The 57,671-nt window shown below is 44.9% G+C and carries 49 protein-coding genes and 4 tRNA genes (1 of these 53 only partly in view); 34 read left to right on the forward strand and 19 right to left on the reverse strand.

Annotation, left to right across the window (positions count from 1 at the left end):
* The 9 genes from E0Z06_RS04160 to acpS form a co-directional block, all read left to right on the forward strand.
* Positions 1 to 320 carry the end of a MucB/RseB C-terminal domain-containing protein gene (locus tag E0Z06_RS04160; RefSeq protein WP_243695558.1) on the forward strand. It extends 610 nt beyond the left edge of the window, so the window shows 320 of its 930 coding nt (coding positions 611–930); its start codon lies off the left edge, out of view; it ends in the stop codon at positions 318 to 320.
* Positions 320 to 775 carry a SoxR reducing system RseC family protein gene (locus tag E0Z06_RS04165; protein ID WP_132582169.1) on the forward strand — a complete coding sequence of 152 codons (456 nt, stop codon included), beginning with the start codon at positions 320 to 322 and terminating at the stop codon, positions 773 to 775. Before E0Z06_RS04160 ends, E0Z06_RS04165 begins: the two co-directional genes overlap by 1 nt.
* Positions 776 to 947: 172 nt before the next feature.
* Positions 948 to 2,747 carry a translation elongation factor 4 gene (lepA, locus tag E0Z06_RS04170; protein WP_132582171.1) on the forward strand — a complete coding sequence of 600 codons (1,800 nt, stop codon included), beginning with the start codon at positions 948 to 950 and terminating at the stop codon, positions 2,745 to 2,747.
* A 13-nt stretch (positions 2,748 to 2,760) separates the two neighbouring features.
* Entirely contained in the window at positions 2,761 to 3,681 is a 921-nt protein-coding gene (gene lepB, locus E0Z06_RS04175; RefSeq protein WP_132582173.1) for a signal peptidase I, read from the forward strand.
* Positions 3,682 to 3,710: 29 nt separating this feature from the next.
* Positions 3,711 to 4,385 carry a ribonuclease III gene (gene rnc, locus E0Z06_RS04180; protein ID WP_132582175.1) on the forward strand — a complete coding sequence of 225 codons (675 nt, stop codon included), beginning with the start codon at positions 3,711 to 3,713 and terminating at the stop codon, positions 4,383 to 4,385.
* Positions 4,375 to 5,283, forward strand: a complete 909-nt coding sequence (gene era / locus E0Z06_RS04185) for a GTPase Era (protein ID WP_132582177.1) — start codon at positions 4,375 to 4,377, stop codon at positions 5,281 to 5,283. Before rnc ends, era begins: the two co-directional genes overlap by 11 nt.
* A gap of 6 nt (positions 5,284 to 5,289) precedes the next feature.
* Positions 5,290 to 5,973, forward strand: coding sequence for a DNA repair protein RecO (gene recO / locus E0Z06_RS04190; protein ID WP_132582179.1), 684 nt, complete (start codon positions 5,290 to 5,292; stop codon positions 5,971 to 5,973).
* 31 nt (positions 5,974 to 6,004) lie between these two features.
* Positions 6,005 to 6,739 carry a pyridoxine 5'-phosphate synthase gene (gene pdxJ / locus E0Z06_RS04195; RefSeq protein WP_132582181.1) on the forward strand — a complete coding sequence of 245 codons (735 nt, stop codon included), beginning with the start codon at positions 6,005 to 6,007 and terminating at the stop codon, positions 6,737 to 6,739.
* 1 nt (position 6,740) lies between these two features.
* The gene (gene acpS / locus E0Z06_RS04200; protein WP_132582183.1) at positions 6,741 to 7,166 is read left to right on the forward strand and encodes a holo-ACP synthase; all 426 of its coding nucleotides are present in this window, start codon (positions 6,741 to 6,743) and stop codon (positions 7,164 to 7,166) included.
* Positions 7,167 to 7,190: 24 nt separating this feature from the next.
* On the opposite strand, the gene barA is transcribed toward acpS, so the two are convergent.
* The gene (gene barA / locus E0Z06_RS04205; protein WP_132582185.1) at positions 7,191 to 9,908 is read right to left on the reverse strand and encodes a two-component sensor histidine kinase BarA; all 2,718 of its coding nucleotides are present in this window, start codon (positions 9,906 to 9,908) and stop codon (positions 7,191 to 7,193) included.
* 81 nt (positions 9,909 to 9,989) lie between these two features.
* Here barA and rlmD point away from each other — a divergent pair, with 81 nt between their 5' ends.
* The 3 genes from rlmD to mazG are packed head-to-tail and all read left to right on the forward strand — an operon-like array spanning position 9,990 to position 14,320.
* Entirely contained in the window at positions 9,990 to 11,315 is a 1,326-nt protein-coding gene (gene rlmD / locus E0Z06_RS04210) for a 23S rRNA (uracil(1939)-C(5))-methyltransferase RlmD (protein WP_132582187.1), read from the forward strand.
* A gap of 19 nt (positions 11,316 to 11,334) precedes the next feature.
* Complete coding sequence (gene relA / locus E0Z06_RS04215) at positions 11,335 to 13,530, forward strand: GTP diphosphokinase (protein ID WP_132582189.1); 2,196 nt, start codon at positions 11,335 to 11,337, stop codon at positions 13,528 to 13,530.
* Positions 13,531 to 13,546: 16 nt separating this feature from the next.
* Positions 13,547 to 14,320 (forward strand): nucleoside triphosphate pyrophosphohydrolase, encoded by a 774-nt coding sequence (gene mazG, locus E0Z06_RS04220; RefSeq protein ID WP_132582191.1) that lies wholly within the window; start codon positions 13,547 to 13,549, stop codon positions 14,318 to 14,320.
* A 43-nt stretch (positions 14,321 to 14,363) separates the two neighbouring features.
* On the opposite strand, the gene E0Z06_RS04225 is transcribed toward mazG, so the two are convergent.
* Entirely contained in the window at positions 14,364 to 14,729 is a 366-nt protein-coding gene (locus E0Z06_RS04225) for an HPF/RaiA family ribosome-associated protein (RefSeq protein WP_132582193.1), read from the reverse strand.
* A gap of 315 nt (positions 14,730 to 15,044) precedes the next feature.
* On the opposite strand from E0Z06_RS04225, the gene E0Z06_RS04230 reads away from it, so the two are divergent.
* The 12 genes from E0Z06_RS04230 to rpoS all read left to right on the forward strand — a co-directional run bounded on the left by E0Z06_RS04230 (position 15,045) and on the right by rpoS (position 25,818).
* On the forward strand, positions 15,045 to 16,682 hold the full coding sequence (locus E0Z06_RS04230) for a CTP synthase (RefSeq protein ID WP_132582195.1): 1,638 nt from the start codon (positions 15,045 to 15,047) through the stop codon (positions 16,680 to 16,682).
* Positions 16,683 to 16,741: 59 nt separating this feature from the next.
* Positions 16,742 to 18,034, forward strand: a complete 1,293-nt coding sequence (gene eno / locus E0Z06_RS04235) for a phosphopyruvate hydratase (RefSeq protein WP_132582197.1) — start codon at positions 16,742 to 16,744, stop codon at positions 18,032 to 18,034.
* 115 nt (positions 18,035 to 18,149) lie between these two features.
* A complete protein-coding gene (locus tag E0Z06_RS04240; RefSeq protein ID WP_132582199.1) occupies positions 18,150 to 18,803 on the forward strand; it encodes a hypothetical protein in 654 nt (217 codons plus the stop codon).
* 72 nt (positions 18,804 to 18,875) lie between these two features.
* Complete coding sequence (gene ftsB, locus E0Z06_RS04245) at positions 18,876 to 19,175, forward strand: cell division protein FtsB (RefSeq protein ID WP_132582201.1); 300 nt, start codon at positions 18,876 to 18,878, stop codon at positions 19,173 to 19,175.
* Entirely contained in the window at positions 19,168 to 19,860 is a 693-nt protein-coding gene (ispD, locus tag E0Z06_RS04250; protein WP_132582203.1) for a 2-C-methyl-D-erythritol 4-phosphate cytidylyltransferase, read from the forward strand. Before ftsB ends, ispD begins: the two co-directional genes overlap by 8 nt.
* Positions 19,860 to 20,339, forward strand: coding sequence for a 2-C-methyl-D-erythritol 2,4-cyclodiphosphate synthase (gene ispF / locus E0Z06_RS04255; RefSeq protein WP_132582205.1), 480 nt, complete (start codon positions 19,860 to 19,862; stop codon positions 20,337 to 20,339). The genes ispD and ispF overlap by 1 nt, the downstream gene beginning before the upstream one ends.
* The gene (gene truD, locus E0Z06_RS04260; protein WP_132582207.1) at positions 20,336 to 21,379 is read left to right on the forward strand and encodes a tRNA pseudouridine(13) synthase TruD; all 1,044 of its coding nucleotides are present in this window, start codon (positions 20,336 to 20,338) and stop codon (positions 21,377 to 21,379) included. The genes ispF and truD overlap by 4 nt, the downstream gene beginning before the upstream one ends.
* A 3-nt stretch (positions 21,380 to 21,382) precedes the next feature.
* On the forward strand, positions 21,383 to 22,135 hold the full coding sequence (gene surE, locus E0Z06_RS04265) for a 5'/3'-nucleotidase SurE (protein ID WP_132582209.1): 753 nt from the start codon (positions 21,383 to 21,385) through the stop codon (positions 22,133 to 22,135).
* A 1-nt stretch (position 22,136) separates the two neighbouring features.
* The gene (locus E0Z06_RS04270; RefSeq protein WP_132582211.1) at positions 22,137 to 22,775 is read left to right on the forward strand and encodes a protein-L-isoaspartate(D-aspartate) O-methyltransferase; all 639 of its coding nucleotides are present in this window, start codon (positions 22,137 to 22,139) and stop codon (positions 22,773 to 22,775) included.
* Between the two features lie 89 nt (positions 22,776 to 22,864).
* Positions 22,865 to 23,767, forward strand: a complete 903-nt coding sequence (locus E0Z06_RS04275; protein WP_132582213.1) for a DUF368 domain-containing protein — start codon at positions 22,865 to 22,867, stop codon at positions 23,765 to 23,767.
* Between the two features lie 82 nt (positions 23,768 to 23,849).
* On the forward strand, positions 23,850 to 24,749 hold the full coding sequence (locus E0Z06_RS04280) for a peptidoglycan DD-metalloendopeptidase family protein (RefSeq protein WP_243695559.1): 900 nt from the start codon (positions 23,850 to 23,852) through the stop codon (positions 24,747 to 24,749).
* Positions 24,750 to 24,831: 82 nt separating this feature from the next.
* Positions 24,832 to 25,818, forward strand: coding sequence for an RNA polymerase sigma factor RpoS (rpoS, locus tag E0Z06_RS04285; protein ID WP_132582217.1), 987 nt, complete (start codon positions 24,832 to 24,834; stop codon positions 25,816 to 25,818).
* 36 nt (positions 25,819 to 25,854) lie between these two features.
* Here rpoS and E0Z06_RS04290 read toward each other — a convergent pair whose 3' ends face one another.
* From E0Z06_RS04290 to mutS, 3 genes are all read right to left on the reverse strand, one after another.
* The gene (locus E0Z06_RS04290; protein ID WP_132582219.1) at positions 25,855 to 26,487 is read right to left on the reverse strand and encodes a GntR family transcriptional regulator; all 633 of its coding nucleotides are present in this window, start codon (positions 26,485 to 26,487) and stop codon (positions 25,855 to 25,857) included.
* Positions 26,487 to 27,656 carry a benzoate/H(+) symporter BenE family transporter gene (locus tag E0Z06_RS04295; protein ID WP_132582221.1) on the reverse strand — a complete coding sequence of 390 codons (1,170 nt, stop codon included), beginning with the start codon at positions 27,654 to 27,656 and terminating at the stop codon, positions 26,487 to 26,489. Before E0Z06_RS04295 ends, E0Z06_RS04290 begins: the two co-directional genes overlap by 1 nt.
* Before the next feature lie 257 nt (positions 27,657 to 27,913).
* On the reverse strand, positions 27,914 to 30,502 hold the full coding sequence (mutS, locus tag E0Z06_RS04300; RefSeq protein WP_132582223.1) for a DNA mismatch repair protein MutS: 2,589 nt from the start codon (positions 30,500 to 30,502) through the stop codon (positions 27,914 to 27,916).
* Between the two features lie 32 nt (positions 30,503 to 30,534).
* Here mutS and E0Z06_RS04305 point away from each other — a divergent pair, with 32 nt between their 5' ends.
* Both E0Z06_RS04305 and recA read left to right on the forward strand, forming a co-directional pair.
* Positions 30,535 to 31,035, forward strand: a complete 501-nt coding sequence (locus E0Z06_RS04305; RefSeq protein ID WP_132582225.1) for a nicotinamide-nucleotide amidohydrolase family protein — start codon at positions 30,535 to 30,537, stop codon at positions 31,033 to 31,035.
* A 62-nt stretch (positions 31,036 to 31,097) separates the two neighbouring features.
* A complete protein-coding gene (gene recA, locus E0Z06_RS04310; RefSeq protein WP_132582227.1) occupies positions 31,098 to 32,141 on the forward strand; it encodes a recombinase RecA in 1,044 nt (347 codons plus the stop codon).
* 99 nt (positions 32,142 to 32,240) lie between these two features.
* Here the strand turns inward: recA and rnhA are convergent, their stop codons facing one another.
* Positions 32,241 to 32,714, reverse strand: coding sequence for a ribonuclease HI (gene rnhA, locus E0Z06_RS04315; RefSeq protein WP_132582229.1), 474 nt, complete (start codon positions 32,712 to 32,714; stop codon positions 32,241 to 32,243).
* 79 nt (positions 32,715 to 32,793) lie between these two features.
* Here rnhA and dnaQ point away from each other — a divergent pair, with 79 nt between their 5' ends.
* The 6 genes from dnaQ (at position 32,794) to E0Z06_RS04345 (ending at position 35,443) form a co-directional block, all read left to right on the forward strand.
* A complete protein-coding gene (gene dnaQ, locus E0Z06_RS04320) occupies positions 32,794 to 33,495 on the forward strand; it encodes a DNA polymerase III subunit epsilon (RefSeq protein ID WP_132582231.1) in 702 nt (233 codons plus the stop codon).
* On the forward strand, positions 33,483 to 34,931 hold the full coding sequence (locus E0Z06_RS04325) for a TIGR03503 family protein (protein WP_132582233.1): 1,449 nt from the start codon (positions 33,483 to 33,485) through the stop codon (positions 34,929 to 34,931). The genes dnaQ and E0Z06_RS04325 overlap by 13 nt, the downstream gene beginning before the upstream one ends.
* A 108-nt stretch (positions 34,932 to 35,039) precedes the next feature.
* Positions 35,040 to 35,116 (forward strand) — tRNA-Asp (locus E0Z06_RS04330).
* 33 nt (positions 35,117 to 35,149) lie between these two features.
* Positions 35,150 to 35,226: transfer RNA gene (locus tag E0Z06_RS04335), tRNA-Asp, on the forward strand.
* Between the two features lie 25 nt (positions 35,227 to 35,251).
* Positions 35,252 to 35,328 (forward strand) — tRNA-Asp (locus tag E0Z06_RS04340).
* Positions 35,329 to 35,366: 38 nt separating this feature from the next.
* Positions 35,367 to 35,443, forward strand: a tRNA-Asp gene (locus E0Z06_RS04345).
* 41 nt (positions 35,444 to 35,484) lie between these two features.
* On the opposite strand, the gene E0Z06_RS04350 is transcribed toward E0Z06_RS04345, so the two are convergent.
* The 5 genes from E0Z06_RS04350 to E0Z06_RS04370 all read right to left on the reverse strand — a co-directional run bounded on the left by E0Z06_RS04350 (position 35,485) and on the right by E0Z06_RS04370 (position 40,748).
* Positions 35,485 to 36,183 (reverse strand): transporter substrate-binding domain-containing protein, encoded by a 699-nt coding sequence (locus E0Z06_RS04350; protein ID WP_132582235.1) that lies wholly within the window; start codon positions 36,181 to 36,183, stop codon positions 35,485 to 35,487.
* Positions 36,184 to 36,271: 88 nt separating this feature from the next.
* A complete protein-coding gene (locus tag E0Z06_RS04355; RefSeq protein ID WP_132582237.1) occupies positions 36,272 to 37,918 on the reverse strand; it encodes a phosphoethanolamine--lipid A transferase in 1,647 nt (548 codons plus the stop codon).
* A 73-nt stretch (positions 37,919 to 37,991) separates the two neighbouring features.
* Positions 37,992 to 39,380: an ATP-binding protein gene (locus E0Z06_RS04360; protein WP_132582239.1), complete on the reverse strand. Its 1,389-nt coding sequence runs from the start codon at positions 39,378 to 39,380 to the stop codon at positions 37,992 to 37,994.
* Positions 39,370 to 40,038 carry a response regulator transcription factor gene (locus E0Z06_RS04365; protein ID WP_132582241.1) on the reverse strand — a complete coding sequence of 223 codons (669 nt, stop codon included), beginning with the start codon at positions 40,036 to 40,038 and terminating at the stop codon, positions 39,370 to 39,372. The genes E0Z06_RS04360 and E0Z06_RS04365 overlap by 11 nt, the downstream gene beginning before the upstream one ends.
* A gap of 5 nt (positions 40,039 to 40,043) precedes the next feature.
* Positions 40,044 to 40,748 carry a phosphatase PAP2 family protein gene (locus E0Z06_RS04370; RefSeq protein ID WP_132582243.1) on the reverse strand — a complete coding sequence of 235 codons (705 nt, stop codon included), beginning with the start codon at positions 40,746 to 40,748 and terminating at the stop codon, positions 40,044 to 40,046.
* 128 nt (positions 40,749 to 40,876) lie between these two features.
* Between E0Z06_RS04370 and E0Z06_RS04375 the strand changes: the two genes are divergently transcribed.
* A complete protein-coding gene (locus tag E0Z06_RS04375) occupies positions 40,877 to 42,883 on the forward strand; it encodes an LTA synthase family protein (protein WP_243695560.1) in 2,007 nt (668 codons plus the stop codon).
* A gap of 20 nt (positions 42,884 to 42,903) precedes the next feature.
* On the opposite strand, the gene E0Z06_RS04380 is transcribed toward E0Z06_RS04375, so the two are convergent.
* From E0Z06_RS04380 to E0Z06_RS04400, 5 genes are all read right to left on the reverse strand, one after another.
* Positions 42,904 to 45,966 carry an efflux RND transporter permease subunit gene (locus E0Z06_RS04380; RefSeq protein ID WP_132582245.1) on the reverse strand — a complete coding sequence of 1,021 codons (3,063 nt, stop codon included), beginning with the start codon at positions 45,964 to 45,966 and terminating at the stop codon, positions 42,904 to 42,906.
* Complete coding sequence (locus tag E0Z06_RS04385) at positions 45,963 to 47,039, reverse strand: efflux RND transporter periplasmic adaptor subunit (RefSeq protein WP_132582247.1); 1,077 nt, start codon at positions 47,037 to 47,039, stop codon at positions 45,963 to 45,965. Before E0Z06_RS04385 ends, E0Z06_RS04380 begins: the two co-directional genes overlap by 4 nt.
* A 138-nt stretch (positions 47,040 to 47,177) precedes the next feature.
* Positions 47,178 to 48,389 carry a methyl-accepting chemotaxis protein gene (locus E0Z06_RS04390; protein ID WP_132582249.1) on the reverse strand — a complete coding sequence of 404 codons (1,212 nt, stop codon included), beginning with the start codon at positions 48,387 to 48,389 and terminating at the stop codon, positions 47,178 to 47,180.
* 143 nt (positions 48,390 to 48,532) lie between these two features.
* Positions 48,533 to 48,934 (reverse strand): rhodanese-like domain-containing protein, encoded by a 402-nt coding sequence (locus E0Z06_RS04395; RefSeq protein ID WP_132582251.1) that lies wholly within the window; start codon positions 48,932 to 48,934, stop codon positions 48,533 to 48,535.
* A gap of 50 nt (positions 48,935 to 48,984) precedes the next feature.
* Positions 48,985 to 49,740, reverse strand: a complete 756-nt coding sequence (locus E0Z06_RS04400; RefSeq protein ID WP_132582253.1) for a sulfite exporter TauE/SafE family protein — start codon at positions 49,738 to 49,740, stop codon at positions 48,985 to 48,987.
* 114 nt (positions 49,741 to 49,854) lie between these two features.
* Here E0Z06_RS04400 and E0Z06_RS04405 point away from each other — a divergent pair, with 114 nt between their 5' ends.
* A complete protein-coding gene (locus E0Z06_RS04405; RefSeq protein WP_132582255.1) occupies positions 49,855 to 50,748 on the forward strand; it encodes an MBL fold metallo-hydrolase in 894 nt (297 codons plus the stop codon).
* A 357-nt stretch (positions 50,749 to 51,105) separates the two neighbouring features.
* On the opposite strand, the gene E0Z06_RS04410 is transcribed toward E0Z06_RS04405, so the two are convergent.
* The 3 genes from E0Z06_RS04410 to fadE form a co-directional block, all read right to left on the reverse strand.
* Positions 51,106 to 52,944, reverse strand: a complete 1,839-nt coding sequence (locus E0Z06_RS04410) for a M2 family metallopeptidase (protein WP_132582257.1) — start codon at positions 52,942 to 52,944, stop codon at positions 51,106 to 51,108.
* Between the two features lie 83 nt (positions 52,945 to 53,027).
* Positions 53,028 to 54,749 carry an ABC transporter ATP-binding protein/permease gene (locus tag E0Z06_RS04415; protein WP_243695596.1) on the reverse strand — a complete coding sequence of 574 codons (1,722 nt, stop codon included), beginning with the start codon at positions 54,747 to 54,749 and terminating at the stop codon, positions 53,028 to 53,030.
* 236 nt (positions 54,750 to 54,985) lie between these two features.
* Complete coding sequence (fadE, locus tag E0Z06_RS04420) at positions 54,986 to 57,463, reverse strand: acyl-CoA dehydrogenase FadE (RefSeq protein ID WP_132582261.1); 2,478 nt, start codon at positions 57,461 to 57,463, stop codon at positions 54,986 to 54,988.
* Positions 57,464 to 57,671: the final 208 nt, after the last annotated feature.

The raw sequence follows: 57,671 nt of genomic DNA on the forward strand, positions 1-57,671 counted from the left end.
TACCCGCAGCCACTTCAGTGACAAATAAGGCATTGGCAAATAATAATCAAAAATTAACGTGGCTACCGGAAGGCTATACCGAGGTGGCAGAGCCGGCCAGTATTCCGCAGTTAGAAAAAAGCTTACTTAGCTACTGGCTATTGAGTGACGGTTTGCATCAGGTGTCAGTATTTGTGCAAAACCCCCAACATTTGCCAACCCAAGCGTATCGAGACGGTGCCACCACTATTTATGTGCAAACGGCAAACCAATTAGAGGTTACCGTTATTGGCCCAGTAAGTATTGATACCGCCCGTCAGCTGGCCGCGGCAGTGCGCTAATGGTAGAAGAAATTGCCACAGTGGTATCAACAGAATATAACGGTATTTGGTTAACCACTACGCCCGTATCCAGCTGCAATGCTTGTAACGTTAGCGATGATTGCGGTACGGGCATAGTTGCGAAAACCCTTACGCCAAAAAACATCCATTTTTTTGTGCCAAGTGAGCTTAAATTACTACCTGGCGAGCAAGTGAAAATTGGCTTGCAAGAAGACAGCCTAGTGATGGCCGCGTTAATGGTGTACTTACTGCCATTAATATTGATGATGGTGTTGGCCTTATTAGCTAACGCTGCTGGGTTTAGTGAAGGTTGGATAATGTTGGCTGCAGCGTTAGGGGCAACCATTGGCTTTATGTTGGCGCGCTATTATGGCGTTAAGCAAGAAAAAACCACCAAAATTCATATTCTTGAAATTTTGCCTTCGTTAGGTATTAAACCTTACGCGTTAAAATAGCGCTGCCATAGCGTAAGCTTAACATTGGCCGTTAATAACACATAGCCAGCTGGCAACGGATAGAGTACAATTCGCACTAATTTATCGAAATAACCCGCGTTAATGCAGGAGGTTGTAACTTGCTATAGCAAAGTTTGCGGCCTTGCATGACGCTTACTGTTTTGCGGACAAAATGCCTAAACTTAATCACATCAGAAATTTTTCTATCATCGCCCATATAGACCACGGTAAATCGACGTTATCTGATCGGCTAATTCAATATTGTGGCGGTTTGTCTGACCGCGAAATGCAGCAACAAGTGCTGGATTCTATGGATCTTGAGCGCGAGCGCGGCATTACGATTAAAGCACAAAGTGTAACCTTAAATTACACTGCCGATGATGGCGAAACCTATCAGTTAAATTTCATCGATACACCTGGCCACGTTGACTTTACCTATGAAGTTAGCCGCTCGTTGGCGGCTTGTGAAGGGGCATTATTGGTCGTTGATGCTGGGCAGGGCGTTGAAGCGCAAACGGTAGCAAACTGTTACACCGCACTAGAAATGAATTTAGAAGTACTGCCAGTACTAAACAAAATTGACTTACCTCAGGCCGATCCCGACCGCGTAGCACAAGAAATTGAAGACATTATAGGTATTGAAGCCATAGGTGCGGTGCAGTGTTCTGCTAAAACTGGCTTAGGCATTAAAGATGTGCTTGAAACCATAGTTAAGAAAATACCACCTCCAGAAGGTGAGCCTGATCAGCCTACACAGGCGTTGATCATTGACTCATGGTTTGATGCCTACCAAGGCGTTGTGTCGCTGGTAAGAGTAAAACACGGTTCGATTAAGGCAAAAGACAAAATTAAAGTTATGTCGACAGGCCTATCTTACGAAGTAGATAAAATTGGTACCTTTAGCCCTAAAGCGACCAATACTGGCGAATTGAAAACCGGTGAAGTAGGCTTTATTATCGCTGGCATCAAAGAAGTTAAAGGTGCACCGGTTGGTGATACGTTAACACTGGCAAAAAACAGCGCACAAACGCCACTACCTGGTTTTAAACGCATAAAGCCGCAGGTATATGCTGGTGTGTTTCCGGTATCAAGCGATGATTACGAAGACTTCCGTGACGCCTTATCAAAATTAAGCCTAAACGACTCGTCATTATTTTATGAACCAGAAAGTTCTGGCGCGCTAGGCTTTGGCTTCCGTATTGGTTTCCTTGGCATGTTGCACATGGAAATTATTCAGGAACGCTTAGAGCGCGAGTACGATCTTGACCTTATTACCACCGCCCCGACCGTAGTGTATGAAGTGCTGAAAAAAGACGGCACAGTAGTAATGGTTGATAACCCAAGTGCGTTGCCTGCGGTAAATGATATTGAAGAAATACGCGAACCTATAGTGGAAGCGCATATTTTAGTGCCACAAGAATACTTAGGTAGTGTTATTACACTGTGTATAGAAAAGCGTGGCGTGCAAACCAATATGTTGTATCACGGCCGTCAAGTTGCCATAACTTATGAGCTGCCAATGGCAGAAGTGGTAATGGACTTCTTTGACCGTTTAAAGTCGACCAGCCGTGGTTATGCATCTTTAGATTATGCGTTTAAGCGTTTTCAAGTATCCAATATGCAGCGGGTAGATATTTTAATTAATGGTGAACGGGTTGATGCTTTAGCTATTATCAGTCATATCGATTTTGCTCAAGGCCGTGGTCGTTTGTTGGCAGAGAAATTAAGAGAGCTTATTCCTCGCCAGATGTTTGATATCGCCATTCAAGCGGCTATTGGTAATCACGTTATTGCTCGTACCACCATTAAGCAAATGCGTAAAAACGTACTAGCAAAATGTTACGGTGGCGATATAAGCCGTAAGAAAAAGCTGCTGCAAAAGCAGAAAGACGGTAAAAAACGCATGAAGCAAGTGGGTAACGTAGAAGTACCACAAGAAGCCTTCTTGGCCATTTTGAAAGTTGGTAGTTAATTAAGGGTTATACATGGCAGGTTACTTTGCAATTGCACTGGTATTGGCAACATTGGTTAGTGGTTTAATTTGGTTGCTTGATATTTATGTATTGGCGCCAAAACGACAGCAGAAACTTACCGCAGTGCAATCTGCCAGTAACGACGTGCCAACCGCACTGAGTGACGAGTTGCTAAAAGAACCGCAGTGGGTCGAAACCGCTAAGTCGATATTTCCGGTAATAGCGTTAATTACTATTTTCCGCTCGTTTATGTATGAACCGTTTCAAATTCCATCAGGTTCAATGATGCCAACTTTGTTAGTAGGCGATTTTATTTTAGTTGAAAAGTTCTCATACGACGTAAAAGACCCGGTGTGGCGTAAAACGCTTTATAGTAATGCTAAGCCGCAACGTGGTGATGTTGCCGTGTTTAAATACCCGAAACAGCCTACGATAGACTATATTAAACGAGTCATCGGTTTGCCTGGCGACCGCGTTATTTATCGAAATAAGCAGTTATTTATTCAACCAGCGTGTACTCAAGAGCTTAAAGCCGACTGTCCTGCATTGGAAAGCATAGCGCTTAGCTTGAAAAACGAAGGCGAGTTTTACCAGCAACAATACCCGCAACGCCGTTACACCGAACAGCTTGGTACCGTAGCACACGATATATTGCAAACACCGGCGCGTCGCGAGTATACCGAGTTATTTTATAAACAAAACGGCACAGCGATTGACGAGTTTGTCGTACCCGATGGCCATTATTTCGTCTTAGGTGATAACCGTGACAATAGCGGTGATGGCAGGTTTTGGGGTTTTGTGCCAGAAGACAATATGGTGGGTAAGGCGGTATTTATTTGGATGAGCTTCGAATTTAATACTGATGAAAATAGCTGGATCCCAGGCTGGATACCTACAGGCGTGCGGTTTGACCGGCTTGGCAGTATTCACTAAGCGCCAGCGCACCCGTTTAAGAGACAAACATGCAAAAATCGTTAAATCCACTGATAGCCCGTTTAGGCTATCAGTTTCAACAGCCCGACCTATTAGAGCAAGCACTTACTCACCGCAGTTGTAAAGGCCAGCACAATGAACGGCTAGAATACCTTGGCGACGCGGTGCTAAGCTTAGTGATTGCTGAAACCCTTTATACTCATTTTCCTAAAGCGCGTGAAGGTGACTTAACTCGCATGCGTGCGGCGTTGGTAAAGGGGGTTACCTTGGCCGAAATTGCCCAAGAATTACGTTTATCTGAGTACTTACGTTTAGGCCCTGGCGAGTTAAAAAGTGGCGGTTTTCGGCGCGAGTCTATTTTAGCTGACGCAGTCGAGGCCATTTTAGGTGCTATTTATTTAGACTCTGGCATGGACGCGTGCAAAGAGCGTATTTTGTTTTGGTTCGGCTCACGGTTAGAGGTTATAACGCCAGGCGAGCAAAAAGATTCTAAAACATTGCTACAAGAATATTTGCAAGGGCTGCGCTTAGCGCTGCCAGTGTATGATGTAATTGCCACTTTAGGTGAAGCGCATCAGCAAACGTTTACCGTACGCTGCACTATTGCAGGTATGGCACCTTTTACCGCTACCGGCAGTTCACGCCGCAAGGCAGAGCAGGACGCCGCTCATATGGCGCTGGAAAAAATTAAGCATGACAGATAGCACCGTAACGCCAACTTATGCCGCATTAGTTGCTATTGTAGGCCGACCTAATGTGGGTAAATCTACATTGCTAAATAAGCTGGTTGGCCAGAAGGTAAGTATTACCTCAAAGAAGCCGCAAACTACAAGACATCGTATTGTTGGCATAGACACGCGTGATAATTACCAAACAGTATATGTGGATACGCCTGGCTTACATAGCGAAGAAAAGCGCGCCATTAATCGGGTAATGAACCGAGCTGCGGCCAGTTCAATTCTGGATGTAGAATTTGTGCTGTTTGTCGTTGAAGGCACGCGTTGGACTGACGATGATCAAATGGTACTTAATCGGCTAATTGCATCAAACAAGCCAGTAATACTGGTGGTGAATAAAGTAGATTTGTATCGTGATAAAGACACCTTACTACCGCATTTACAATGGTTAGGCGCACAGCTTAACTTTATTGATGTCGTGCCGTTGTCGGCTGAAACTGGCGACAACGTTGAAGCATTACGTACCGCAGTGCAAGGGCATTTACCGCCGTGCGAATTCTTTTTCCCTGAAGATTACGTTACCGACCGATCAATGCGGTTTATGGCCGCTGAAATTGTCCGTGAAAAACTTATGCGCTTTTTAGGCGAAGAATTACCTTACTCAGTAACCGTAGAAATTGAACGCTTTAAGTGGGAAGAGAAACACTATCATATCGCCGCATTAGTGTTAGTTGAGCGCGAAGGCCAAAAACGTATGGTTATCGGCAATAAAGGTGAGCGCATAAAAACGATTGCTACTGAAGCCAGAATAGATATGGCATCAATGTTAGAACAGCCGGTGTTTTTACAAGTTTGGGTAAAAGTAAAATCAGGTTGGGCTGACGATGAGCGCGCATTGCGTAGCTTAGGTTACGGCGAAGATTAACCAAGTATGCAGCCTGAGCTTTGGCCTGCCTACATTCTGCATAGCCGCCCGCTTGGTGAAAGTAAGCTAATACTTCAACTATTACTGCCTGAACAAGGGCGTTTATCCGCGGTAGTGCGAAAGAAGCAGGGCAAGCAGCGCTTGGCCTTGCAACCCTTTCAAGAGTTTATGTTGCAGCTGGTAGGCCGTAGTGAGCTTAAAACCGTATCAACTATTGATGAAGCAGCACCGGCACTGGTTTTAACCGGTAAGGTGCTATACAGCGGTTTGTATTTAAATGAATTAGTTTGTCGGTTATGGCCCGATAATTTGGCTGCAGAGCAGCTATTTTACCTGTACCAGCAATGCTTGCAGCAGTTAGCTGCAGTGCAACAAGGCGTGGTAGAGCTAGAGCCATGCTTGCGGGAATTTGAGTTTGCATTATTAACGGAGTTAGGCCAGCCAATAGATTGGCAATATGATAGTGCGGGCGGCGCATTAAATGCTCATGCTTATTATCAGTGGTACAGCGAACAAGGTTTTGTGCAAATGGCTAAAGGATATCGCGGCGAGGTATTACTTAATATTGGCCTTAAGCAATGGCAATGCGATGAAACGAAGCGCAGCGCCAAGCAACTTAGCCGGCAAATTCTTGCACCGTTACTGGGCAGCAAACCGTTGGCAAGCCGTGCATTATTTGCCGGTAGTTAATTTATAACGTTATTTTTATTTGGAGTCAGGCATGCATAACCCTATTTTTCTTGGCGTTAATATTGATCACGTTGCCACTTTGCGTCAGGCGCGCGGCACCTATTATCCAGAACCGGTGCATGCGGCCTTAGTTGCCGAGCAGGCTGGCGCCGACGGTATTACCGTGCATTTACGCGAAGATAGACGGCATATTATTGACCGTGATGTATTTGTATTACGCCAAACTATTGCTACTCGATTAAATTTTGAAATGGCGGTAACTGATGAAATGCTAGCGATAGCGACTGAGTTAAAGCCACACTTTGCTTGTTTTGTACCAGAAAAACGTGAAGAGCTCACCACCGAAGGCGGGCTAGAAGTGGTTGGCCAGCTGGCGCGTATTACCGATGCGGTTACGCAAATGCGTGAACAAAATGTGTTGGTATCATTGTTTATTGATGCCGATCAGCAACAAATTGAAGCGGCAGCTAAAGCCGGTGCACCCTACATTGAAATTCATACCGGAAAGTATGCGCATTGTACTGATATTAACGCTCAAGCTTTAGAATTAAAGCGTATTGCCGATGCTGCGGCGTTTGCCTCCACACTTGGCCTTATCGTTAATGCTGGCCACGGTTTGCATTACCATAACGTACAGCCGATAGCCGCTATACCGCAAATGTACGAGCTAAATATAGGTCATGCTATTGTTGCCCGAGCCGTATTTAGTGGTTTAGATGCTGCAGTGCGCGAAATGAAACGCTTAATGGTTGAGGCGCGCGGCTAACGTGGCCATTATTGGTTTAGGTACCGATATCGTTGAAATTGCGCGCATTAGCCAAAGCTTAGCGCGCAGTGCTGGCTTAATAAAGCGGGTGTTAACCGCTGATGAGCAAGCGATTTACCATGCCATTGCAACAAAGCATGTCGCCAACAACACGATGACAATTAGCAATACTGATAATGCCGCGCGCTATTTTGCTAAACGCTTTGCGGCCAAAGAAGCTGCGGCCAAAGCGCTTGGCACCGGTATTGGCCGAGGCGTGTCATTTCAGCATATTCAGGTTAGTAATAACGCCGAGGGCGCGCCGCAGTTAGCATTAACTGACTATGCCGCTGAACTAGCTGCCAATAAAGGTGTAACGCATATCTGGTTGTCAATTACCGATGAGCAAGCTTATGCTGCAGCTACGGTGATTTTAGAACGACAGTAATGCTACGCTGCTAAGTATTTGTTTTTACCAATCCCATATCCACTGTTGGCTTTCGTGCCACAACGCTTGCATTACATCGTCCAATTCCAGTAATTCAGGTTCAAGTTGTGTCGCGGTTTTACCCAGTTTCAATTGGGTTTCAAGTAATTCTGCTAATTGTTTTAACCGTGGTACACCGGTATAACAACAGGCGCCGTGCAATTTATGTATTTGTTGCAGTAGCTGCTGCGCATCGTCTGAGGCCAAAGCTTGCTGTATTGCTACGCGACTAGGCGAAATGCTATTAACTAGCATTAACAACATTTCCTTCATTAAACTGCATTTACCGCTAGCGCGCTCTAACGACAATGGCCAGTCGACAAGTTTACTTATGGGCCAACTGCGATCTGTCTCTGCTACGCGGCTACTAGGGCAAAACTCCTGCAAGCAACAGTGCAATATATTTTCATCTAGAGGCTTACTTAAAAACTCATTAAAGCCCAGTTTAAGTAAACGCTCGCGTTCACCGTCAATCGCATGTGCCGTAACGGCAATTATTGGGGTATGTTCGTTTAACGAACTTTGACGAATGCGTTGGCAAGCGGTAATGCCGTCCATAACGGGCATATTAATATCCATAAAAATAATGTTATAGGCGCGCTGTGTTGCTTTATGCCACGCTTCAGCGCCATCTTGCGCAGACTCTATTTGCTCAACATGTTCCGCTAACAGGGTATTAATAAGCTTTAAGTTGGCACCATTGTCATCAACCGTAAGCACTCTAATGCTGGCTTGGCTGCGCACGGTTTGCTCGTCGACTACTTTTTGCTGCGTTAGGTAGGGGCTGGCCAATGCGCTGGCTAATTTTCGTAAGTGCGGCGGTTTTGATAAACAGCCATCTGCACCCGAGCTTAATAGCGTTTCGCGTAAATGCGGTGATAACGTATTTACCAGTAGATAGGTGTTACTGCAGTGCGGTTTTATTTGCTGCATTAATGCCAGTACTTGATTAACTTGGTTTAGCGCCACTGTGCGGCCAATTAAACCGATATCATAATGTTGGTTATGTGCCAGCGCTTGCTGCAACTGGCCTTTAGTAGCACAAGCAGTAACTTGCAAACCCCAGCTATGCAATAAACTTAGCGTCGCCTCGCGAGAGTGCTGCTGTGATTCAAAGTATAATAAGCTTTTATTTTCTAACACCTCTAATGGCAGATTGTCGGCAACGGATAACTGGTGGCGTAAACATTTAACGGTAAACCAAAAAGTAGAGCCTTCAGCTTGTTTACTTTCAAAGCCAATTTTACCGTTCATAGCTTTAACTAGCCGTTGTGAAATCATTAAACCTAAGCCGGAACCACTTTGATGGCTGCGCGCGTCGCTATGGCTAAAACCTTGGAATAGCTGGCTTTGCTGCTCTTCGCTTATGCCTTGACCGGTATCTTGCACTGAGCAATGCAAAATGAGCTGCTCTTCGTTTAGCAATGTGGCTGACACGCGAATAACTATGCTGCCATGCTCGGTAAATTTAATCGCATTCCCGGCAATGTTCATTAAAATTTGGACAATCCGCACCGGATCGGCCACCACATCATCAGGGCAGGAGGGTTCAACCATTAATACCAGTTCGAGTTGTTTCTCAAAGGCGTTTGCTGCTAAAAGCTCAATAGCATCATTTAATAAATCACGTAAAGAAAATGGCTCGAGGTTAATGGATAGCCTGCCTTCTTCTAATTTAGAAAAATCTTGTACGTCGTTTACTAGATGCAGCAAGCTATTGGCAGATTTTTGAATAATAGTTAAATAGTCATGCTGACTACTAGTTAATTGGGTTTTAAGCAGCTGGCGGCTAAAGCCGATAACTCCGTTGAGCGGGGTACGTAATTCATGGCTCATTTTTGCCAAAAATTCAGATTTTTGCCGGTTATCCTCTTGCGCTTTGCGCTTAGCAAACTCAAGTTCAATATTCTGGACTTCTAGCTGCTCCATACTTTGCTGTAAGTCACAAGTAACCTGTTCAATTTGTTGTTGTAATTCATTTTCCTGTGCGCGAAGTTGCATACCTAGTAGGTTTAAATTTTGTTGTAATACCATCAGTTCATTAATTATGGCGCTGGTATCAACTTCAACGGTTTCGCCATTAAGTAGCTGTTGTAAATTGCGTACAATGTGTTTTATTGGTCGGTGTAGGTTGCGCAATAGCAGTAGGGTTGGCAACATTATTAGCAGCATAAAAGCTAATGTCAGCGCTGCGGTCTGTAATAGCATGTTTTGCTGTTGTAATTGCAATTGAGCTTTAGGCAGTTGTAATAATAGATAGCCTAGCTGTTGCGAATGCGCACTATCGGTGCTGGTTAGCAGCGGCTGATAAAATATTAAGCTGCTGCTGTTTTCCGAGAGTAAACCTAAGTCAGGCAAGGTTTCGCCAGCGTTTAGCCGTAAGCTTTTATCAAATTGCTGCGAGTTGGTATGTAACACCGGCTGGTACTGGGCATTAAACAGACTGATATTGCTTAGCAGTGGCGAATTAAACCGGTGCGCACTTTCTAATAGCTGTTGTAAGGCGGGCATATTTTGTCGGCTGAGCAAATCTTGGCTACTCATTGCCAGCGGCAAGGCAATATCGCGAGCGCGCTCGTTAAAAGAAAAGGCTAACTCATGATAGCGAACATAGCTAAAATAGCCTGCACAGAATACACTGACCAGCAATGCAGGCAGTAGGCTGCAAAGCCATAACCAAGTGCGTAATCCAATTTTTTTCATTGTCGCAGGCTGTACTGTAATTATCGTTGCTTGGATAATGACATAACACATCGCTGTTGCCTACAATCTGATAGAGAAGCCATGCTTAACATATACAAAGCCAAACCTAAAACGAGCTTATTGGGTAAAACCCTAACCTTTCAGATTGATAGCGCTGATTATGAGGTGCAAGGTATTAGCCAATATCAGCAAAAAATCGCTTTTGTTAGTGGCGCTTTACCGGGTGAGCGGGTACAAGCAAAAATACTAGAAGACAAAGCCGGCTTTATTAAAGCGACAACAATAAAAGTATTGCAACCCTCGGTATTACGGGTAACGGCGCCTTGCCACTACGCTGCTATATGTGGCGGTTGTCAGCTACAACATCTAAGTATCCAAGCGCAGCGCGACTTAAAGCAGCAAGGCATAGATCAGTTAATTAGGCACCAAACAGGTTTAAGCGCGTTACCGTGGCAAGCCATGTTGGTAGATGATGACCACGGTTATCGTCGTCGCGCCAGAATTGGCATTTGGTATGATAAAAAGCAGCGTCGTGTTAGCGTGGGTTTTCGCCAAAGTGGTGATAAACACATTGTGGCAATCGCAAACTGCATGGTGTTGTCGCCGTTATTAGCACCAATCTTTACTGTGTTAAATAAGATTATTCCGCAATTAAAAGATCCAGCCGCCGTAACCCATGCCGAAGTATTGCAGGCGGGCGAGCAGGCTTTTGTTACTTTGCGCCATACCAAGCCGTTAACTGTTGACGAACAGCAGTTATTTATTGCCGCTTGGCCCGAGGCTGTTTGGTTAGGCGAGGCAGAGCCTAGTGTTATTCATTATTGGCAGCCAGACGTGCAACCGCATTATTACTTAGCAGAGCAAAACCTACGCTTAGAATTTGCTACTGATGCCTTTATTCAAATTAATGCCGAGCTTAATCAAAAAATGGTTACTCAGGCGCTTAACTGGTTGAATATCAACGCTAACGATGTCGTGTTAGATTTATACGCGGGTATTGGCAATTTTACCTTGGCGTTGGCCCAGCAGGCTAAAACCGTTTACGGCATTGAAGGGGTTAGCAAAATGGTGCAGCAGCTGGCAACTAATGCCCAATTAAACGGTCTGAGCAACGTTGTGGCGTTTCAAGCTGATTTGCATTTAGCTTGGCCTAAAACCAGTTGGAATAAGCCGATATACACTAAGGTGTTGCTGGACCCAGCCCGTGCCGGTGCCGTGGGCGCTATTGAGCAAATTACTAAATTAAAACCGCAGCAAATATTATATGTGTCGTGTAATAGTGCGACCTTTGCGCGTGATGCCAAACATTTGCTACAAAGTGGCTATCGTTTAGAAAAAATCTGTGGCGTAGATATGTTTGCCCACACCAGTCATTTAGAGTTAATGGCATCGTTTAGCCGGTTGTAACATAAAAAGGAGTCAGTACATGGTTAGGGTTCGTCAGTCACACAGCAATGAGTACAACAGTGGTGAAACACTGGCGTGGTTATGTTCGTTAGATCTGACAGAGAAAAAGATTACTAGCCTAATGAATGCTGAACAGTGGCTAAAGCAACACCAGTTACTGGATACTGAGCTGGCCGTGCGCACTGGTTGGGAGATGGTCGAAATTCTGGCCGAACTGCGCATGGACAGCGATTCGTTATTAGCGGCATTGTTGTTTCCGCTACTGGATGCGGGTTTAGTTACCACTGAGCAGCTGGAGCCTGAATTTCCAGCCAATGTTATGATAATGCTGCGCGCGGTACAGCAAATGGAGGCCATTCGTACTATTCCTACCGGCCCTAACCAAAGTGTTAATCCGCTACAGGCCGATAATCTGCGGCGTATGCTGCTGGCCATGGTTGAAGACGTGCGCGCCGTAGTTATTAAGCTTGCCGCGCAAATTTGTTATCTGCGCGAAGTGAAAAATGCTGACGAAGAAACGCGTGTGTTGGCAGCTAAAGAAACCAACGCCATTTTCGGGCCTTTAGCTAATAGATTAGGCATTGGTCAACTAAAGTGGGAGTTAGAAGATTTAGCATTTCGTTATTTGCACCCACAGCTATATAAACAAATTGCCAGCCTACTAGAAGAAAAGCGTTTAGATCGAGAGCAATACCTGCAAGATTTTGTTAGCTCGGTGCAGCAAAAAATGGCCGATGCGAATGTAAAAGCCGAGGTGCAGGGGCGGCCAAAACACATTTTTAGCATTTGGAAAAAAATGCAAAAAAAACAAGTGGAATTTGACCAACTATATGATATCCGTGCAGTACGCATTATAACTGAACAAGTACAAGACTGTTATGCGGCACTGGGTTTAGTGCATACCAGCTGGCGGCATCTCCCCAAAGAATTTGATGACTATATTGCTACGCCAAAGCAAAATGGCTATCAGTCTATTCATACCGTAGTACTTGGCCCACAAGGGCGCGCGATTGAAATTCAAATACGTACTCGGCAAATGCATGAAGACTCAGAACTAGGTGTTGCCGCGCATTGGCGTTACAAAGAGGGTAACGCCACGGGTAAAGGCAGTGCAAATGATGAAAAAATTGGTTGGCTGCGTAAATTATTGCAATGGCAAGAAGATGTTGTCGACAGTACCGATTTAGCTGAAGAACTACGCAATCAGGTTATTGAAGATCGGGTTTATGTGTTTACGCCCAAAGGCGATATTGTCGATTTGCCAATGGGCTCTACGCCCCTCGATTTTGCTTATTATGTGCATTCTAATGTTGGCCATCGCTGCATTGGCGCAAAAATATCTGGCCGCATAGTGCCCTTCACTTACCAGTTAAAAACTGGCGATCAGGTTGAAATTTTAACCGGCCGTGAGTTGAATCCTAGCCGTGATTGGCTAAACCCTAACTTAGGCTATTTAAAGTCCAGCCGCGCGCGCTCAAAAGTGCAGTATTGGTTTCGCCTGCAAGACCGTGATAAAAACCTTGCCGCGGGTAAAGAGCTGCTTGATACCGAATTGGCTCGGTTAAATTTAGTGATGAACCAGCCAGCAAAAGTAATTAGCCGATTTAACGTTAACTCGATGGAGGAGCTCTTAGTCGGTATTGGCGGCGGCGAAATAAAAGTTACCCAAGTGGTGCACTTTATTCAAAGCCAATACGGTAAAGCTGAGCAGCCAGATATTGATCCGCGTTTAATTACCAAGCCGCTAGCACCAACGAAAGCTAAAAGCGATGTAGTCGTGCAAGGGGTGGGTAATTTACTAACCCATATGGCCGGTTGTTGTCATCCGTTACCGGGTGATGCCATTGTTGGCTACATTACGCAAGGGCGCGGCATTGCCATTCACCGCGATGACTGTGATCAATTTAAAACCTTGCAAGACACTAACCCAGCTCGGGTAGTAGATGCGACCTGGGGCGACAAATATGCATCAGGTTATGAGGTTGATATTCGCATTGTTGCACACGACCGTAATGGTTTACTGCGTGATATCACCAGCATATTAGCTAATGAAAAAGCCAACGTAACGAAAATGAGCAGTAGCTCAGATATTAAAGCGCAAACCGCGGTAATTAATATGACCCTAGAGTTGTATAACCTCGACTCGCTAAATAAATTATTAAGCAAAATTAGCCAGATAGACGATGTAGCCGAAGCTAAACGCGCGCATCATTAATAGTAAAAGGAAAACTGTGCCAGACAATATTAACCGCCTGTTAGCCATCATGAGCCGGCTGCGCGACCCGGAACACGGCTGCCCATGGGATCTAAAGCAAAGCTATGCCAGTATTGTGCCCTACACCCTAGAAGAAGCCTATGAAGTGGCCGATGCCATAGCGCGGCAAAGCTTTGACGAACTAAAAGACGAGCTGGGAGACTTACTATTTCAGGTGGTCTTTTACGCACAAATTGCTAAAGAAGAAGGCCGCTTTGCCTTTGATGATTGCGTAGCCGCCATATGTGACAAACTAGAGCGGCGCCACCCACATGTATTTGGCGAATTAAACCTAGCCGACGCTGATGCAGTATTAAAAAACTGGGAAGCGCTAAAAACTGAAGAACGCAAAGACGTAGGCCAAAACAGCGTGTTGGATAATATTCCACAGGCCATGCCAGCGCTAAGCCGGGCTTATAAATTGCAAAAACGCTGCGCTAACGTCGGTTTTGACTGGCCAAGTGTTGATGGCTGCTGGGATAAAGTAAAAGAAGAAATTCTTGAAGTTGAGCAAACACAAGCTGACAGCCCAGAACTTAGCGAAGAGTTGGGTGATTTAATGTTTGCACTGGTAAACGTGGTGCGTAAACACAAACTAGATCCAGAAGCTGTGCTGCGAGCGGCCAATAGCAAGTTCGAACGGCGTTTTCGCGCGGTTGAGCAAGCGTTAGTGCTTAATGGCAAAACGCCTGAGCAATCTAACTTAGATGAAATGGAACAACTATGGCAGCAAATAAAACAGCAGGTTTAAATCAGGGGCGCTGATAATAAACCCGCGCCCCGGCGAACTAATATTAATTGACTTCGTCAGGTTCAGTGAATTCTAGGTTGGCGGCTTTTACATGTTTATCACGTAATTTGCCTGTAACAGAACTGAGCTTACGCTGCATTTTCTCTGCCGCGCCAGTAATGGCTTGGCCAACCGTCGCGGCATGTTCAGTGATCGCTAGCGGGTCTAAACCATCAAAACGCGCTTCAATAGTACAGCGCTTATCATGACCATCGTGTTTTTGCTGGCCATTCTCATCACTTAAGTGCACTTCAATACGGGTCAGGTTATCAGCAAAACGATTTAGTTTGCTTTGTAATATATCACGGGCAAACTCGGCCAACCGTTCGTCGGATTTAATGTGGCGGTCTGTGTGTAGTTGAATTTGCATAGGCTACTCCTGTTGTTGACTAAGTGGCGAGACGTTGAATTTTCTAGCTCGCCTATGTCGCATGATATTCCATCTGTTAATACATATCTGGTGACGACTTAAGCGTTCGACAAGGCCCTGCTGACAAAGTTTTTGTAACTACTTAATAAATTGCGGTAGTTGACAGCTTTACATTGAGTGCGTCGCTGCGCTTTGCTATACTTTCTTCCCGTCCTGATACCAAATATTAGCCAACCTTTATCGTCCCTGTGTTTACACTGGGTGCGTGGTTATTTTTGATATTCATCTATTGATTAACATTGTCTCAGGGGTCTTATGACTACAAGATATATCTTTGTGACGGGTGGCGTGGTTTCATCGCTCGGTAAAGGCATTGCCGCAGCGTCGCTGGCTGCTATTTTAGAAGCGCGAGGCCTAAAGGTAACCATTCTTAAGCTCGACCCCTACATTAACGTTGACCCCGGCACCATGAGCCCAATTCAGCATGGTGAGGTGTTTGTTACCGAAGATGGCGCTGAAACTGACCTAGATTTAGGCCACTACGAACGTTTCATTCGCACTAAAATGACAAAGTTAAACAACTTTACCCAAGGTCGTATCTACGCCGATGTATTACGCCGCGAGCGTCGTGGCGATTACTTGGGCGCGACAATTCAAGTTATTCCGCATATTACCAATGAAATTAAAAGCCGCGTAGTTGCAGGCGCTGAAGGCCACGACATTGCCATTGTAGAAATTGGTGGCACGGTTGGTGATATTGAGTCTTTACCGTTTTTAGAAGCGATTCGTCAGTTAGGTGCTGAAGTAGGCCGCGAGCGCACTTTATATATGCATCTGACATTAGTGCCATACTTGGGTACTGCCGGTGAAATTAAAACTAAGCCAACTCAGCATTCAGTAAAAGAGCTGCGCTCAATTGGTATTCAGCCAGATATTTTGATCTGCCGTTCAGACCGAGCCATTCCAGCCAACGAGCGTTCTAAAATCGCCTTGTTTACTAACGTAGAAGAAAAAGCGGTTATCTCGTTAAAAGACGTATCAAGTATTTATCAAATTCCAGCCTTGTTAAAGTCTCAAGGCTTAGACGATCTTGTTTGTCGTCGGTTCTATATTGAAGCACCAGAAGCTAACCTAGCCGAATGGGAGCAGGTGCTGTATCAGCAAACTAACCCAACCGGTGAAGTCACTATTGCTATGGTAGGTAAATATACCGAGCTGCCAGATGCGTATAAATCGGTCAACGAAGCATTATCACACGCTGGCTTAAAAAACCGTGTTACCGTGCACATTAAGTATATTGACTCGCAAGATGTTGAAACCAAAGGCATGGGCATGTTAGCCGGTGTTGATGGCATTTTAGTGCCGGGTGGCTTTGGCGAGCGCGGTGTTGAAGGTAAAATTATGACTGCGCAGTATGCCCGTGAAAACAACATACCTTATTTAGGTATTTGTTTAGGTATGCAAGTGGCGCTAATTGAATTTGCGCGTAACGTAGTGGGTATGAGCCATGCTAACTCAACTGAATTTAACCCAGATACACCTTATCCAGTAGTGGGTTTAATTACCGAATGGCGCGATGCCGACGGTTCGGTAGCAACACGTACTGACGAGTCAGATTTAGGCGGCACTATGCGCTTAGGCAGTCAAAAGTGTAATTTAGTTGATAACACTAAAGCGCGCGAAATATATGGCCAAGCGGTGATTAGCGAACGCCATCGCCATCGGTATGAAGTTAATAATAACTTGCGACCACAATTAGAAGATGCCGGCTTAGTGGTGTCAGGTTTGTCTGCTGATAACCAACTGGTTGAGATGATTGAAATACCCGCGCATCCATTTTTTGTTGCTGCGCAGTTTCATCCGGAATTTAACTCAACACCACGTGATGGCCATCCACTGTTTCAAAGCTTTGTTGCTGCGGTGTTCAAAGCGCAAAAACAGAAATCGGTATAACCTATGCTAAGCCGTGTGAATATATCCGCGGCTGTTTTTTTTAACAGGGAAATTTAAGCATGTCTGAAATTATAAAAATTATCGCTCGTGAAATCATGGATTCTCGCGGCAACCCAACGGTAGAAGCCGATGTTTATTTAGCTAGCGGCGCAATGGGCCGTGGTTGTGCGCCATCAGGTGCATCAACGGGTTCACGCGAAGCGTTAGAACTGCGTGATGGCGATAAAACCCGCTATTTAGGTAAAGGCGTTACTAAAGCCGTGGCTAATATTGTTGGCCCTATTCAGACCGCACTAAAAGGTAAACAAGCTGATCAGCAGCAACACATTGATCAGATCATGATTGATTTAGATGGCACTGAAACTAAAAGCAACCTAGGCGCAAACGCGATATTGGCGGTGTCTTTAGCGGTAGCGCGTGCAGCAGCTGCTGATAAGCACATTCCACTGTATCAACATATTGCTGATTTAAACGGCACGCCAGGTGTGTATAGCATGCCAGTACCCATGATGAATATTATCAATGGCGGCGAGCACGCTGATAACAACGTTGATATTCAAGAGTTTATGGTGCAGCCGGTTGGCGCAAAAAGCTTTGCTGAAGCGCTGCGTATGGGGGCCGAAATTTTCCATAGCTTGAAAAAAGAGTTACAAAAACGTGGCCTTAATACGGCAGTAGGTGACGAAGGTGGTTTTGCCCCTGATCTTAAGTCAAATGAAGAAGCATTAACGGTGATCGTTGAGGCGGTAAAAGCGGCTGGTTACGAGATGAATAAAGACGTAACCTTAGCCCTAGACTGTGCCGCTACTGAATTTTACAAAGACGGTAAATACGTATTAAGCGGCGAGAATAAAAGCTTTGATTCATATGGCTTTAACGACTATTTGGCCGGCTTAACTCAGCGTTACCCTATAGTGTCAATTGAAGACGGTTTAGATGAAAGCGATTGGGATGGTTGGAAAGATTTAACCAATAAACTAGGTGATGAGATACAACTGGTTGGCGACGATTTATTTGTTACTAACACCAAAATTTTAGCCCGTGGCATCGCGCAGGGTATTGGTAACTCTATTTTAATTAAAGTTAACCAAATTGGTACCTTAAGCGAAACTTTAGCGGCAATTAAAATGGCGAAAGACGCCGGTTTTACTGCCGTAATTTCACACCGCAGTGGTGAGACCGAAGATGCGTTTATTGCTGATTTAGCAGTGGGTACTGCAGCTGGGCAAATTAAAACCGGTTCACTGTGTCGGTCAGACCGGGTAGCAAAGTACAATCAGTTATTGCGTATTGAACAAGAATTAGCTGGAAAGGTGCCATATAACGGCCGCAGCGAAATTAAAGGTCAGTAATAACGAACAATAAATAATAAAGCCACCTTCAGGTGGCTTTATTATTAGCGACAAAACTTATTATTACTAAGGGTTTTTACTTTGCAAAGTCGAGTCAATTAGCTAACATCTGGCCATGATAGATACCAGTGTTAATCAGCCGCATTTCTGGCAGGTGTCCAGAGAAAACCAGACGTATACCGAGCTATGTAACGCTTTGTATGAACGCGAGCTATTACGTCTATCGCAATTAAGCACAGAGCAATTACTCAGGTTACCTAACCGACTTGCCAGCTTGCCGTTTTATATCCGTCGTGCTGCCAGTAATATCTTACAACAAAAAAATCAGCTTGAACTGGACAGCCAAAATGCCTCTTGGTATCACAAGCAAGCAAGTTCATGCCCAGCGCGTAAACAACACGCCGATCCTATTGATGCGTTTTATAATAAGTACGCCAAACCGGGTTTAATTGTACCCCTGTATATTACCCAGCTTACGCAAGAGCAAATCGTTTTAGATAGTGTAGATGAGGTCGATAGCGAAGGTCTTAGGTTACATTGCAATGAACACGGTTGGTTTAGTTTTTCTGGTACGCCGCTTGAATCGCAAAATAGTGATAAATTTCTATTAAAACCGGTTAAAACTATTGTTACTGCAGCCTGCTGTGGTCATCAATGGTTAAATGGTGACAAAAAGCCACCGCGACGCCTTAGTTTGCGTGAGCTGCTATTAGCAAGTCGACTAAACTGGCAAAACTTTGCTAAGCCATTACCAGCATTGTTGGACTAATCGTGGTTTCCTACTTTGCATTCATCGGCCAAGGCTTCATAATAACTAAAGCTTTTTTAACGAAGTTGTAATATGCGAATACTCACCTTACTACTTATTGTCTTACTCGGCTTGCTGCAATACCGTTTATGGTTTGGCGAACATAGTATTGCCGACTATTTTCGCCAGCAAGAAGAGCTACGCAGCCAGCAAGCAAGTAACCTAGAGCTAGCGAAACGCAATAGATTGTTGCTTGCGGATGTAAAAGACTTACAACAAGGGCTTGATGCCATTGAAGAGCGAGCGCGAAACGAACTTGGTCTGATTAAAGAAGATGAAGTGTTTTTTCGTATGATTAGCCAACATGGTGATAACGGTGGCAGCAATGACTGACCCCGTTTTGCCAGCAATAGCCGCTATAATGCCGGCAGCTGGCATTGGCTCACGTATGCAAAGCAGTGTACCCAAACAATATTTACAACTGCATGGCAAAACTATTTTAGAGCATAGTATCGCTAAACTGCGTTCGGTGCCGGCTATCCAACAACTATGGTTAGCCTTGGCCGCTGATGATCCTTACTTTGATACCACAGCATTGGCTAATGACGACATTATCCGCGTAAAGGGTGGTGATGAGCGAATGCACTCGGTGTTAAACGCGCTGTGCTTTATTGATGAATATCAGTACCCTTGGGTTTTAGTGCATGACGCCGCTAGGCCGTTGGTACGTAAAAGTGATATTGAACAGCTGATTAAGCGCTGTATCAGCTCAGGTGAAGGCGGTATTCTTGCTTGTCGAGTGCGCGATACGATGAAGCGCGGCGAAAATACCGTCAGTGAAACAGTAAGTCGCGAGCATTTATGGCATGCGCTAACACCGCAATTATTCCCGACGGCCATTTTAAAGGCCGCACTTAATGACGCGATATTGGCTGGTATTAATGTTACTGATGAAGCCTCGGCCATGGAATGGGCAGGGCATAAGGTGTTGCTAGTTGAAGGCCATAGCGACAATATTAAAATTACGCAGCCAGCTGATTTAGCGCTGGCTGCGTTTTATCTGGAGCAGTCAATTTAATGAAAATGCGTGTAGGCCATGGTTTTGATGTACATGCCTTTGGCGGCGATGGGCCAATTACACTTGGTGGTGTAAAAATAGATTATCCACAAGGGCTATTGGCGCACTCCGACGGTGATGTAGTGCTGCATGCCTTGTCAGATGCGCTACTCGGTGCTTTAGCAATGGGTGATATTGGCCATCATTTCCCTGATACCGATGTTGCATTTAAAGGTATTGATAGCCGTATTTTATTACGCAAAGTGTATGCTGATATACAAACTGCGGGTTATAGCGTGGGTAATTTAGATATTACCATCATGGCGCAAGCGCCAAAGATGGCTCCGCATATTACGGCAATGCGCCAGTGTATTGCTGACGACCTAGCTTGTGAGTTGTCTCAGGTTAACGTTAAGGCCACCACCACTGAAAAGTTAGGCTTTGTCGGGCGCAAAGAGGGCATAGCAGTTGAAGCGGTAGTGTTATTGGTTAGCGCATGATTAACAATAAACCTTTAGCCTATTTATATGCTGAACCGACAGCTACCGCGTTACTACGCCAGCAAGCTGATGATTTTATTGTCGATGAACAGCTAAACTTTAGCCCCAGTGGTGCTGGCGAACATGTGCTGCTGCAAATTGAGAAAATAGGCCAGAATACCCAATACGTAGCCAAGCAGTTGGCAACGTTAACGGGGCTGCGCGCCCGCGATATTAGCTATGCCGGTTTAAAAGATCGACATGCGGTAACTAGGCAGTGGTTTTGCTTTAAATGGCCGATTAAACAAGAACTCGATTGGCAAAGTTGGCAGCTTGAAGGGTGTAAAATCCTCGATATGCAGCGCCATTATCGTAAGTTACGTTTGGGCGCTTTAAAAGCGAATCTATTTAAAATTCGCCTGCGCGAGGTATCTAACGCTGCTGATGTGCTTAAACGCGCGGAGCTATTGCTAGACGGTGTACCTAACTATTATGGTGAGCAGCGCTTTGGCATCAATGGTGGTAATTTAGTGCTGGCTGAGCAGCTATTTAGTGGTCAAAGTATTACCGATCGCAAGTTACGCGGCTTAGCCTTGTCGGCAGCCCGATCTTTTATCTTTAACCAGCAAGTGGCGGCGCGTATTAACCATGGGTTATTTAACCAAATAGTAGATGGTGATGTGCTACAACTGGATGGTTCAGGTTCGGTATTTCGCGCAGCGCAAACTGATAGTGCGTTGCAGCAACGTTTGACTGAAAAAGACCTACATATAACCGCAGTACTTGCTGGCATTGGCGAACCTATGGTTAGCGCAACCGCCGCTGAATTTGAGCAGCAAGTGTTAGCTCAGTATGCCTCGTTAGTGCAAGGGCTAGAAGATTACCGCTTAAAAGTAGAACGCAGAGCCATTAGGCTAGTGCCACAACAGTTGGCGATACAGCAGCAGGGCGCAGATATTAACCTTAGCTTTGCCCTGCCTGCAGGTTGCTTTGCGACTAGCGTGCTGCGCGAGTTAGTGAATTATCGTGATTGCGGCCGTCAAGCGGCGGCATTGGAGTAGCGAATGCGCATTTTATTAAGTAATGACGATGGCGTGCATGCCAAGGGCATGCAAGTGTTGCAACAAGCGCTTTGTCAAATAGCAGAAGTTACCACTGTGGGGCCAGATCGTAACTGTAGTGGCGCTAGCAGTTCGTTAACACTAATGAATCCGCTGCGGGTACAGAAAATGGAAAACGGCTTTTTATCAGTTAATGGCACACCAAGTGATTGTGTACACCTTGCCATTAGCAAGCTATTGTCGTTTACGCCAGACTTAGTGGTGGCAGGTATTAACCACGGTGCCAACTTGGGCGATGATGTGCTGTATTCTGGTACGGTAGCGGCCGCAACTGAAGGACGCTACTTAGGCTTGCCGGCTATTGCCGTATCGTTAGCCGGTCGTGGTGATGAACATTTTGCCACCGCAGCTCATGTCACTATACAGGTAATTAAAAAGTTAAAATCACATCCATTACCAGCCGATCAAATTCTTAATATCAATGTACCAGCTATACCCATTGCAGAGCTAAAAGGCATTCAGGTAACACGGTTAGGGCGTCGGCATAAAGCAGAAACCATGACCAGTACTACTGATCCCTGGGGCCGAGAAATATATTGGTATGGTGTACTTGGCCCTGAGCTAGATGCTGGCGAGGGCACTGATTTTTATGCAGTAGCGAATAACTACGCTTCTATTACGCCACTGCAAATTGATATGTCGGCATACCGCAGTATGGACCGATTGAAACAATGGTTAGAAGGGATAAATTTGTAACATGGCCGTCGCAAATTCTCGTAGCGCCGCGGTATTGGCGCAAAAACTTCAAAGCGAAGGTATTACACAGCAACAGGTGCTAACGGCAATTGCTAATACGCCGCGTCATCTGTTTGTCGAAGCTGTATTGGCACATAAAGCTTATGAAAATACCGCTTTACCTATTGGCCAAGGCCAAACTATTTCGCAGCCTTATATTGTCGCTCGTATGACTGAGTTGCTATTACAAGACAAAGCGCCCGGCAAATTATTAGAAATAGGTACTGGCTCAGGCTACCAAACGGCAATATTGGCGCGGTTATTCTCACATGTGTGCAGTGTTGAGCGTATTAAAGCTTTGCAGTTTCAGGCAAAGCGCCGCCTCCAACAATTAGATTTACATAATGTATCAATGAAGCACGGTGATGGCTGGCAAGGTTGGCCTAGCAAGGCGCCGTTTGACAGCATTATTGTTACCGCAGCACCAAGCGAAGTGCCTATTGCGTTGTTACAACAACTAAGCGATGGTGGCAGACTAGTTATCCCAGTTGGTTTGCATGAGCAAGTCTTGCGTGTGTATCAACGTAGCGGTAGTGAGTTTACCAGCCAAGATATTGAAGCTGTTCGGTTCGTACCTCTAGTACCCGGTGAACTAGCCTAGGCGTTTAGCATCTAAGGTTAGCGTTAATTTTTCATTCTGACGCCCATATTTACAGTGCTATATACAAAGGCAATCAACAAGGAAAGTAAATGCAGTTTTTGCAGTGGATCATAAAAGGCTTGGCGATGGGCGCAGCGGATGTTGTGCCAGGCGTGTCTGGCGGCACCTTAGCGTTTATTCTCGGTATTTACGAGCGTCTACTCGGCGCAATTAGCCATTGTAATATACAGGCGGTTAAGCTGCTGTTGCAGGGGCGCGTTAAAGCTATGTGGCAGTACGTCGATGGCACTTTTTTACTGTGTTTGTTTGGCGGTATCTTATTTAGTGTATTTACACTGGCAGGTATTATTTCTTATTTATTAGTACATAGACCCATTCCATTGTGGGCATTGTTTTTTGCATTAATTATTACCGCGTTACCGCATTTATGTCGCAGTTTACGCTGGAGCGTTTGGCGCTTATTACTCTGCGCGTTAGGTATCCTATTTTCTGTACTGGTGGGTATGTTAACACCACAGGAATTACAGCCACAAAGTTGGATGTTCTTTGTTGCTGGTGCAGTAGCAATTTGCGCGATGATTTTACCCGGTATTTCTGGCAGTTTTATTTTGTTAATGTCTGGCATGTATGCGCCAGTACTGCTTGCCGTAACTGAATTACAATTAGGTGTGCTAGCGTTATTTATGCTCGGTTGCATTGTTGGCTTGTTAAGTTTTTCGCGGTTATTAAATTGGCTATTGCAACATTATCATGACGCGAGTTTGGCATTGTTAATTGGTATCGTTATTGGTGCACTGTATCGAATTTGGCCTTGGCAGGTGGCGCAGCAGCTTTATTTACCTTGGCACTACGCCGACAGTATTGGGCCTGCGGATACTTTTCTGGCGCTAATTTGCGCGCTAGCCGGAGTAATAGTAATGTTGTTATTGCTTAATTTAGAAAAATGGTTAAAACCAGCTTCGGTGAACGCTAAGCCAGCAGCAAACGAATAGGAAATATAGTATCCGTTGTTTTAACGACTACTCTTTCACGTTAACGCAAACCTTTGGTTGGATTAACAAAGGTGCGCTGCTGTTGCTTTTACTGCAGGTTGTGGCTTGTTCGTCACGTACCGCACCTGCGCCTGTTACTACGCTTGATCTGAGAGAAAACTTCTATCAGCAGCGTAACCGAGGTAGTTTAAACGCACATACTTATACCGTTCAGCGTGGCGATACGTTGTATTCAATCGCGTTTCGTGCCGGTAAAGACGTGCGCGAGCTAGCGGCTATTAATAACATTGCCAGCCCGTACACTATTTATCCACAGCAAAAATTACGCCTTGGTGGTAAGGTTGCGCTTAACCACAAAAAGTCGACACCAAGTGTGGCGCAGGTAGAAAGCACCAAGCCAGCTCCTAGCAAAAAAACACCGACCATTATAAAACCCACGCCGAGTGTAAAGCCGGCTCCGGTTCAAGTTGTAAAAAACACCAGTAACCAGAGTTCAAGCCAAACAAAATCAAATAGTTCGGTTAAACCAGTTGCGTCAGAAAATCAAAAGAGTTATGGTCAGACAGTAGCTATAAAAAACAAAAAAAGCGCGGATCTTACCCCGAATGTTGGCTTGGTGCAATGGCAGTGGCCAGTTAAAGGGAAAATAATTTCTGGGTTTTCGCATAAAGAGCAGGGCAATAAAGGTGTCGATATTAGTGGCGCGGAGGGCAATAGGGTCAATGCTGCTGCTAGTGGGCAGGTTGTGTATGCCGGTAACGCGCTAAGAGGGTATGGCAACTTAATTATAATTAAGCATAACGATGATTACCTAAGTGCATACGCTCACAACAGAAAGATGCTGGTAGCAGAAAAGCAGATGGTAATGGCAGGCCAGCAAATTGCCGAACTAGGTAGTACCGATGCAACTGATGCACGTTTGCATTTTGAGATACGTTATCGTGGTAGTTCGGTTGATCCATTAAAATATTTACCAAAATAATTAGATTAAAACACTAGCGTCATAAGAAGGATTAGATAGCGTCTGGCTAGCCCCAGCACCCTGTATACGTGGGAGAAAGGACATGACACAAAAAAGTGATGATGTACTAGATTATAAAGAAGACGAGATAGAGGATGAGGGGCTACTCGACGATGAAGCCGAACCGGATGCCGCTGCTTTAGCAACTGAAGAAGTTGGTAATGATGAAGTTTTTGCCAAAGACGACAGTCAAAAAACCATGGATGCCACGCAGATTTATTTGGGGGAAATTGGTTTCTCACCACTGCTTTCTGCTGAAGAAGAGGTCTACTTTTCGCGCCTAGCATTAAAAGGTGACCAAGCTGCGCGCAAACGAATGATTGAAAGTAATTTACGTTTAGTCGTTAAAATTGCGCGTCGATATATCAACCGTGGTTTGGCATTGTTAGATTTAATTGAAGAAGGCAACCTTGGCTTAATTCGCGCGGTAGAAAAGTTTGACCCTGAACGAGGTTTCCGATTTTCTACTTATGCTACTTGGTGGATCCGCCAGACCATCGAGCGGGCCATTATGAATCAAACCCGCACCATTCGTTTACCCATTCATGTAGTAAAAGAACTGAATATTTATTTACGCGCCGCGCGTGAGTTATCGCAAAAGTTGGATCATGAGCCGACACCTGAAGAAATTGCTGCAGCATTAGATCGTCCGGTTGAAGACGTACGCAAAATGCTAAAGCTAAATGAAAAAATAACCTCGGTAGATACACCCATTGCTGGTGCTTCTGAAAAGATGCTGCTGGATATTATTGCTGATGAAAAAGAGTTAGGGCCTGAAGCTGAATTGCAAGAGGCTGATATTCGTCAGCATTTGGTGGTTTGGTTAAACGAGCTAAATCCCAAGCAGCGTGAAGTGCTAGCACGGCGTTTTGGCATGTTGGGCTACGAGCCTTCGACATTAGAAGATGTTGGCCATGAAATAGGTTTAACTCGTGAGCGTGTGCGGCAAATTCAAGTAGAGGCACTGCGGCGGTTACGCGAAATAGTAACGCATCAAGGCTTAAACGTTGAAACCTTGTTCCAAGAGTAATCATCATATAAAAAACATAAAGCGTCGATCGGCGCTTTATGTTTTTGTTAGATACTGAATTAGCGCGTCGGTAGCGGTTGTAATATGTTCGCGTAGTAGCGTACACGCTGCATCTATGCTGCCTGCACGCAACAATGTAATTAGCTGTCGGTGTTCAGTCGCGCTAGTGTTTGCGTAACACATGCTTTGTTCTTGATAGCCGATATAGCGAGATACTTGTTGGTGCAACTGATCGAGCAAGCGCAGCAAATGCGGTTTGTGGCATTCTTGATATAGCCGTCGATGAAACTGCCAATTTAAATCACCACGCTCAAAAGCCGATAGCTGAGTATTATTGTCGATAGCAGCCAACAGATCTTCGGCTTGTCCTAAAATGCTGAAATTAAGGTTTTCTGCAGCCAGCTGTAACGCCAGGGGTTCAAGTTGTAAACGCAATAAGCATAACTCGTTGGCTTCAGCTACCGTGAAATTAGACACCTTGATACCGGCTTTACCATGGCTTTGTAGCCAGCCTTCGTTTATGAGTTGTTGCAAGGCATCGCGCACTACAATCCGACTAACATTATAATATTCTGCTAATTGCTGCTGCGTAAGCACGGCGCTAGGTTGCCAGTGCTGCAATTGAATATCGCGTTTTAACTGTTGGTATAGCTGCTGCTTTTTAAGCATTAGAGTCTCCGGCGAAAGCCATTAACCAGTAGTAACGTAATACCGCCGGCAATAATGCCCCAGAATGCGGCGGCAATGCCAAAAAAGTTCACGCCACTAGCTGTTACCAGTAAGGTAACTACGGCCGCTTCGCGGTGCTCACCTTCTGCTGTAGCAACGGCTAAATTAGCGCCTATAGTGCCTAGCAGCGCAAGCCCCGCCAGTGCGGCAATCATTTCTTTAGGAAAGGCGGCAAACAACGCGACGACAGTCGCACCTGCCAAGCCCGCTAGCAGATAAAATACTCCAGCAGCAATGCCGGCAACATAGCGTTTAGTTTTGTCTGGGTGCGCTTCAGGCCCAGTACAAATTGCGGCGGTAATGGCGGCTAAGTTCAGCGAGAAGGCACCCCAAGGTGCAAGCAGCAGCGTAGAAGCTGCGGTCACAGTAATAAGTGGAGAAACCGGCGTTTGATAACCACTGGTACGAATTACCGCAACACCAGGAATGTTCTGTGATGCCATGGTGACTAGCAAGAGCGGTAAACCTACACCCAGCAATGCGCTTAATGACCAGTGCGGTGTAACCCATACTGGCGTGGTAAAGCTAAGTATTACTGAATGATAGTTAAATTGACCTTGTAGTACTACGGTGATTAATCCTGCTAACAGTACCCATAAAATTGCATAGCGCGGCGCCAAACGTTTAGCTAATAAATAGCTAATACACATTATGCCGACTAACCATAACTGGGTTTGTAATGAGGTGAAAATGCTTAAACCAAATTGCAGCAATATGCCAGCAAGCATGGCGCTGGCTAGTGGCAGCGGGATCAGTCGAGTCAGTTTATCAAACCAACCGCTAATACCAATAATTACGCCTAATACCGCAGCAAACATAAATACGCCGACAGCTTCGTTAATAGTCAAACCTTGCAAGCTGGTAGCAAGTAATGCCGCACCCGGTGTGGACCAAGCCGTGACAATTGGCGCTTTGTAATACCAAGATAGGCCGATACAGGTAGCGCCCATGCCAATACCTAGCGCAAGTAACCACGATGCCATTATTTCCGGTGTGGCCCCTGCAGCTTCAGCAGCTTGCAGCACAATAGCAACTGAGCTGGCAAAGCCGACCAACACGGCGACAAAACCGGCGACTACCGCAGATAGATTTAGATCTTTAATGGGCATAGGGTATTTGCACTATAAAAAATATACTTAATTTTAAATGTATACATTTTTACAGGGGCAAGCAAGCAGAGTAATATTAAATTAAATACGGCAGAGTAGACGGTAAGTAAGTGTATGTTGAATGCGTATAGCGCAGTGTGGCGTGCCGAATCGGTTTGTTCACGCCAACACGCCGTAAATACGTCCATGTAGGCTCGTTTCCGCCCATCCAGGGCTTCAACGGTCGGCTTTGAACAAACCGATTCTAGCTATTCTAGCTAGAGTTGACTTTTTAGTTGGTACAGCAACTCTAACGCCTGACGGGCGCTTAAATCATCAGGGTTAATATCTCGTAATTGCTCTACTATCGGGTGTTCGGCTTCTAGTAAGCTCAACTGAGGCTGCACAGTTGTAGCTATCGTTTGTGTGGCTGTCGTTTTTGCTACCGCAGTGTTGCTGTGCTGTTCTAGCTCGCTAAGTTTAAGGCGTGCCCGCTGGATAACGGCTTTAGGTACGCCAGCTAATTGTGCAACCTGCAAACCAAAGCTTTTGCTAGCAGCACCGTCCTGAACTTGGTGCATAAATACAATATCATCACCGTGCTCTATGGCATCTAAGTGCACATTAGCCAGTGCTGGCAATTGATCTGCTAGCACGGTTAACTCAAAATAGTGGGTAGCAAATAAGGTCAATGATTTTATTGTTGTTGCCAAATAATCAGCACAGGCCCAGGCTAAACTAAGGCCATCATATGTGCTGGTGCCTCGGCCAATTTCATCCATTAATACTAAGCTATGTTCGGTAGCATGATGCAAAATGGTTGCAGTTTCGGTCATCTCAACCATAAAGGTCGAACGGCCTGAGGCCAGATCATCTGATGCACCAATTCGAGTGAAAATACGATCGATCGGGCCAATTTCTGCTTGGTCTGCGGGCACAAAACAACCAATATAGGCCATTAAAACAATCAGCGCGGTTTGGCGCATATAGGTTGATTTACCACCCATGTTGGGGCCGGTAATCATTAGCATACGCCGTTGAGCATGTAAATTTAATGGGTTGGCAATAAAGGGCTCGGTTAATACTTGCTCTACCACTGGATGCCTTGCCTGTTGCAGCATAATGCCAGTAGTGCTGGTTAACTTTGGCTGGCAGTAATTTAAGTTATCGGCGCGCTCGGCAAAAGTACACAACACATCTAACTCGGCCAGAGTTTGTGCTAATTGCTGCAGTTGTGCTAAAAATGGTGTAGTCAGTAAAAATAGCTGCTCGTATAACTGCTTCTCAAGTGCTAATGCTTTGCTTTGGCTACCAAGTACTTTGTCTTCGTATTCTTTTAACTCAGGAATAATATAGCGTTCATTATTTTTTAGTGTTTGTCGGCGAATGTATTCCGCTGGTACTTTAGTATCGGCACTGCGGCCGGTTTCAATGTAATAACCGTGCACGCGGTTAAAGCCCACTTTTAACGAGGCAATACCGGTACGCTCACGCTCGCGCAGTTCTAGTTGGTCTAAATAGTCGGTTGCGCCCTCAGCTAGCGCCCGCCATTGGTCTAGCTCGGCGTTATAGCCGTTGGCAATAACACCACCATCGCGAATAAGCACCGGCGGCGCTTCAACAATGGCACGTTCTAACAACTCGCATAGTGCTGGCAGTGGCTTAGCTGCTTGGCTAATTTGTTGTAACAACGGGCTTTGCAACAGGCTAAGCTTTGGTGCTAACTCGGGTAGCTGCTGCAGCGCTTGGCGTAAGCGGGCAAAGTCACGTGGTCGGGCACTTCGTAGTGCTAAGCGGGCGATAACACGTTCAATGTCGCCAATATGTTTTAATTGCGGCTGTAATTGCTCGTAATGCTTAAATAACTCAGCAACGGCATTAAGCCGCGCATTTACTTGTGTTTGTTGGCGTAGTGGAGCATGGATCCAACGCTTTAATAAGCGTGAGCCCATGGCTGTTTGGCTGTGGTCTAACACGGCCGCTAAGGTATGCTCGTAATGTCCGGCTAAATTTTGTGTCAGCTCTAAATTACGCCGAGTAGCGGCATCTAATACAATATTGTCTTGCGCACGTTCAAGTGCAATAGCACGAATATGTGGCAGTGCGGCGCGCTGGGTGTCTTTAACGTATTGCATAACACAGCCAGCAGCCATAATGGCCACAGGAGCTTCATCAACACCAAAACTGAGTAAATCTTTAGTGCCAAACTGCTGACATAATAAACGTTTTGCTGTAGCCAGTTCAAATTCCCAAATGGGTCGGCGGCGCGCGCCTTTGCGTTTCTCTAGCAACAACGGCTGAGAAAAATCTTCTGGATATAATAATTCGGCGGGGTTTAAGCGCTGTAATAGCGCAGCCAAATCGTCAAAATTATCTACTTGATTTAATAAAAAACGGCCACTACTTAAATCTAATTGGGCCAAACCGAATTGCCCCCGCAATTGGCTAATAGCACAGAGCAAGTTATCTTGGCGTTCATTTAACAGGGCTTCATCGGTTACCGTGCCCGGAGTCACTATACGCACTACTTTGCGTTCAACGGGGCCCTTGCTGGTGGCTGGGTCACCAATTTGCTCACAAATAGCCACCGACTCGCCTAATTGTACTAAGCGGGCTAAATAACCTTCTATGGCATGGTAAGGTACGCCAGCCATAGGAATAGGCAAGCCACCGCTTTGGCCGCGCTTGGTCAGCGATATATCTAGTAATGCCGCAGCGCGTTTGGCATCATCAAAAAACAGCTCGTAAAAATCGCCCATACGATATAGCAACAAAATATCGGGGTGCTCACTTTTAATGCCTAAATACTGCTGCATCATCGGCGTATGTGCGCTTAACGCTTGCTCCATTTTCTGGTCTGACGGCATAATGCTGTTCTAAATTCCTTGTTGGATAAAATATGACGGTCGCAGCAGATAGCCTGCAGCTGGCGACAGAATTAGGCCAGCTATTATTACGGAAAAAATGGACGATAACCACTGCAGAATCGTGCACTGGTGGTGGCATTGGTTATTGGCTTACGGCGGTGGCCGGCAGTTCGGCCTATATTGATCGAGGTTTTATCACTTACAGCAATAAAGCCAAGCAGCAATTACTTGGCGTACGCAGTGCAACCTTGCTGCAGTTTGGTGCGGTAAGTGAAGACACTGTGCGTGAAATGGCCGAGGGTGCTGCTAAAGCCGCTAACGCGAATTTAGCTATTGCGGTATCGGGTATAGCCGGGCCAGATGGGGGTTCAGAGTACAAACCGGTAGGCACAGTGTGTTTTGGCTTTTTCCTTAATGGACAGTTAGCGACTCAACGTTTAGTGTTTACTGGTGATCGGCAACAAGTAAGACAACAAGCAATAGATTATGCTCTTAAACAAAGTATCGAACTGTTGACAGCAGTTATACAGTAGAGTACTGTACGAGCATACAGTGTTAATGGTCCGGCATGCCCGGCGCAACCTTGGATATAAAAATGGACGATAATAAACAAAAAGCCCTTACCGCCGCCTTAAGTCAAATTGAACGTCAATTCGGTAAAGGCTCTATTATGCGTCTGGGCGATAGCACAGCGCTAGATATAGCTGCAGTTTCTACTGGCTCGTTAGGTTTAGATATTGCACTTGGTATAGGTGGCTTACCTTATGGCCGTATTGTAGAAATTTACGGCCCAGAGTCGTCAGGTAAAACCACTTTAACGTTGCAGGTTATTGCTGAAGCACAAAAAGCCGGTAAAACCTGCGCTTTTATTGACGCTGAGCACGCGCTAGACCCGGTATATGCTAAGAAGTTAGGCGTAAATGTTGACCAATTGTTGGTGTCGCAACCAGACACGGGCGAGCAAGCATTAGAGATTTGCGACATGCTGGTACGATCTGCTGCGGTAGATGTAGTGGTTGTCGACTCGGTTGCTGCATTAACGCCAAAAGCAGAAATTGAAGGTGATATGGGCGATAGCCACATGGGCCTGCAAGCGCGTTTAATGTCACAGGCGCTACGTAAGTTAACCGGTAATATTAAGCGTTCTAATACGCTAGTTATTTTTATCAACCAAATTCGTATGAAAATTGGTGTGATGTTTGGTAACCCAGAAACCACTACGGGTGGTAACGCACTTAAGTTTTATGCCTCAGTGCGCTTAGATATTCGCCGTATTGGTTCAGTTAAAGATGGCGAAGAAATTGTTGGTAACGAAACCCGAGTTAAGGTAGTTAAAAACAAGGTTGCACCACCATTTAAACAAGCCGAATTTATTATTCAATATGGTGCTGGTATCAACAAACTAGGCGAGCTGGTTGATTTAGGTGTCGCACAAGGTTTGGTAGACAAAGCCGGCGCTTGGTATGCTTATCAGGGTAATAAAATTGGCCAAGGTAAAGCCAACGCTATGAAATATCTAGCTGATAATCCAAAAATAGCGGATGAAATTGAGAAAGAGCTGCGCAGCCGTTTATTATTAAAGCCGGGTGAGAAGCCAATTGAAGAAAGTATACCTGAAGCCTTTGAAGCTGATTTGTAAAATCAGTATTACTAAGGATCAATAAAGCCAATAGTAAGTTTTATATTGGCAATTAAATTTAACAAGGCTACCTAAACAGTAGCCTTGTTTGTATTTGCGTTAAGGCTGTTTTAACTCAAACTCGGTATCAACCGTGCTAGGTTTAGCTTCTGCTGCGGTGCGCGCTAGTACGTCACAACGTTCGTTTTCAGGGTGTCCAGCATGACCTTTAACCCAATGCCATTCAACTTTGTGGGCTTGCGTCGCAAGATCTAACCGTTGCCATAAATCCTGATTTTTAACGGGTTGTTTCTGGCTGGTTTTCCAATTGTTGCGTTTCCAACCGGCCAGCCATTGGGTAATACCTAAACGTACATATTGGCTGTCGGTTGTTAAGTCAACATCGCAGCCATCTTTTAAGCTTTCTAAACCGATGATAGCCGCCAATAGCTCCATGCGGTTATTCGTGGTTAAACGAAAGCCACCACTTAATTCTTTAAGGTGCTGCTTATACTTCAGTACCACACCATAACCGCCCGGTCCTGGGTTGCCCAAACAAGAGCCGTCGGTGTAGATCTCAACAGTTTTACGCATAAAGCCTTTCCTCAAAGCAAAACGGCGTATAATCTAACCCAAGTATGCGAAAAAACGAAACTTACTCTGGTTAAAAAATATGGCTAAAAGACAAATTATTCTCGACACTGAAACGACTGGTATAAATCCAAAAGACGGCCATCGTATCATTGAAATTGGTTGCGTTGAGATGATCAACCGCCGTTTTACTGGCAACAACTTTCATGTCTACATTAACCCTGAGCGCGTTATTGATGTTGAGGCCGTAGCGGTACACGGTATCACTAATGAGCGATTAAAAGATGAACCCAAGTTTCGAGCTATTGCAAAAAGTTTTTATGATTATATTCAAGGTGCTGAATTAGTCATCCATAATGCCGCGTTTGACGTTGGTTTTATTAATAACGAGTTTTCGCTATTACATCCGCAACTGCCACCGGTAGAGCAATATTGCACCATTCTTGATACTTTATTGCTAGCGCGAGAAATGCACCCAGGGCAAAAAAATAACCTCGATGCACTTTGTCGCCGTTATGATATCAATAATAGCCACCGGACACTGCACGGCGCCTTATTAGATGCGGAAATACTAGCCGACGTATATCTTTTAATGACCGGCGGTCAGGTTAGCCTAAACTTAGCAAATGAGCAGGATAGCGCTAATACCGGTGATAACCCTATAGCAATAAAGCGCAGCGGGGGGCTTAGGGTAATACGTGCAAGTGAGCCAGAGTTAGTTGCTCATTATGCGCGGCTTGATTTAGTACAGAAAAAAGGGGGCAGTTGCTTGTGGCGAGATTAATAATACTGTGCTGTTTATTACTGAGTCCGTTATTAGTAGCGCAAACTAGCGAACGTGCCGATTTACTGCAGGAAAAAAATAAACAACCGTCGGAATTAGACCAACCTCTGAGTAATGGTTTTGAGTTGCTGCGCGATTTACCCACGAAAAATCAGATCCCGATGTTTGAAAATCGCTTTCGCATTGACGAAAACGTCGAAGAAATTACTTTATTGTTATTTCGTCGGCGCGGCTCGGCATCTACGGTATTAGTGCGTCCTGATGGCAGTAAAATTCATTTTCAAACCGCAGAAGCGCAAAAAGTGCGTTGGCATGATGCCAGCAGTTATGATCTTATTGAAATAAAGAACCCAACCCCAGGGCCTTGGCAAGCCGTTGGTAAGCTGTTGCCAGAAAGTAGAATTATGGTATTAACTGACATTAAACTTAATGTCGATCCCTTACCCAGTAATTTAATGGTAGGTGAAACCATAAAAATTACCGCTAGGCTAACCAATGCTAATCAACCAATAAACGTTAAAGATTTTCGTGATGTATTAGCGTTAGAAATGATTTTTGTCAGCACTAATAATGCTGATTATGACAACTTTGGTCGTGGTGTGGTGCAGGTTGCGCAATTTAGAGATGATGGCAAGGGCTACGACGAACGAGCCAGAGATGGTGTGTTTACCGGTGAGTTTCAACTACGCTTTATTGCTGGTGAATGGACACCTAAATATATCGTACGTACACCACTGTATACTCGTGAAGTAGAGCAAACTCCGGTCATATTGAAAGCGGCACCAATAACCGCCGATATTACTGCTGCAGTGGCAGCGGATGAAACGACGCCAGAACAACAAGTAAAGCCGCATCAAATTGTGTTTCGTGTAACAGACGACAGTGTAAATAAAGCGACGGTGCTGCTACAAGGGCGAATACGTTACCCTAACGGCGATGTAGAGGAGTTTGCGTTAAATGAACCTAACGTAACACCTAGAACGTTAGAACTGCGTAACCGCGGTCACGGTAGCTATATTTTGGACGTATCGGCGTTTGGCACTATGCAAGATGGCCGTGAGTTTGCTATCACCTTGCCGGAAATTAGTTTTGTGGTAAACCGCCCGGTATTTGAAGCGCCTGCATTGGATGATTTACCGCAAAAAATTAAAGATGAAATCGCGGCCGAGCAAGCCGGACCGGAAGCCGAGTTTCCTTGGGGCTTGGTCATTATCGTTAATTTATTAACCTTAGTTGGTGGCAGTTTTGCTATTTGGTTTGTGATGTCAGATAAAAAAATAGCCGATTTACTCTTTTGGCGTAAAAAGCCGGTTGACGTTGCGATTAGCAGTGCGACAAACAAAGCTGAAGACAGCAACGTAACGAAAAATAGTAATAATGTGCAAAAAAACAACGATATGGATGACATTCTAGATCTAACCCTACCGGATGACTAAGGATTAGGCAAAAGCGGCAAAAAAGGAGTTGACGACCTATCGGCTAATCCGTATCATTCCCGCCGCAATGCAGGATACCCAAATGAAATTCTGCAGTGTAATTGGTGCGGAGTGGTAGTTCAGTCGGTTAGAATACCGGCCTGTCACGCCGGGGGTCGCGGGTTCGAGTCCCGTCCACTCCGCCAAATTTGTAATGTGTAATATGTAAAGTGTACAGCGGAGTGGTAGTTCAGTCGGTTAGAATACCGGCCTGTCACGCCGGGGGTCGCGGGTTCGAGTCCCGTCCACTCCGCCATTACTTTACAGCTTTGTTTGATCGCGGAGTGGTAGTTCAGTCGGTTAGAATACCGGCCTGTCACGCCGGGGGTCGCGGGTTCGAGTCCCGTCCACTCCGCCAAATCAACAAGTGTCTTGAGCATATGCTCACTCCAGCGCGGAGCGGTAGTTCAGTCGGTTAGAATACCGGCCTGTCACGCCGGGGGTCGCGGGTTCGAGTCCCGTCCGCTCCGCCATTTCACTTTATTTTACTCACTTTTCTAATATTAAAAACTATTTAATCAGCTAGATAGCTTAGCTGTCTGTCACTCGCGTAGCGTTGCAGAGTTTCGCTAATATAGGCTTTATATGGCGAGTGGTCTGATACTACATAGTGGCCATTAATAGTCTCTAATAATTGACGTTTATAATGTTTAGTCGATGCTAAATTATGTTGCTGTAAATAATAATTAAAGGGTGCCTCGTAGGTAATTAGCGCACTGCTGCGCCCTTTTAAGAACATTTCTACAGCGCTAATGCTATCGGGCAAGTCAATAAAGTTATACCCCTGATTCTGCAATATTTGTCGTTGACCGTGGTAATCAAAGCTACGAATTGCCGCTATCGTTGGCTGTGGCTCACGCATAACAGATACAGCCTGTGTCAGTAAAACTAAGTTCATTCTTGCGTAGGGTGGTTCGATAAAGCTTACGTTTTCCGGTAACGCTAACGTATATTTAATATTGATGGTTAAATCTATTTCACCAGTTTCTAGCATTTTATAAAGCCGCGCAGGAGTAGCGCACACAGTAGTAACTTGTATATTTTTGTTTTGTAAAATATCTCGGGTTAAGTCAACTGCACTACCGTTGCAAATAGCGGCTGAAGCGCTAATAAAATAAGGCGGGAAATGATGAACACCCATACGAATTTCATTATCTGCCGCAATAGTAGTAAAGCTTGCGAGTAATAGTAGTAATATCAGTGTTATGCGCATAGCTATTTATCATACTGTGAGATATTAAGCATAGTAGCTTACCGTTGCCAATTGACAACGGTTCTGCATAATTTTTGTCTAATATATGTTAAGCGGTACTATAACAGCCATGAAAAATATTCTGCGTCGGTCTTATTGCACCAGATTCTATGCGCAACCAGCTAAGTACTGAGTCAAATACCATATCGTGGCTGCCTGCTTGTGCCGCATTTTGTTGTAGGCAATCTGTTTTTAGCGCCGTGTTTTTAATTGTTTCAGCTGAAAACCACATTAGTAACGGTACCTTAGTTTGCGCTTCTGGTGCCATCCAGTAGGGTAAGCCGTGTAAGTAAACACCGTTCTCACCAAGCGATTCTCCGTGATCTGAAACATACAGCATAGATGTATCAAACTCAGTTGAAAGCTGTTTTAGTAGCTCAATAGTGGCGTTTAGTAAGTCATCGGTAGCTAAAATGGCATTGTCGTACGCATTAATAATATGCTCGGTTTGGCACTGATTTAGTAGGTTGCTTTCGCATTCAGGTGTAAATTGCTTTTGCGTTGCTGTACTGCGTTTATAGTATTCTGGGCCATGGTTGCCTTGCTGATGCAGAACAATAAATATCGGGGTAGCCGCTGATTTTTCCGCTAGTAACTTCTGTTTTAAGCCATTTAGCAACACCAAATCAGAGCATTCGCCAGCCGTACAGTTTGCATCACGGGCAAAGCTTTGATCTTGCTCTACCCGGTCACACATGCTTTTGCAGCCGGAATTGTTGTTACGCCACATTACCTTTACGCCGCTACGTTTTAGAATGTCGAGTAAGTTGTCTGAGTTTTTTGCCAATGCTTCGTTATAGTTTTCGCGGTTAAGATAACTAAACATACAAGGCACAGATACGGCGGTGGCTGTACCGCAGGAATCAATAGCGCCGAAATTGACAATGTTTTGTTTAGCAATACGTGGTGTAGTGCTGCGTGAGTAGCCGTTAATGCCTAGATGATCTGCCCGTACTGTTTCGCCTAACACCATAATAACTAGCTGTGGTTTACCGGTGCCGAGAATAACTTGCGCATCTTCGCCATGGTGTACGAAGCTTTGGCTGGTTGGTACTGCTGTTTTATCATGAAGAGTGCCAATAACCGCATTAAGGATATTAAAGGGTACGGCTTGATGCTTAAGGTAACGGTGCTCTCTAAATAATGAAGAAAAGCTTTGATACTGCGTTATTACTAAAACAGCAATCATTGCGACAATACTTAACATTGCCAGACTGTAGCGCAGCACTGTGCGTTTAGACCCGACTTTGTGGTGCTTAGTCCAGATAATGAGTAAAGAGGGGAGAACAAAATAACTGGTAAAATAAGGCAGCATTGCCCAATTAAATAAACCGTAGGCTTCATGGCTATCGGTTTCCAAGGCATTTAGTAACATGCTTTTATCCATTAACATGCCGTATTGCAGCATAAAATACTGGCAGCCAGTGGAAAGTAAGAGTAAGCCGATTAGCCAAGTTTTTTGTAATCGACCAACGCCAAATAATTGGCAAATGAATAGATTTAAGAAAAACAGCAGGCTTACCAATACTAATGTGAGCGAGCTATCACCTAGTGGCCAAATGCTGTGTATAAAACTTTGATTAAAAGCCAGAGTGAGTAACGCAGCAACAGCGATATTAGTTAATAACGACGATACTACTGGCCTCTTATATGGCCGAGCCGGGGTGGTGGTTACTGATAGCGTATCTGCTGACATGGGATCACTGCATATAAAATCTGTAATATATGTAGTGTAAAAGCGGTTTCTTAAGAGGGTCTTAACTCAGTAACTAACTACAGAGCGTAATAGGCAGACGCAGCATAATACTGACTTCGCTCTGGTGTGAAGTATCAAAGGCTATACTGCCACCATGCAACTCCACAATACGTTTTACAATAGATAGCCCAAGGCCTGAACCATCGATATGTTGATGGCTTTGGTGGCGGAAAAAACGATTGCCCATGTTCTGTAAATCAGGTGCTACTGAGCAGGGGTTTTTTACGGTAATAGCTAAAATGTTGGCTAGCGCTATGTTTGCTGATATTGCTACGCTGGCGTTGTGTTCAGAATATTTGCTCGCATTATCAAATAGATTACGCAGTGCCGATTGCAGCAGTATGGTGTCGCCGCTAATGACTAACTCGGGTTTAATATCAATATGCCAACTTACTTTTTCCAGTAACGGTAGCCGCATTTGTGATAACGCATCTTGCACTAATGTTATTAGTGGTGTGGTCGCGCGATGAATGTCTTGTATCCGTTCTAATCGGCTAAGTGTTAATAATTGGTGTACTAGATGAGTCATGCGTTTGCTACCATCGACAATAGCGCTAGCTGCTTCAGTGATCTGCTCAGGTGTTGCCGCGTTTTGCAAATTTTGTGCGTGTAGCTGCAAGATGCTTAGCGGCGTTCTTAGCTCGTGTGCGGCGTCAGCAACAAAATGTTTTTCCTGTTGTATGTAGTGTTTAACGCGTGCGATAAGTTGGTTGATAGCGTGTTGGATCGGTTGCAGTTCTACCGGCTGCTTTAATGTAATTTCAGTAAGCTTTTCGGCGTGCTTTTCGGCTACGCTTTGTTGTAAGCGATTTAACGGATAAAGTATAAGCTTAACCACAAGATAGATAAGAACGCTCAGCGGCAGAATCATCACCAATATTGGTCTAATTTGCGCCAATGCAATATGTTCGCTCATTTCTTGGCGCACATCTTCACGTTGAGCGGTAAATACCCATAAATCGGGTTGCTGTAACAAACTAAAGCTAATCCAATGAACGCCTTGCTCAACCAGTTCGTGGTAGCCTTGCTCCGTTTGCGGTTCGGGAAACTGCGATACGTTTTCTGATGCCATAATAAGCCGGTCAGCTTGCCATACTTGAAACGCAATTTTACGTTCATATTTATGGCCGGTTTGACGCCGCTCTTGCGCTGAGGTTAGGTTCTCACCGGTATCGGTAAATTCGGGTACGGTAATAATCAGTGGCGTGTCAGTTGAAAACTCAGGCATTGCAGTTAACATGGTGCTGACTAATCTTGCGTTGCGCGCTAGCTGAGCATCATAAATTTCATCCAGTTCATGCATAGCGTCGTTATAGGACACCAACGCGGTGAAGCTAAGACTACTAATCATAATTAGATTAATAACAATAATTAGCCAAACTTTAATACTATTAATCTGCATAATGACTATTAAGCATGTAACCTACACCTCGGATGGTTTTTATTAGTTGCGGGTCTAACTTTTTGCGCAAACTATGAATATGCACTTCTATAGCATTACTTTCAGTTTCACCATCCCAGCCATGGCATAGCTCTTCTAACTGCCTGCGAGATAATATTCGGTCTGGTTGCAGCATAAAATCTTTTAGTAACATACATTCGCGCCGGGTTAACATAACATGCTGGCCGCGGTGTAAACATTGTAAATTGCCAAGGTCTAAACTGACATCCGCGACAGTTAATAAATCATCTCGGCGCACCGCGTTACGGCGGCTTAATACTCTAATTCGTGCCTCTAGCTCTAACACATCAACCGGCTTTACTACGTAGTCATCAGCGCCATTGTTAAACGCGGCTAGTTTAGTTTCTACTTCGTCTTGCGCAGTTAGCACCAATACTGGCAAAGTATGTCCAGCTTTGCGCAGCGTTTTTAATACGTCTATTGCAAAGCCATCTGGCAAGCCTAAGTCTAAAATTAGCAACGAAAAGTTACTGTCTGCAAGGGCCAGCAATGCTTGTTTACCATTGACACAATGTTCCGGTTGATAACCCATATGCTTTAAACTGGTTATCATGCCCTTGGCTAAGGCTATATCATCTTCAACCAATAAAATTCGCATTAGTGTTATTTGCCTATTACCGCACTGGGTGTACTGCAAACTAGCTTAAAGCACAGCTTAGCGCAAAGCAAACACAGGATAAACGTAGTGATGTCGTGTGATAAAAAATGCGCGCCGCGTAACTGCTGAGCTATACCTAATATTAAGCCGAACACTAAGCCTACAGCTAAACCTAAATAGCGCCAACGCGGTAGTTGTTGTTGAAAAAAGAAAAATAACGCAACCCAAGCATAGCCTACACTGGCATGGCCAGCCGGAAAGCACTGCTGGTATGAAAGATAATTCGGGCGGTGCTGAAATAAGTGGATATAGGGTTCGGTGCCACCGAACAGTGCCAAATCCCACGGACAAGCAATATTGGTAATGGCTTTTAGATAAGCGACTAAAGCGAATGAGCCGATAAGCGACAAGCTTAGTGCGATATAACTACGTACGGTTTTTGTATTACTCGGCACGCGATTGATAAGGTGGTACAGCGTTAATAGCAGCACCACCGCACAAAATATATAGTTAAGTTTACGCGCACCTCTATGCAATACATTTTCGGTTAACCAGTGATGTTGCAATGCCCAGTGCTGCCCTTGCAAGATGTAAAGTTTGTTAGCTAACCAAATATCGCCACCGCCACTATCTAGTAGCAACAAGGCTAAAATATATAGCAACAAAATTAACAGTACCTTGCGGTCAGTGATAAAAGATCGAATTACCATAATGGTATAAACTCAGGCAGTTATTATGTGTGCACAGTATTAAAATAGTGTAAATCAGTAATCTTAAGATGGGCTTAAGTAAAAGTTTTTAGTATATTAAAAAAAACTATACTGAAGTATTTATTACTGTGACTAAAACAATATTAACGCGTGTGTTGGGCCCCTATTATCAGTTGTTTATCATGCTGTTACTGATGGTATTACTGTTAACTTTTAGTCGAGTTGGCTTGTTTATTTGGCAGTTTGACCGAGTTAGTGCAACCGGCGCAATATGGCCACTGTTGCTACAAGGTGTGCGAGCCGACCTTATTCTAGTGGGCTTGTGGTTAGTTATACCGGTGCTGTTAGCGCCAGTTTGGGGCAGAGCCGCAAGCTTTGTTAGCTGGCGTAGCTTTTGTCATATTTGGGCCTTGCTCGGTTTATTGACGGTAATTTTTATCGAAATATCTACGCCGCAATTTATTCTGCAATACGATATTCGCCCCAACCGCTTATATATTGAATATTTAAAATACCCTAAAGAAGTATTTAGCACCTTATGGCATGGTTTTAGAACTATGTTGTTGGCAGGCATTGCCGTTACTGCACTATTACTTTGGCTGGCAAATAAAGTATTACTTAACGCTAAACGTAGTGTCGCACCTTATAACAACAAAACCTTATGGCTTAGTTGGCCATTAGTGGTGTTTGTGGTGTTTGCCATGGTGCGTTCAAGTACCGAGCACCGACCTGCCAATCCAGCTTTATTTGCCGTTACCGGTGATGCACTGGTTAATTCGTTGGTGATCAGTTCGCCTTACTCAGTACTCTATGCCATATACAGCTTAAAGCATGAAGCTAGCGCTAGTGAAATATACGGCAAGCTAGAGCAAAAACAAATGCTAACGTTAGCGCTAGACTGGCCATGGCTAAAGCAAGCAGAGTTTGATCGTCAGCATCCTACCTCGCATTTTCGTCAGGCAAGTACAGCGGCAACGCGACCGCTAAATTTGGTGATTATTTTAGAGGAAAGTTTAGGTGCTACCTTTGTTAAGTCGTTAGGTGGTGTACCAGTAACGCCAGAGCTTGAACAGTTAAAATCGGAGGGGTGGTGGTTTGAAAACTTGTACGCTACCGGCACACGTTCGGTGCGTGGCATTGAGGCGGTAATTAGTGGCTTTATGCCAACCCCAGCGCAAAGTGTGGTGAAATTATCGTTAGCGCAGCAGAACTTTTATACCTTAGCCTCGACATTATCAGAGCAGGGCTACCAGACTAGCTTTGTTTATGGTGGCGAAGCTCATTTTGATAATATGCGTTCATTTTTTACCGGTAATGGCTTTGCTGAAGTTATTGACCAGCAAAAAATTGATAACCCAGTATTTGTTGGTAGTTGGGGCGCCAGTGATGAAGATTTATTTCGCGCCGCGCATCAACACTTTACAAAAATGCACCAGCAAGGCCAAGTATTTTTCAGTTTAGTGTTTAGCTCGTCAAATCATGAACCCTTTGAGTTTCCTGATGGCCGTATTAGCCTATACGAGCAACCCAAAGATACCGTTAATAACGCGGTTAAATATGCCGATTATGCGATGGGGAAGTTTATTGCACAGGCGAAACAATCCGCTTACTGGCAAGATACGGTGTTTTTGATTGTTGCAGACCATGATAATCGCGTGTACGGCAGTAATTTAGTGCCGGTAGAAAAGTTTCATATTCCAGGTTTAATTTTAGGTGCGGGTATTACGCCTAAACGTATAACGCCAGTTGCCAGCCAAATTGATTTGGCGCCAACATTACTTTCACTTTTGGGTATATCAGCAGAAACACCCCTAATTGGTCGTGACTTTAGCAAAGACGATACAAGCCCCGGGCGCGCATTGTTGCAGTTTGATCAGTACTTTGCGCTGATGGAAGAAAACAACTTAACCATACTGCGCCCAGAAAAAACGCCAATTGCAGCGAGTTATGACCCAATAACAAAGCGCTTAACGGCTACTGCTCAGCCGGTTAGTGACGCGCAGCATAACAAAACCTTAGCTCAAGTATTACTGCCGTCGTTTTTATACCGGCAGCAGCTATATCGCAGTGCTAAGCCACTTGTTAATAAAAAAGAAAGTATCGTTATTGCGGAAAATACCCCTACGGCTAACTAGCCTTAGGGGTAAGTTGTTACTTAGTTAACACCGCGCTTTAGTAGCTTTTCACCTAGCACTAGCATGCATGGCGTTAAAAACAGCGTTAATACAGTAGCAAAGGTTAAGCCTCCGGCAATAGCGCTGGATAGCTGTGTCCACCACTGGGTAGACGGTGCACCAAAGCCAAGGCTTGGCTCTAATAGGTTAACGTTTACTGCTAACACCATTGGCAGTAAACCTAGCACCGTGGTAATCGAAGTTAGTAATACTGGGCGTAAACGCAGGCAGCCGGTTTCAAGCGCGGCATTCACCGCAGATAAGCCGGTGCCACGCAGCTGGTTATAGGTATCAATAAGCACAATATTATTATTTACCACTATACCGGCTAGGCCAATAATGCCCATACCCACCATAACAATACCGAAGCTTTGGCCATTAATCAGTAAGCCCAGTAACACGCCGGCAGTAGAGAAAACAATGGCTGATAAAATTAATATTGTTTGATACCAGCTATTAAACTGCACTAATAAAATCATCAACATCATAAAAATAGCAGTGGCAAAAGCGCCAAGTAGAAACACCATAGATTCTTGCTGATCGGCACTTTCGCCAGCTGTTTTTATATGCACATTATCGGGCACCTTCATATCACTGGCTAGTAAGGCTTTTAAGCGCTCAGTAACTTGTGCACCCGGTGCTAAATCCGCTTTGATGGTTACGGCACGATTACCATCGATACGTTTAACCACACTGGTTTTTGGTGCTGGGACTAAGGTAACAAAATTACTTAGCGGTACTAAGCCACGCGGTGTTTGAATAGTTAAACGGCCAAGTTGATCGAGTGAGCGCCAGCTTTGGGGAAAACGTACCCGAATATCCACTTCGTCTCTGGCATATTCAGGGCGAAATTTTGCCAGCAATAAGCCGTTACTCACCATTTGTACTGCATTACCCACGCTTAACACATCGGCACCAAAACGGGCTGCAGCGGCGCGGTCAACCTCTAATCGCCATTCAATGCCGGGTAAGCTGCGGTCGTCTTCAATATCAACAAAGCCGCCTAATTGCGCCATCTTACTGGTGAGCTCACTAACAACCTGTTCGGTAGCCGCAGGGTCTAAGCTGCTAACTTGTAGCTCAATCGGTTTGCCTCCCGATGGCCCTTCTTGTTGCTGGCGAAACTCGAGTATTACGCCCGGAATGTCGGCGGTAAGAGTGCGCATTTCATTTAGGATCTGCGCCGCTTTTCGCCGTTCGTGCCAGTCAATAAACTGAAACTGTAATGTGCCAACCACGTCAGCGGCCAGTTCGCCGCCACTGCTACTGGCTAATGAGCGAGCGTAGAGTGCTTTTACTTCAGATAAACCCAGCAGACGCTGCTCTACTTTTTTTAGCAGGGCGTCTTTTTCATAAATAGACATATCACCGCGGGCGCGCACCCATACTTGGGCTGATTCTGGCTCTACTGAAGGGAAGAACTCTACGCCATAGTTATATTTACCATAGGCAACAAAAATTAATGCCATCGCTACCAGTAAACCGGTAAAGGTAAGCCCAGGACGGCGTAGCAAACGGCTTAATAAGCCGCGATACGCTTTACCTGCTCGACTCTGCTCTACTTGATGTTGTGGTGGTTGCGCCTTACTTAAGCCGCCCATCACTGGTAGAAAAATAAGAGCCATAAATAGCGAGGCAATTAAGCACAAAATAACGGTAGCTGGTAAGTACTTCATAAACTGACCGACGACACCCGGCCAGAATAACAACGGCATAAATACCACTACGGTGGTGGCGGTTGAGGCAATAATGGGCCAAGCCATACGGCTAGCTGCATTAGCCCACGCTTGTTTCGGTTTTTGCCCTTCAGCTAAATTACGGTCAGCCAGTTCACTTACGACAATAGCGCCGTCAACTAGCATGCCTGCAACTAAAATTAGCGCAAATAATACGATAATATTCATGGTGTAGCCCAGCGCAGCAATCATTAAAATACCGGCAAAGAACGCACCTGGAATAGTAATACCGACCAACACCGCTGAACGCACCCCCATGCTGGCGATAATTAAAATGAGTACCAGTACTACTGCAGTTAACACGTTGTTTAGTAAATCTGACAGCATGTTTTTTACTTCTTTAGACTGGTCCATAATGTAGTCAACTTGCATGCCGCTGGGAAACAGGCTGCTGGCTTGCTCAATGAGGGCTTTAGTTTGTTCGATAGTGGAAATAATATTGGCGCCACTGCGTTTTTTGACTTCTAACACCACGGCGGGCTGGCCATTAATGCGGGCAAAGCCCTGGGGGTCTTTAAAGCTGCGGCTAATGGTTGCAACATCGGCAAAGGTAATAACGGTATCGCCGTCTACTTTAATAGGCATTGACAGTACGTCATCTAAATTTTCAATAACGCCAGGCACTTTCATTGCCATTCGTCCAGCGCCGTTATCTAAGCTGCCGGCAGCCACTAAACGGTTATTATTTGATACCAAACGAAATAATTGCTGGTAATCAAGGCCGTAGCCTTCTAAGGCTTGCGGGTCGACGACAATTTCAAGTAAGTCTTCGCGGTCACCGCCAATGTCTACTTCTAATACTTCAGGTATGGCTTCAATATTTTCCTGCAATTGCCGAGCAATAAATACCAATTGTTGCTCAGAGATTGGCCCTGATAAGCCCACCGATAACACCGGAAATAAGCCGACGTTAATTTCGTTTACAGTTGGCTCTTCCGCCTCACTTGGCAGCTTTGCCCGTGCAGCATCTACCTTTACCCGCACATCGGCGAGCGCTTTATCGGCATTAAAGCCAGCATCAAATTCAAGCATAACCGAGGCGTGGCCTTCGCTTGACGTTGACGTCATTTTTTTTATGCCTTCTAACGAGCGTAATTCGTGCTCCATTGGCCGCACTAATAACCGCTCGCCATCTTCTGGGCTAATGCCATCTAATGACATGGAGACATACATCATGGGAATAGCGACGTCGGGGTTAGCTTCTTTAGGGATAGATTGATAGGCGCTAATACCAGCGATAAACAGAAAGATCAGGAGCATTATGCTGGCACGGCTGCGTTGAATGGCCGCTTGAATAATGCTGTTCATGGTTTGGCTCCAGCAACCCGCACCGTGCTGCCAGGCTGCACAAAACCGGCACCTTGGGTAATAATTTGTACCCGTTGTGGCAGGCCGCTAACCCAAGCACCATCGTTATCTGCACTTAGTAATGTCACTGAATAAAATTTTACCTGTTGCTGCTCATCAACCGCAGAAATACCTAACTGACCACTGGCATTTAAACTGAGTAACGCCGGAGATATTCGATGCGCTGCTATGTCGCCAAGCTGGACTTCTACTGTGACGCTAACACCAGCAATGCGCAGTAGCTCTGGGTTATTAACCGTTACTTCAATATAAAAGCTGCGGGTGGCGTTATCAGCGGCATAGCTAATAAAACTAAGGGTGCCATTCAATGTTCTACCGTCGAGCAAACGTAGGGTTACGTTTTGTCCTACTGACAGCGCGGCGATGTCTTGCTGCGCAATTTGTGCTGTTACTTTTAGCTGATCAATTTGCACTAGCTGCATTAATTCGCTGCCCACTTGCACCAAATCGCCTACTTCAATATGTCTGCGGTCAACAATGCCGTTAAAGGGGGCTTCGGGTGCGCGCTGACTAATGGCAAGTTCAGCAGTAATAAGCTCGGCTTGGGCTTTGGCTTGCTCGCTTTGCAGTCGAGTTAGTTCGGTTGCCGATAAAAATTTTGCTTTACCTAAGGCTTTCGCGCTGTCTAATTCGCTATTACGTAGGGTTAAGTTTGCTTTGGCTTGTGCTAGCAGCGCGCTGCGGCCTTCATTCGATAATTGCAGTAATTTGTCGCCTTGTTTTACGGCATCGCCTTGTTGTTTTAATACTGCCTCTACTGTGCCTGCTTGCTGCGATTTAATACTGACACTGCGCCAAGGTAATATTTGCCCCTGTGCTACCTGTGTTGCTTGATAAGGCTGAGCATCTGACCACCGCGTTTCAACCAGAGCTAACTGCTGTTGCGGCAGTTTCTGCGCTTCGGGCGCCTCATTTTTTGCGCCGTAGTTATCGCCGCTAAAGAGCCAAAGCAGCAGCACAAAGCTTAATATCACAGCAATAATAACCGGTGAAAGAGATAGCTTTTTTAACATCAGATAATCCTTGGCGGTGACACACGAATACGAGAATAAACAGTATGAAATATACTGGTAGTGGTGCGGATCAGCAACCTGATAACTGTAAGTAAATATGGCCAATATCAGGCACTGACGCTGATATTAGCCATAGTTTTAGTGTCTGGCGAAACGGCCCAGTTGCTGTTGGGTATGCGCTGTGCCGGTAAGTAAATCTTTAGCGGCATTATCTATCGCTGACATTTGCTTATAGGCATCGCTGGTCACTTGTTCGATGGCTGACAAGTGCTGATGGGTTTGCTGGTAATGTTGTTCTAATTCATTAACCGTTTGGTTAATACTTTGAATACCACTTTTCGCTTGCTGTAACTCATCACGTAGCTGACTAAACTCCGCACTGGTGCTGTCTATTTGTTGCTGCGCCTGTTGTGCCTGCTGGTTTAAACTGTGCGATTCATTACGTGTTTCGCCAACTAATTGTTCCATTTCGTTTAAAAAGCCAGAGATTTGCTTAGTGGCATCATTTACTTTGGCGGCCAGCGTACGTACTTCGTCAGCTACTACGGCAAAACCGCGGCCAGCATCACCAGCTCGGGCCGCTTCAATTGCCGCATTAAGGGCTAATAGGTTAGTTTGATCAGAAAACGTTTCTACCATCACCAGTATTTGTCGTACGTTTTCAGAGTTTTTGTGCAAGCCGTTTATCGTCGCACCAAAGCTATCGAGCAGTTTAACAATACCAGAAAGCTGACGTGTTACTTGCTGCATTTGGCCGCTCGCTGCGCTGGCTTTATCTACTGCTAAATTAGATACCTGACCTACTTGGTCGCCATGTTGCACTATATTGGCTAAATACTGTAAAACTCGATCGCTTTCGCCACGAATTTGGCCACTGCGCTGCTCGGTATCTTGTAAATGACTACGGGTACTTTTTACCGCCACCGATACTTGTTCATTAACCTGATGGGTTTCATGTGCTTGTTGATGAATATCGCCAAGTAGTACACCCAGTTGTGAAACAAACTGGTTATATTCTTCTGACAAGGTGCGAAATTCGTCAAAGGTAAAGGCGGGTAGCCGATGCTGTAAGTCTGTGCCTTTACGGTTAGTATCCTGTAGTGCTGATACCAATGCTTTTACCGGACGCACAAATAAGTAATGCATGTAACCAATGGTAAAGACAAAAGCGCCAATACCAAGGATTAACAGCAACCACCATTGCGTAGTTGCGCCGCTTACAGGGTAGGCAAGATAGAGCGCAAGCAAAAAAAACATGGCTAAAAAACTAATATTGCCAATTATTTTTCGGTTTAAGCTGCCAAAGAAGGTGCGTTCAATAAACAGGTAAAGAGACGTAAAACCAGCCATAAATTCGCAAATCCTGCCAAATAATAATATAAGAATTTGAGCATAACATAGCCGCAAACACGCTGCGACCTTGTTATGTTAACGGATATTGATCTGCCACAACTGCAAATTAAATAGCCGAGTATCCATTCTTCGCGCTTAAATTATTGTTTTACCGCTAAACCTGCATCTAGCCACGCCTGCATGCCGCCAACTACTGAGTAGACTTGGCTAAAGCCCATACGTTGTAGCGATTCTGTCGCTAAAGTTGAGCGCGCGCCAGAGCGGCAAATAATATACATCGGGTTACTGGCTAATTGCGTTAATGCCATTTGTGGTTCGCAACCGCTAGCGGCCACTTTGGGGTGGTTATGAATATTCATTTCTAGCACACCACGCGGGTAGTTTACCGCACCAATAATATGCTGTTGCAGGTATTCAGCTGGCTCGCGCACATCAATTAATATGGCTTCAGCATCTTTTTGTAATGCATTGGCCAAGTCTTGAATACTTACTTCTTTAATCGCTGTTTTGGCTTCAGCTACTAACTGTTGTGCTGTTTTCATTTGTTGCTCCTGTTTAGCTATAACAAAATGGCGTATTGTATAATTGAGAATTATAAAACCGACTGATAAATAACTATCGCGGCCATAATGACTAAAAATACTGCAAAAGCTTTTTGTAACCGCTGTTTAGGTAGTTTTTTACCTACGGCCGCACCAATAAAGCTGCCGACAATACCGGCGATAATCATTAAACCAATAGTTTGCCAGTCAAAGCTGATGCCTTGCTCGCTCATCACCATAAAATATTTGCCAAAGCCAACAAAAGACTTCATGGCAATAATAACTAAACTGGTCGCAATACCCACTGGCATGCTTAGGCCGCCCATTAAAACCAACGCGGGTACAATTAAAAAGCCGCCACCCACACCAACAAAGCCAGTAATAACACCGACCACTAAGCCGTCGAACACAATTTTAGCGGGTTTAAAGGTTTTGGTTTCGCTATTCGCTATATTTTTACTGCTGTTGCGCCACATCATTGCCGCAGCAACTAACATCAGTAGCGAAAACACCAATAACTGCCAACGCGTATCTACTAATGTGCCAAGCCAAGCGCCACCATAGGTGCCAAGCATACCAGGAATACCAAACCATAAAACATGGCGCCAACTGATTAAACCCTGTAAGCCATTACGTACTGAACCAAATAAACTAATGCCAGCGACAATAAGCAACGACGAGGCTATAGCCAACTGCGGAGGCATATGTAATAAATATAATAATACCGGTACGGTAAGGATAGAACCGCCAGAGCCGAATAAGCCAAGGCTTAAACCAATGACAATTGCGCCAAGTAAAGCTAGCATGGTACATTTACCTTATATAACAAAACGAAATATGCTTATAGCGAAATTGCATCTTAGACTGCTTTTCGCTATGCTGCAATTGAAATTTAGTAAGTTCTAATTTACGAGGCTTTTATGGTTGCTGATCAGGCAGATACTGAAAATACTGTTCAGGTTGAAATGTTTTTTGACAAAGAGAGCTCAACCTTTAGTTATGTTGTTGCCGACATCAGCACCAAGCGTGCGGTGATTATTGACCCTGTGTTAGATTATGATGCCGCAGCGGGTACTGTAGCCACTAAACAAGCTGATACCCTATTGGCTTATGTAGCAAAACAACAACTGAGTATAGATTTAATTTTAGAAACGCACGCCCATGCCGATCATCTGTCTGCTGCGCATTATTTAAAACAAAAAACCGGTGCGCCAATCTGTATTGGCGAAGGAATTAAACAGGTGCAGCAAACCTTTAAGCTGGTTTTTAATTTAGGCGACGATGAGCTGTTAGCAAAGGGGGACTACTTTGATAAGTTATTTGCCGACAATGAGACCTTTAAAGTAGGCAGCATCACCGCAAAAGTGCTGAATACGCCAGGCCATACCAATGACAGTGTTAGCTATTTAATTGCCGGTCATTTGTTTGTTGGAGACTCATTATTTATGCCGGATTCTGGTACAGCGCGTTGCGATTTCCCAGGTGGCGATGCCCACGTATTATTTAAATCGATTCAGCGTATTTACCAGTTGCCAGATACTACCACTATTTATATGTGTCATGACTACCAACCTGGTGGTCGTGAATTACGTTATCGCACTAGCGTAGCTGAGCAAAAAGCAGAGAATATTCACGTTAGAGCTGATACAGCAGAGCAAGAATTTGTGCAAAAGCGTGAAACCCGAGACAAAACACTTTCCGTACCACGATTAATTTACCCTGCAGTACAAGTTAATATTCGTGCGGGGCAGCTGCCAAAAGCCGAAGCTAACGGCGTTAGCTATATCAAAGTTCCGCTTACGATTAAAGCCTAGCCGTGGCCTATGCTGGTCAGTCAGTAATATCAACGAACCGGTTTGCTCACACCAACACGCCGTAAACCCATCCATGGGGGCTCGTTTCAGGCATCCATGCCTTCAACGGTTGGCTTAGAGCAAAGCCGTTCTCGCATAAATGATCAGCATTAAGCCGTGGCCTAGGTATTTAATAATAAAAAAGGCCAGTCAGAAGGTTGGGGTTTCTGACCGGCCGGCAAAAAAACATCTTAGCGCATACCAAGCAATATACTTCAATAAACGCTGTGTTGTTTTGATGTAGCTCAATCTTAGCGCTGAGTATCGTTTTTACCCAGCAGCAAAATGTAAGCGAATATTAAATACGGCACAAACACGTTACCAACCGCATTGTTTGCCTTTATTCTGCTGGTCTAAATAAGCTTGTAACGGCGCAAAATAATCTAACATAGTGGAAGCATCCATTTCTGGTTTGCCGGTAACCACTTGCAGCGCTTGTTGCCAGCTTTCGCTTGAACCCATTTCTAGCATTTCATTTAACTTAGCGCCGGCTGCTTTGCTGTTGTAAATTGAGCAGCGATGCACCGCACCTTCGTTACCGGCAATATCACACAGTGCCTTATGAAACTGAAACTGTAAGATATGGGCTAAGAAATAACGGGTATAGGGCACATTACCTGGTACGTGGTATTTAGCACCTGGGTCAAAGTCAGCTTCAGTACGAGCCACTGGTGCTGATATACCTTGGTATTTTTCGCGTAGCTGCCACCAAGCTTCGTTATAGTGATCCGGTGTAATTTCGCCGTTAAATACTTGCCAGCGCCATTGATCTACCATTAAACCAAAGGGCACAAAGGCAATTTTGTCTAGCGCCATTTTCATTAGTAACCCCAGATCTTTCGACTCATCTGGCACTTTGTCTAATAAGCCAATTTGCTTTAAATAACCGGGTGTTACTGACAATGCGATGGTATCGCCGATAGCTTCATGGAAACCATCATTAGCGCTTTCTTGAAAATAGACCGACTGATCTTTATAGGCACGTTGATAAAAATTGTGACCAAGTTCGTGGTGTATAACAGAGAAGTCTTCACCGGTGCGTTGAATACACATTTTAATACGTAAATCGTCTTTCGCGTCCAGATCCCAAGCTGAGGCGTGGCACTCTACGTCACGATCACGTGGTTTAACAAATAACGAACGCTGATAAAAGCTCTCCGGTAGCGGGTCAAAACCTAATGAGGTAAAGAAACCTTCGGCACCTTTAACCATTTTTATTTCATCGTAGTTATGTTTTGCTAGTAATTCGGTAACGTCATAGCCTGGATCCGCGTCTTTAGGTGCAACCAAGTCATAGATGTTACCCCAGCTTTGCGCCCACATATTGCCTAATAAATGTGCTGGAATCGGCTTGTCTTGCGGCACTTTGTCGGCACCATATTGCTCGGCTAATTTACTGCGTACATGACAGTGCAATGCTTCATACAGCGGCTTTACTTGACCCCATACTCGGTCAAGCTCTTTGGCAAAATCGTCCGCCGGCATATCATATTTTGACCGCCACATAGCGCCGGTATCGGCATAGCCTAGTTCTTTAGCACCTTCGTTGGTTAGCTCAATTAAACGTTGATACAGTGGGCGCATTGGCTTGCTCACTTCACGCCATGCTTGCCACATTTCTAGTTGCTCATCGTAGTTGCGGCTGCTAGCCATGATGGTTGACATGTCACCTAGCGATAAACAGTTACCATCAGCTTTGCAGTATTTGCCTTTGCCATAAATGCCACCTAGCTCGGCGACGATTTTCGCCATTTCGGCAGTTTTGGCGGCATCTTGTGGTGCTGGTAAAGTAAGGGCCAGTTTAAGTTTATCCAGCTTACGACGATTTACGTCTGATAATTTAACCTGATCAAACTTAGCTGCTGCTGTCGCTAGGTTTACCATTTCGATGGTCAGCTTTTCGTTAACATCTGCAGCTAATGACGCAGTATCTTCGGTAATAAAGTTAGCGTAAATCCATTCAGCACGATTAGCTTCTAAACCCAGTTGCTCTAGCTTTTTTTCTGTTTGAGCAAGGAAATCGACTGCATTCGCTTCGGTTAGGGCTGTTTGCTCGGCCTGTACCTGCGTGTTTGCTTGTTGTTCTGGGCCACAAGCGCTAAGTAGCAGGGCTGAGCCAACCAGAAACGCGGTAGCCGAGATTTTAAATGTCTTCATAAAATAACCTTTGCCTGTTGTTATGATTTTAAGCACGCCCAGTATAAACAGGCGCTAGCAAATAATGCCAGCGCAAGGGCGCGTTAGTTTTGTTGTTTTTGCTGCAATTGCCACATCCGAGCGTATTCGCCGCCGGCAGCGAGCAAGCTGTCGTGACTACCTTGCTCGGCAAGCTGGCCATGCTTTAACACAATAATATTATCAGCATCGGTAATCGTAGATAATCGATGAGCAATAACAAGGCTGGTGTGATTTCGTGCCACTTCGCGCATGGCTTTTAATATAGCTTGCTCAGAGGTAGAGTCTAACGCCGACGTCGCTTCATCAAATATGAGTATTGGCGAGCGTTTGAGTATGGCGCGGGCAATAGCTATGCGTTGTTTTTCGCCTCCCGACACTTTTAAACCTCGCTCGCCAACTAAAGTAGCATCGCCTTGAGGCAAACTAGTAATAAAATCAGTTAGATAAGCAAGGCTAATGGCGTGATCAATGTCAGCCTCACTGGCATCGGGGCGGCCATAACGAATATTGTCGCGAATACTGCTATTAAATAGCACGGTATCTTGCGGTACTATGGCAATAGAGCGGCGCAGACTGTCTAGCGTGACTTGACTGATGTCTTGGCCATCTATGGTTATGTTACCGCTATTGAGATTATAAAACCGGTATAACAACCTAGCTATAGTGCTTTTACCGGCACCGCTGGCGCCAACTATCGCCACCTTACTGCCGGCGGGTATAGTGAAACTTAGCTGTTGCAGAATTGGTCGCTGTTGTTGGTAATTAAAACTTACTTGGTTAAAACTAATTTCGCCTTGTGTAAGCTGTAATAGTTGAGCGTCAGCGGTGTCGCTAATTAACGGTTTGCGTTTGAATAAGCCAAGCATATTTTCTAAATCGGTTAGTGCACGGCGAATCTCACGATAGACAAAGCCAAGAAAGTTTAACGGTAAAAATAGCTGGATCATATACGCATTTACCATTACCAGATCGCCCAGTGTCAGTTGCTTATTGACTACCTCAGTAGACGCTAACCACATTAATAATGTAATAGCACCAGCAATAATGAAGGCTTGGCCAGAGTTTAACGCCAGCAAACTTAAGCGGTTTTTCAGCCGTGCTTGCTCCCATTTGGCTAAAAAGCTGTCATAGGTTTGCGCTTCATAGCGCTCATTATTAAAATATTTTACTGTTTCATAGTTTAACAAGCTGTCAATAGCGCGGCTGTTGGTGGTGTTGTCGGCTTGATTAGCCTCGCGGGTATATTTATTACGCCACTCAGTAATAACCACGGTGAAAAAGATATAAATCGATACCGCTATTAGGGTAATTAGCGAATATAACGGCGAAAACAGGGTAGCAAAAATAATAGTAACCGCGGCTATTTCAAAGAGTGTTGGCACGATATTAAACATTAAAAAGCGCATTAAAAAACTAAGGCCATTAGTGCCGCGTTCAATATCACGGCTAATGCCACCGGTTTGTCGGTCTAAATGAAAAGCTAATTCTAAGCTATGTAGATGTTGAAACACCCGCAAGCCAAGTTGGCGCATGGCATGCTCGGTAACTCGGCCAAATAAGGCGTCACGTACTTCACCTAAAAATACCCCTGCAAAGCGCAAACCGCCGTATAACAGCAATAGCACAACAGGTACCATAAGTAGTTGGTGCCGGTTGCCATCAAGCGCATCAATAATGTATTTAAGTGCCAGTGGCATTAATAGTGTGGCGGCCTTGGCAGCGATTAATGCTAACAGTGCTAGTAGCACCCGGTATTTAAATTGCCATAAATACGGCCATAACATTGCCAGTGTTTGTTTTAAGTTAGTGGCATCATGTGTTTTAGTTGGTTCAGGTTGTTTTGCCGCAGAGCGCATGCCGCGCATGACATTTTCCTTGTTAACAAAGCTTAGCTGCAAAGGTACGCTGTATCAGCGCTAACCTGCAACTTAAACTCTGCATAAATACTTATTACTACGTTAGAAATAAAAACGCCGGCGATTAAACCGGCGTTTTTTCTAAGTTTAGCTAGAGCGCCTAATTAAGCGGCGTGCTCTTTTTTATCTTTGGCTAATGCACCTGGGCCTTGTTGCGGCAGGGTTTTATCGGCAGCAATATACTCAGAGTCAAAGTCATCAACGTTAATGGCAAATAACCGACCTTTTTCTGCTATACGCAGCTGGTTAGCTTCCGCTTCGGTAATTACCTTTAACTCTAAGCCTAAATCGGCTACTTCGTTTAAGCGATAAAACGGTAGGCGCTTTTTGGCAGCATGGCTTACTTTGTCAAAGATGGGTTCAGCAAGAAGAATATCTTTTAACGCTTGCTCCATCATGCCTAACTGATTTAATGGCTCGTTTTTTAGATACAGATAGTGACCTAAGCGCGAACGTGAATCACTGGGTGTTTGCATAATACGGGCAACTTTGTGCTCGGTAATATCCGACGCTTTACGTAAGGTGCGGCCCCACGGAAACACGATGCGCTTTAAGACAACCCCTACAATGCGGTTCGGGAAGTTATTAAATAACTCGTCCATTGCTAACTGAGCTTTGGCCATATTGTCTTCACAGCCCCACTGTACTAGTGGTAAATCATCCACTTTACGACCTTCATCGTTATAGCGTTTCAGGATGGCTGAGGTTAAATACAGCATACTTAAAATATCGCCTAAACGTGCTGATATACGTTCACGGCGTTTTAAATCACCACCTAGAGTGCCCATGGCAACATCAGACATTAGCGCAAGAGATGCACTAAAGCGGTTCATTTGACGGTAGTACTTTGCTGTAGCATCGTTGTAGGGCGCGTTACTAAAGATACCGCCAGTTAACGATAACCAGAAAGTACGGAAGAAATTACTAATAGCAAAACCAATATGGCCAAATAGCGCTTTATCAAACGCGGTTACGGCTGCGCGCTCGTCGTCTATTTGTGCGGCTTGTAGTTCTGCCAGTACATAAGGATGACAACGAATAGCACCTTGACCATAAATAATCATATTACGGGTTAAAATATTGGCACCTTCTACCGTAATGGCTACTGGCGCACCCTGATAACCGCGGGCTAAATAGTTATTTGGCCCCATACAAATACCCTTACCACCATGAATATCCATGGCATCAGTAATGGCTTGGCGCATGCGTTCAGTCATATGGTATTTAGTAATGGCAGAAATAACCGATGGTTTTTCGCCTAGGTCGATAGCACCAACCGACATAGTCGTAGACGCATCAGCCATATAAGCATAACCACCTACGCGAGCCATGGCTTCTTCTACGCCTTCCATTTTACCGATCGGTAATCTGAATTGGCGGCGAATACGTGCATAAGCACCCGTTGCCATAGCGACAGCTTTAATGCCGCCGGTACTGTTTGACGGTAATGTAATAGCACGACCAACTGATAAACACTCAACTAGCATACGCCAGCCTTGGCCAGCCATACTTACACCACCAATAATGTAATCTAGTGGGACAAAGATATCTTTACCCTGAGTAGGACCGTTTTGAAATGGCACGTTTAGCGGGAAATGGCGACGGCCAATTTTAACCCCTGGCGTGGTTACAGGGATCAGCGCACAGGTAATGCCTAAGTCTTTGTTATCGCCAATTAGGCCTTCAGGATCGTACAGTTTAAACGCCAAACCTAATACGGTGGCAATAGGTGCTAAGGTGATATAACGCTTGTCCCAGGTTAGGCGCATACCAATAACTTCTTGGCCTTCCCACTCACCTTTACAAATAATACCGGTATCGGGAATAGCCCCCGCATCTGAACCTGCTTCTGGGCTGGTTAGGGCAAAGCAGGGCACTTCTATACCTTTGGCTAAGCGAGGCAGATAATGCGCTTTTTGTTCGTCAGTACCATAGTGTTGTAATAGCTCACCTGGGCCTAACGAGTTAGGTACGCCAACGATGCTTGATAACACCATGCTTTTGCTGGTTAACTTTTGTAATACACAAGACTGGGCATAAGCGGAAAATTCTAAACCGCCATATTGCTTTTTAATGATCATGGCAAAGAAGCCGTGATCTTTTAAGTATTGATACACTTCTGGTGTTAAATCGGCACGCTCATGAGTAATATGCCAGTCATCAACCATAGCTAGCAGCTCTTCAACTGGGCCATCAAGGAAGGCTTGTTCCTCAGTGCTTAAGCGTGGTGCAGGAATGTTATGTAATTTATGCCAATCCGGATTGCCGCGAAATAAATCAGCTTCCCACCAAGTGGTACCTGCATCAATTGCTTCTTTTTCGGTAGTAGACATTTCTGGCATAATTTTGCGATACAGCTTTAATAACGGTTTAGTTAAATACTGCTGGCGCACTGAGGCGATATTGAGCGGTAATGCCACTATTAAGAATATTATCCAGCTTAACGTGCCGACAATATGCAGTGCTGTGGCAATAGCTAAGACAACAGTAACTGCTGCCGTAAACATAGTTAGGCTGGCACGGCTATAAGCCAATACCGCTAAGGTGCTTATAAGCACGATCCAGAATATTAGTATTTCCATTTATTGCTCCAATTAGAGGTCAGACCACTGTGCTGCTAGAGTAGAACGCTTTAGCAAAAGTTGCAAGCTTCAAACGCAGAGTTAAACAAAGTGATGGCAAAGCCAGATAGCGTTTATACGTTACAGCATAGACCTTTGGCTTAGAATAGCTGACAAAATAGTTACAGATAGGGGATAGAATTTAAACATAACCGCCGTTCAAAAACGC

Origin of the sequence: Rheinheimera sp. D18 (assembly GCF_004345025.1) — a bacterium.
Classification (GTDB): Bacteria; Pseudomonadota; Gammaproteobacteria; order Enterobacterales; family Alteromonadaceae; genus Alishewanella; species Alishewanella metallidurans.

Coding starts and splice junctions, on each gene's coding strand:
- E0Z06_RS04165 (WP_132582169.1), top strand. CDS start 320: ATGGTAGAAGAAATTGCCACAGTGGTATCAACAGAATATAACGGTATT.
- lepA (WP_132582171.1), top strand. CDS start 948: ATGCCTAAACTTAATCACATCAGAAATTTTTCTATCATCGCCCATATA.
- lepB (WP_132582173.1), top strand. CDS start 2,761: ATGGCAGGTTACTTTGCAATTGCACTGGTATTGGCAACATTGGTTAGT.
- rnc (WP_132582175.1), top strand. CDS start 3,711: ATGCAAAAATCGTTAAATCCACTGATAGCCCGTTTAGGCTATCAGTTT.
- era (WP_132582177.1), top strand. CDS start 4,375: ATGACAGATAGCACCGTAACGCCAACTTATGCCGCATTAGTTGCTATT.
- recO (WP_132582179.1), top strand. CDS start 5,290: ATGCAGCCTGAGCTTTGGCCTGCCTACATTCTGCATAGCCGCCCGCTT.
- pdxJ (WP_132582181.1), top strand. CDS start 6,005: ATGCATAACCCTATTTTTCTTGGCGTTAATATTGATCACGTTGCCACT.
- barA (WP_132582185.1), bottom strand. CDS start 9,908: ATGAAAAAAATTGGATTACGCACTTGGTTATGGCTTTGCAGCCTACTG.
- rlmD (WP_132582187.1), top strand. CDS start 9,990: ATGCTTAACATATACAAAGCCAAACCTAAAACGAGCTTATTGGGTAAA.
- relA (WP_132582189.1), top strand. CDS start 11,335: ATGGTTAGGGTTCGTCAGTCACACAGCAATGAGTACAACAGTGGTGAA.
- E0Z06_RS04225 (WP_132582193.1), bottom strand. CDS start 14,729: ATGCAAATTCAACTACACACAGACCGCCACATTAAATCCGACGAACGG.
- E0Z06_RS04230 (WP_132582195.1), top strand. CDS start 15,045: ATGACTACAAGATATATCTTTGTGACGGGTGGCGTGGTTTCATCGCTC.
- eno (WP_132582197.1), top strand. CDS start 16,742: ATGTCTGAAATTATAAAAATTATCGCTCGTGAAATCATGGATTCTCGC.
- E0Z06_RS04240 (WP_132582199.1), top strand. CDS start 18,150: ATGATAGATACCAGTGTTAATCAGCCGCATTTCTGGCAGGTGTCCAGA.
- ftsB (WP_132582201.1), top strand. CDS start 18,876: ATGCGAATACTCACCTTACTACTTATTGTCTTACTCGGCTTGCTGCAA.
- ispD (WP_132582203.1), top strand. CDS start 19,168: ATGACTGACCCCGTTTTGCCAGCAATAGCCGCTATAATGCCGGCAGCT.
- ispF (WP_132582205.1), top strand. CDS start 19,860: ATGAAAATGCGTGTAGGCCATGGTTTTGATGTACATGCCTTTGGCGGC.
- truD (WP_132582207.1), top strand. CDS start 20,336: ATGATTAACAATAAACCTTTAGCCTATTTATATGCTGAACCGACAGCT.
- surE (WP_132582209.1), top strand. CDS start 21,383: ATGCGCATTTTATTAAGTAATGACGATGGCGTGCATGCCAAGGGCATG.
- E0Z06_RS04270 (WP_132582211.1), top strand. CDS start 22,137: ATGGCCGTCGCAAATTCTCGTAGCGCCGCGGTATTGGCGCAAAAACTT.
- E0Z06_RS04275 (WP_132582213.1), top strand. CDS start 22,865: ATGCAGTTTTTGCAGTGGATCATAAAAGGCTTGGCGATGGGCGCAGCG.
- rpoS (WP_132582217.1), top strand. CDS start 24,832: ATGACACAAAAAAGTGATGATGTACTAGATTATAAAGAAGACGAGATA.
- E0Z06_RS04290 (WP_132582219.1), bottom strand. CDS start 26,487: ATGCTTAAAAAGCAGCAGCTATACCAACAGTTAAAACGCGATATTCAA.
- E0Z06_RS04295 (WP_132582221.1), bottom strand. CDS start 27,656: ATGCCCATTAAAGATCTAAATCTATCTGCGGTAGTCGCCGGTTTTGTC.
- mutS (WP_132582223.1), bottom strand. CDS start 30,502: ATGCCGTCAGACCAGAAAATGGAGCAAGCGTTAAGCGCACATACGCCG.
- E0Z06_RS04305 (WP_132582225.1), top strand. CDS start 30,535: ATGACGGTCGCAGCAGATAGCCTGCAGCTGGCGACAGAATTAGGCCAG.
- recA (WP_132582227.1), top strand. CDS start 31,098: ATGGACGATAATAAACAAAAAGCCCTTACCGCCGCCTTAAGTCAAATT.
- rnhA (WP_132582229.1), bottom strand. CDS start 32,714: ATGCGTAAAACTGTTGAGATCTACACCGACGGCTCTTGTTTGGGCAAC.
- dnaQ (WP_132582231.1), top strand. CDS start 32,794: ATGGCTAAAAGACAAATTATTCTCGACACTGAAACGACTGGTATAAAT.
- E0Z06_RS04350 (WP_132582235.1), bottom strand. CDS start 36,183: ATGCGCATAACACTGATATTACTACTATTACTCGCAAGCTTTACTACT.
- E0Z06_RS04355 (WP_132582237.1), bottom strand. CDS start 37,918: ATGTCAGCAGATACGCTATCAGTAACCACCACCCCGGCTCGGCCATAT.
- E0Z06_RS04360 (WP_132582239.1), bottom strand. CDS start 39,380: ATGCAGATTAATAGTATTAAAGTTTGGCTAATTATTGTTATTAATCTA.
- E0Z06_RS04365 (WP_132582241.1), bottom strand. CDS start 40,038: ATGCGAATTTTATTGGTTGAAGATGATATAGCCTTAGCCAAGGGCATG.
- E0Z06_RS04370 (WP_132582243.1), bottom strand. CDS start 40,748: ATGGTAATTCGATCTTTTATCACTGACCGCAAGGTACTGTTAATTTTG.
- E0Z06_RS04380 (WP_132582245.1), bottom strand. CDS start 45,966: ATGAACAGCATTATTCAAGCGGCCATTCAACGCAGCCGTGCCAGCATA.
- E0Z06_RS04385 (WP_132582247.1), bottom strand. CDS start 47,039: ATGTTAAAAAAGCTATCTCTTTCACCGGTTATTATTGCTGTGATATTA.
- E0Z06_RS04390 (WP_132582249.1), bottom strand. CDS start 48,389: ATGGCTGGTTTTACGTCTCTTTACCTGTTTATTGAACGCACCTTCTTT.
- E0Z06_RS04395 (WP_132582251.1), bottom strand. CDS start 48,934: ATGAAAACAGCACAACAGTTAGTAGCTGAAGCCAAAACAGCGATTAAA.
- E0Z06_RS04400 (WP_132582253.1), bottom strand. CDS start 49,740: ATGCTAGCTTTACTTGGCGCAATTGTCATTGGTTTAAGCCTTGGCTTA.
- E0Z06_RS04405 (WP_132582255.1), top strand. CDS start 49,855: ATGGTTGCTGATCAGGCAGATACTGAAAATACTGTTCAGGTTGAAATG.
- E0Z06_RS04410 (WP_132582257.1), bottom strand. CDS start 52,944: ATGAAGACATTTAAAATCTCGGCTACCGCGTTTCTGGTTGGCTCAGCC.
- E0Z06_RS04415 (WP_243695596.1), bottom strand. CDS start 54,749: ATGTTATGGCCGTATTTATGGCAATTTAAATACCGGGTGCTACTAGCA.
- fadE (WP_132582261.1), bottom strand. CDS start 57,463: ATGGAAATACTAATATTCTGGATCGTGCTTATAAGCACCTTAGCGGTA.